Source organism: Pedobacter sp. Leaf194 (assembly GCF_001423945.1).
In the GTDB taxonomy this organism is placed as follows: domain Bacteria; phylum Bacteroidota; class Bacteroidia; order Sphingobacteriales; family Sphingobacteriaceae; genus Pedobacter.
The window spans coordinates 57,004-112,224 of the sequence record NZ_LMPU01000015.1 but is presented as its reverse complement, the minus strand read 5'-3'; the positions used below and the strand labels follow the sequence as shown (position 1 = coordinate 112,224).

48 protein-coding genes (1 of these 48 only partly in view) are annotated in these 55,221 nt (G+C 39.2%); 27 read left to right on the top strand and 21 right to left on the bottom strand.

Annotated features, from left to right (window positions below; translation table 11 throughout):
- Nucleotides 1-127: 127 nt before the first annotated feature.
- From ASG14_RS19970 to ASG14_RS19960, 3 genes are all read right to left on the bottom strand, one after another.
- On the bottom strand, nucleotides 128-871 hold the full coding sequence (locus ASG14_RS19970; protein ID WP_056872850.1) for a LytTR family DNA-binding domain-containing protein: 744 nt from the start codon (nucleotides 869-871) through the stop codon (nucleotides 128-130).
- A gap of 142 nt (nucleotides 872-1,013) precedes the next feature.
- Nucleotides 1,014-2,111, bottom strand: coding sequence for a sensor histidine kinase (locus ASG14_RS19965; RefSeq protein ID WP_056872849.1), 1,098 nt, complete (start codon nucleotides 2,109-2,111; stop codon nucleotides 1,014-1,016).
- An 18-nt stretch (nucleotides 2,112-2,129) separates the two neighbouring features.
- A complete protein-coding gene (locus ASG14_RS19960; protein ID WP_056872848.1) occupies nucleotides 2,130-2,870 on the bottom strand; it encodes a LytTR family DNA-binding domain-containing protein in 741 nt (246 codons plus the stop codon).
- A 254-nt stretch (nucleotides 2,871-3,124) separates the two neighbouring features.
- On the opposite strand from ASG14_RS19960, the gene ASG14_RS19955 reads away from it, so the two are divergent.
- The 3 genes from ASG14_RS19955 to idi are packed head-to-tail and all read left to right on the top strand — an operon-like array spanning nucleotide 3,125 to nucleotide 5,417.
- A complete protein-coding gene (locus ASG14_RS19955) occupies nucleotides 3,125-4,018 on the top strand; it encodes a MerR family transcriptional regulator (protein ID WP_056872847.1) in 894 nt (297 codons plus the stop codon).
- The gene (locus tag ASG14_RS19950; RefSeq protein ID WP_056872846.1) at nucleotides 4,015-4,851 is read left to right on the top strand and encodes a phytoene/squalene synthase family protein; all 837 of its coding nucleotides are present in this window, start codon (nucleotides 4,015-4,017) and stop codon (nucleotides 4,849-4,851) included. Before ASG14_RS19955 ends, ASG14_RS19950 begins: the two co-directional genes overlap by 4 nt.
- 47 nt (nucleotides 4,852-4,898) lie before the next feature.
- Nucleotides 4,899-5,417 carry an isopentenyl-diphosphate Delta-isomerase gene (gene idi / locus ASG14_RS19945; RefSeq protein WP_056872845.1) on the top strand — a complete coding sequence of 173 codons (519 nt, stop codon included), beginning with the start codon at nucleotides 4,899-4,901 and terminating at the stop codon, nucleotides 5,415-5,417.
- Between the two features lie 132 nt (nucleotides 5,418-5,549).
- Here idi and ASG14_RS19940 read toward each other — a convergent pair whose 3' ends face one another.
- From ASG14_RS19940 to ASG14_RS19930, 3 genes are read right to left on the bottom strand one after another with little or no spacing between them, the layout of a single operon-like run.
- Complete coding sequence (locus ASG14_RS19940; protein ID WP_056872844.1) at nucleotides 5,550-6,284, bottom strand: DNA-formamidopyrimidine glycosylase family protein; 735 nt, start codon at nucleotides 6,282-6,284, stop codon at nucleotides 5,550-5,552.
- A 1-nt stretch (nucleotide 6,285) separates the two neighbouring features.
- Nucleotides 6,286-6,489, bottom strand: coding sequence for a KTSC domain-containing protein (locus tag ASG14_RS19935; RefSeq protein WP_056872843.1), 204 nt, complete (start codon nucleotides 6,487-6,489; stop codon nucleotides 6,286-6,288).
- A 7-nt stretch (nucleotides 6,490-6,496) separates the two neighbouring features.
- Nucleotides 6,497-6,877: a hypothetical protein gene (locus ASG14_RS19930; protein WP_056872842.1), complete on the bottom strand. Its 381-nt coding sequence runs from the start codon at nucleotides 6,875-6,877 to the stop codon at nucleotides 6,497-6,499.
- A 141-nt stretch (nucleotides 6,878-7,018) separates the two neighbouring features.
- On the opposite strand from ASG14_RS19930, the gene ASG14_RS19925 reads away from it, so the two are divergent.
- From ASG14_RS19925 to ASG14_RS19905, 5 genes are all read left to right on the top strand, one after another.
- Nucleotides 7,019-7,216, top strand: a complete 198-nt coding sequence (locus ASG14_RS19925) for a hypothetical protein (RefSeq protein WP_056872841.1) — start codon at nucleotides 7,019-7,021, stop codon at nucleotides 7,214-7,216.
- 193 nt (nucleotides 7,217-7,409) lie between these two features.
- Nucleotides 7,410-8,201, top strand: a complete 792-nt coding sequence (locus tag ASG14_RS19920) for a HipA family kinase (RefSeq protein ID WP_056872840.1) — start codon at nucleotides 7,410-7,412, stop codon at nucleotides 8,199-8,201.
- Complete coding sequence (locus ASG14_RS19915) at nucleotides 8,179-8,562, top strand: DUF3037 domain-containing protein (protein ID WP_056872839.1); 384 nt, start codon at nucleotides 8,179-8,181, stop codon at nucleotides 8,560-8,562. Before ASG14_RS19920 ends, ASG14_RS19915 begins: the two co-directional genes overlap by 23 nt.
- Before the next feature lie 27 nt (nucleotides 8,563-8,589).
- On the top strand, nucleotides 8,590-10,500 hold the full coding sequence (locus ASG14_RS19910; RefSeq protein WP_056872838.1) for an AAA domain-containing protein: 1,911 nt from the start codon (nucleotides 8,590-8,592) through the stop codon (nucleotides 10,498-10,500).
- Nucleotides 10,501-10,671: 171 nt separating this feature from the next.
- Nucleotides 10,672-11,049, top strand: coding sequence for a response regulator (locus ASG14_RS19905; protein WP_056872837.1), 378 nt, complete (start codon nucleotides 10,672-10,674; stop codon nucleotides 11,047-11,049).
- Here the strand turns inward: ASG14_RS19905 and topB are convergent.
- The gene (gene topB / locus ASG14_RS19900; RefSeq protein ID WP_056872836.1) at nucleotides 11,042-12,895 is read right to left on the bottom strand and encodes a DNA topoisomerase III; all 1,854 of its coding nucleotides are present in this window, start codon (nucleotides 12,893-12,895) and stop codon (nucleotides 11,042-11,044) included. The genes ASG14_RS19905 and topB overlap by 8 nt on opposite strands.
- A 231-nt stretch (nucleotides 12,896-13,126) precedes the next feature.
- Between topB and ASG14_RS19895 the strand changes: the two genes are divergently transcribed.
- Nucleotides 13,127-13,567, top strand: a complete 441-nt coding sequence (locus tag ASG14_RS19895) for a hypothetical protein (RefSeq protein WP_056872835.1) — start codon at nucleotides 13,127-13,129, stop codon at nucleotides 13,565-13,567.
- On the opposite strand, the gene ASG14_RS19890 is transcribed toward ASG14_RS19895, so the two are convergent.
- Nucleotides 13,564-14,358, bottom strand: coding sequence for a murein L,D-transpeptidase catalytic domain family protein (locus tag ASG14_RS19890; protein ID WP_056872834.1), 795 nt, complete (start codon nucleotides 14,356-14,358; stop codon nucleotides 13,564-13,566). The two genes, ASG14_RS19895 and ASG14_RS19890, sit on opposite strands and share 4 nt — an antisense overlap.
- A gap of 211 nt (nucleotides 14,359-14,569) precedes the next feature.
- Here ASG14_RS19890 and ASG14_RS19885 point away from each other — a divergent pair, with 211 nt between their 5' ends.
- Together ASG14_RS19885 and ASG14_RS20630 are read left to right on the top strand one after the other, a co-directional pair.
- Entirely contained in the window at nucleotides 14,570-16,030 is a 1,461-nt protein-coding gene (locus tag ASG14_RS19885) for an SDR family oxidoreductase (protein ID WP_056872833.1), read from the top strand.
- A 29-nt stretch (nucleotides 16,031-16,059) separates the two neighbouring features.
- Complete coding sequence (locus tag ASG14_RS20630) at nucleotides 16,060-16,182, top strand: hypothetical protein (RefSeq protein WP_255352819.1); 123 nt, start codon at nucleotides 16,060-16,062, stop codon at nucleotides 16,180-16,182.
- Here ASG14_RS20630 and ASG14_RS19880 read toward each other — a convergent pair.
- Nucleotides 16,166-18,073 (bottom strand): DUF3857 domain-containing transglutaminase family protein, encoded by a 1,908-nt coding sequence (locus tag ASG14_RS19880; RefSeq protein WP_056872832.1) that lies wholly within the window; start codon nucleotides 18,071-18,073, stop codon nucleotides 16,166-16,168. The genes ASG14_RS20630 and ASG14_RS19880 overlap by 17 nt on opposite strands.
- Nucleotides 18,073-20,046, bottom strand: coding sequence for a DUF3857 domain-containing protein (locus tag ASG14_RS19875; RefSeq protein ID WP_056872831.1), 1,974 nt, complete (start codon nucleotides 20,044-20,046; stop codon nucleotides 18,073-18,075). The genes ASG14_RS19880 and ASG14_RS19875 overlap by 1 nt, the downstream gene beginning before the upstream one ends.
- 180 nt (nucleotides 20,047-20,226) lie before the next feature.
- Here ASG14_RS19875 and ASG14_RS19870 point away from each other — a divergent pair, with 180 nt between their 5' ends.
- Both ASG14_RS19870 and ASG14_RS19865 read left to right on the top strand, forming a co-directional pair.
- Nucleotides 20,227-21,174 (top strand): 3'-5' exonuclease, encoded by a 948-nt coding sequence (locus ASG14_RS19870; RefSeq protein WP_056872830.1) that lies wholly within the window; start codon nucleotides 20,227-20,229, stop codon nucleotides 21,172-21,174.
- Between the two features lie 48 nt (nucleotides 21,175-21,222).
- The gene (locus ASG14_RS19865; RefSeq protein WP_056872829.1) at nucleotides 21,223-23,082 is read left to right on the top strand and encodes a M1 family metallopeptidase; all 1,860 of its coding nucleotides are present in this window, start codon (nucleotides 21,223-21,225) and stop codon (nucleotides 23,080-23,082) included.
- Here the strand turns inward: ASG14_RS19865 and ASG14_RS19860 are convergent.
- Nucleotides 23,079-23,924, bottom strand: a complete 846-nt coding sequence (locus ASG14_RS19860) for a hypothetical protein (protein ID WP_056872828.1) — start codon at nucleotides 23,922-23,924, stop codon at nucleotides 23,079-23,081. The genes ASG14_RS19865 and ASG14_RS19860 overlap by 4 nt on opposite strands.
- The gene (gene queG, locus ASG14_RS19855; protein WP_056872827.1) at nucleotides 23,921-24,853 is read right to left on the bottom strand and encodes a tRNA epoxyqueuosine(34) reductase QueG; all 933 of its coding nucleotides are present in this window, start codon (nucleotides 24,851-24,853) and stop codon (nucleotides 23,921-23,923) included. Before queG ends, ASG14_RS19860 begins: the two co-directional genes overlap by 4 nt.
- A 150-nt stretch (nucleotides 24,854-25,003) precedes the next feature.
- On the opposite strand from queG, the gene ASG14_RS19850 reads away from it, so the two are divergent.
- Entirely contained in the window at nucleotides 25,004-25,210 is a 207-nt protein-coding gene (locus ASG14_RS19850; RefSeq protein ID WP_056872826.1) for a hypothetical protein, read from the top strand.
- Nucleotides 25,211-25,270: 60 nt separating this feature from the next.
- On the opposite strand, the gene ASG14_RS19845 is transcribed toward ASG14_RS19850, so the two are convergent.
- The 4 genes from ASG14_RS19845 to ASG14_RS20355 all read right to left on the bottom strand — a co-directional run bounded on the left by ASG14_RS19845 (nucleotide 25,271) and on the right by ASG14_RS20355 (nucleotide 29,619).
- Nucleotides 25,271-26,779, bottom strand: a complete 1,509-nt coding sequence (locus ASG14_RS19845) for a bifunctional GNAT family N-acetyltransferase/carbon-nitrogen hydrolase family protein (protein WP_056872825.1) — start codon at nucleotides 26,777-26,779, stop codon at nucleotides 25,271-25,273.
- Nucleotides 26,780-26,944: 165 nt separating this feature from the next.
- Nucleotides 26,945-27,967: a Holliday junction branch migration DNA helicase RuvB gene (gene ruvB / locus ASG14_RS19840; protein WP_056872824.1), complete on the bottom strand. Its 1,023-nt coding sequence runs from the start codon at nucleotides 27,965-27,967 to the stop codon at nucleotides 26,945-26,947.
- A 31-nt stretch (nucleotides 27,968-27,998) separates the two neighbouring features.
- Nucleotides 27,999-28,898 (bottom strand): 3-hydroxybutyryl-CoA dehydrogenase, encoded by a 900-nt coding sequence (locus ASG14_RS19835; protein ID WP_369817237.1) that lies wholly within the window; start codon nucleotides 28,896-28,898, stop codon nucleotides 27,999-28,001.
- Between the two features lie 568 nt (nucleotides 28,899-29,466).
- Nucleotides 29,467-29,619 carry a hypothetical protein gene (locus ASG14_RS20355; RefSeq protein WP_157275029.1) on the bottom strand — a complete coding sequence of 51 codons (153 nt, stop codon included), beginning with the start codon at nucleotides 29,617-29,619 and terminating at the stop codon, nucleotides 29,467-29,469.
- A gap of 184 nt (nucleotides 29,620-29,803) precedes the next feature.
- Here ASG14_RS20355 and ASG14_RS19830 point away from each other — a divergent pair, with 184 nt between their 5' ends.
- Genes ASG14_RS19830 through ASG14_RS19820 form a run of 3 tightly spaced genes read left to right on the top strand, consistent with a single transcriptional unit; the run spans nucleotide 29,804 to nucleotide 35,454 of the window.
- The gene (locus ASG14_RS19830) at nucleotides 29,804-32,902 is read left to right on the top strand and encodes a SusC/RagA family TonB-linked outer membrane protein (protein ID WP_235528629.1); all 3,099 of its coding nucleotides are present in this window, start codon (nucleotides 29,804-29,806) and stop codon (nucleotides 32,900-32,902) included.
- An 11-nt stretch (nucleotides 32,903-32,913) separates the two neighbouring features.
- Nucleotides 32,914-34,509, top strand: coding sequence for a SusD/RagB family nutrient-binding outer membrane lipoprotein (locus ASG14_RS19825; protein WP_056872823.1), 1,596 nt, complete (start codon nucleotides 32,914-32,916; stop codon nucleotides 34,507-34,509).
- 18 nt (nucleotides 34,510-34,527) lie between these two features.
- The gene (locus ASG14_RS19820) at nucleotides 34,528-35,454 is read left to right on the top strand and encodes a DUF1735 domain-containing protein (protein WP_056872822.1); all 927 of its coding nucleotides are present in this window, start codon (nucleotides 34,528-34,530) and stop codon (nucleotides 35,452-35,454) included.
- 220 nt (nucleotides 35,455-35,674) lie between these two features.
- Here ASG14_RS19820 and pdxH read toward each other — a convergent pair whose 3' ends face one another.
- Nucleotides 35,675-36,325 carry a pyridoxamine 5'-phosphate oxidase gene (gene pdxH, locus ASG14_RS19815; RefSeq protein WP_056872856.1) on the bottom strand — a complete coding sequence of 217 codons (651 nt, stop codon included), beginning with the start codon at nucleotides 36,323-36,325 and terminating at the stop codon, nucleotides 35,675-35,677.
- 46 nt (nucleotides 36,326-36,371) lie between these two features.
- Between pdxH and ASG14_RS19810 the strand changes: the two genes are divergently transcribed.
- Nucleotides 36,372-36,935: a YqgE/AlgH family protein gene (locus ASG14_RS19810; protein WP_056872821.1), complete on the top strand. Its 564-nt coding sequence runs from the start codon at nucleotides 36,372-36,374 to the stop codon at nucleotides 36,933-36,935.
- 55 nt (nucleotides 36,936-36,990) lie between these two features.
- Here the strand turns inward: ASG14_RS19810 and purE are convergent, their stop codons facing one another.
- Nucleotides 36,991-37,482 (bottom strand): 5-(carboxyamino)imidazole ribonucleotide mutase, encoded by a 492-nt coding sequence (purE, locus tag ASG14_RS19805; RefSeq protein ID WP_056872820.1) that lies wholly within the window; start codon nucleotides 37,480-37,482, stop codon nucleotides 36,991-36,993.
- Between the two features lie 53 nt (nucleotides 37,483-37,535).
- Nucleotides 37,536-38,675, bottom strand: coding sequence for a 5-(carboxyamino)imidazole ribonucleotide synthase (locus ASG14_RS19800; RefSeq protein ID WP_056872819.1), 1,140 nt, complete (start codon nucleotides 38,673-38,675; stop codon nucleotides 37,536-37,538).
- 54 nt (nucleotides 38,676-38,729) lie between these two features.
- Here ASG14_RS19800 and ASG14_RS19795 point away from each other — a divergent pair, with 54 nt between their 5' ends.
- Nucleotides 38,730-39,920 (top strand): aminoacetone oxidase family FAD-binding enzyme, encoded by a 1,191-nt coding sequence (locus ASG14_RS19795; protein ID WP_056872818.1) that lies wholly within the window; start codon nucleotides 38,730-38,732, stop codon nucleotides 39,918-39,920.
- A 40-nt stretch (nucleotides 39,921-39,960) separates the two neighbouring features.
- On the opposite strand, the gene ASG14_RS19790 is transcribed toward ASG14_RS19795, so the two are convergent.
- On the bottom strand, nucleotides 39,961-40,677 hold the full coding sequence (locus ASG14_RS19790) for a hypothetical protein (protein ID WP_056872817.1): 717 nt from the start codon (nucleotides 40,675-40,677) through the stop codon (nucleotides 39,961-39,963).
- 245 nt (nucleotides 40,678-40,922) lie between these two features.
- Here ASG14_RS19790 and ASG14_RS19785 point away from each other — a divergent pair, with 245 nt between their 5' ends.
- Nucleotides 40,923-43,118 carry a radical SAM protein gene (locus ASG14_RS19785; RefSeq protein WP_056872816.1) on the top strand — a complete coding sequence of 732 codons (2,196 nt, stop codon included), beginning with the start codon at nucleotides 40,923-40,925 and terminating at the stop codon, nucleotides 43,116-43,118.
- A gap of 98 nt (nucleotides 43,119-43,216) precedes the next feature.
- On the opposite strand, the gene ASG14_RS19780 is transcribed toward ASG14_RS19785, so the two are convergent.
- Nucleotides 43,217-46,444 (bottom strand): amidohydrolase family protein, encoded by a 3,228-nt coding sequence (locus ASG14_RS19780; RefSeq protein WP_056872815.1) that lies wholly within the window; start codon nucleotides 46,442-46,444, stop codon nucleotides 43,217-43,219.
- A 72-nt stretch (nucleotides 46,445-46,516) separates the two neighbouring features.
- On the opposite strand from ASG14_RS19780, the gene ASG14_RS19775 reads away from it, so the two are divergent.
- The 7 genes from ASG14_RS19775 to infC all read left to right on the top strand — a co-directional run.
- On the top strand, nucleotides 46,517-48,409 hold the full coding sequence (locus ASG14_RS19775; RefSeq protein WP_056872814.1) for an ATP-dependent DNA helicase RecQ: 1,893 nt from the start codon (nucleotides 46,517-46,519) through the stop codon (nucleotides 48,407-48,409).
- Between the two features lie 151 nt (nucleotides 48,410-48,560).
- Entirely contained in the window at nucleotides 48,561-49,868 is a 1,308-nt protein-coding gene (locus ASG14_RS19770) for an MFS transporter (RefSeq protein WP_056872813.1), read from the top strand.
- Nucleotides 49,869-49,894: 26 nt separating this feature from the next.
- Entirely contained in the window at nucleotides 49,895-50,632 is a 738-nt protein-coding gene (locus tag ASG14_RS19765) for a (Fe-S)-binding protein (protein ID WP_056872812.1), read from the top strand.
- A 186-nt stretch (nucleotides 50,633-50,818) separates the two neighbouring features.
- Complete coding sequence (locus ASG14_RS19760) at nucleotides 50,819-51,733, top strand: hypothetical protein (protein ID WP_056872811.1); 915 nt, start codon at nucleotides 50,819-50,821, stop codon at nucleotides 51,731-51,733.
- Nucleotides 51,734-51,899: 166 nt separating this feature from the next.
- Nucleotides 51,900-52,979: an acyltransferase gene (locus tag ASG14_RS19755; RefSeq protein WP_056872810.1), complete on the top strand. Its 1,080-nt coding sequence runs from the start codon at nucleotides 51,900-51,902 to the stop codon at nucleotides 52,977-52,979.
- A 176-nt stretch (nucleotides 52,980-53,155) separates the two neighbouring features.
- Nucleotides 53,156-55,081 carry a threonine--tRNA ligase gene (gene thrS / locus ASG14_RS19750; RefSeq protein WP_056872809.1) on the top strand — a complete coding sequence of 642 codons (1,926 nt, stop codon included), beginning with the start codon at nucleotides 53,156-53,158 and terminating at the stop codon, nucleotides 55,079-55,081.
- Nucleotides 55,082-55,104: 23 nt separating this feature from the next.
- Nucleotides 55,105-55,221 carry the start of a translation initiation factor IF-3 gene (gene infC / locus ASG14_RS19745; RefSeq protein WP_056872808.1) on the top strand. 453 nt of this gene lie beyond the right edge of the window, so the window shows 117 of its 570 coding nt (coding positions 1-117); its start codon is at nucleotides 55,105-55,107; its stop codon lies beyond the right edge, outside the window.

The following is a 55,221-nucleotide window of genomic DNA, read 5'->3' as shown; positions in this document are numbered from 1 at the left end:
GAATCGCCCTCTAAATGTTCTTTAACAACTTCGACTTTAAAAGCCGCATCATACTTCTTGTTCATAAAAATGCCCCCAATAAGTGTCTAACTTTTTGGGGGCAGTGTAAAATCACCGGCCTTTTGTTTTAATTATCATTCAGCAACTTTGATTCAAAGATATTTTGCTTTACGTACTCAACAAATGATTCCTTAAATTTATTGGCCAGCGGAATTGAAACACCTCCAGCCAAAACAATCTGATCGCCTAAAAAGCTTTTTATGTGTAGTTTGGAGATTATTGCATTCGAATTTACTTGAATAAAAGCAGGGTGGTTTCGCAATAAGCCAAGAAGCTTATCAAAGTTTAATTTGAAACTCATGTAGTTGCGGGTGAGCGTTCTGAAATAAATCATCTCATTAATTTGCTCCAAAGCAACTAAATCATCAAACTCAATCTTAATTAAATCTTCTGGCCCATCTTTAAGGGGAATAAGAAAGAAATCGTCTTCAACTACACCTGTAACTGATTTCTCGTTAGGGTATAGGTTATTAATCGTTTCGGCAAAGTGGAGCATCGTGTATGGTTTCAGCAGGTAAGCATCTGCCGCAACATTAAAGGCATCCAAAGCATATCTTGGATGAGCAGTAGTAAATATTAAGTGTTTGGTTTTTTGTCTTAATAAGGATGCAAGTTCTATGCCCGAAAGGGTTGGCATTTCGATATCCATAAATATAATGTCGACTTTATCCTCAACGGAAATATCAGTAAGTGCCTTTATTGGGTCAGTAAAACTTTTTACCATTTGCAAATCTGGCAAATTCTTTAAATAAGAATTCAGGTTCTCGAGAGAATTGAAATCGTCATCTATTGCAATACAATTAATCGGCATGGTTATTATCGGATTTGAGATTTTAATTTAAATTTTTTTCAAAATAAAGGATCAATTTATCAACATCGGGCGCTATCTAAACAGACTTTAGTCAATTTGTGTATGCAGACAATAAGTTAAGGCTAATTTAAGGATTTTCTTTCTAAACTTTTCCAATATTTATGGTTATTTTTACATTAAAGTGTTCATTATCATTAAAATAGTGTTCCATTGTATAATCTTCTCCGTAGGTGTAAGCCAATCTCTTTCTAATATTTTCAAGTCCGGTTCCGGGGCGCTTATCTTTAAAACCTTTATTTTTTGTAGCATTTATCGTCTCGATTACCAGATGGTTTCCGTCTTTGTAGATCGTAATATTTGCATGTCTGGTCATATCGCCCAACGCTCCATGTTTAAATATGTTTTCCACAAGCGTTATCAAAATCATGGGAATTATTTTCGCAGCATTTATTTCATTTTCATAAGACAGCTGGATTTGCAAATTATGATTGCTTCGCAGCTGGTGCAGATTAATGAGATTTTCTACCTGCTCAATTTCATCTCCAAGCGTTATAAAATCTTCGCGATGGCTACTATCGGCTGCATACCGCATCATCCCGGAAAGCGCAACAATCGTTTCAGCTGCTAATGGCGAATTTTCTTTGGCATTTTGATAAATAAAATCGAGGGTATTAAAAAGTAAATGTGGCTGTATCTGCGCTCGCAAAAAGGCATTTTCAGATTTTTCCAGCTGAATAAGATTCTTCAGTCGCTGTTGCTCCAGTATCTCTGTCTTTTTGCGTTCGCTGATGAAAGTGATTAAAAAATAATAACCTGTGCCGAATATGATGAAGTAGACGGCTCTGAAAATTCCACCTAAAAAGAACGCCTTATCAAACTTTGGTTGTAACGCCCTGATAATGTGGAAGTTTTTATTTAAAACTGCATAGGCAAGGTACAGCACGAGCAAATAGGTAGCAATTTCAAGAAGCATAAAGAGCGGCATCTTCCAGAAAACGTGTTTTGGAGAAGCAAGTCCACGTTTTAATACCAGCAATGCATGTACATAAAATATCGTAATGTTTATCAGGTAATGGAATACGTAAGTACCGATAGAGGCAAATGTTCCGGTGTAAAGACCTACAATGATAATTTCGTAAAATAGAAACACCGCCCAACCTAAAATATGGTATTTGTATAGCTTTAGCCAGTTGAGAAATTGATGGGTTGGTGGAGAGTTCAGTCGTTGTTCGGAAATCATAGATGGAATAAAAAGCAGTTAAGAGCGTCCGGTTTTAATTGTCTTTCCCTTGATGAAAGCTAAAACCACATCACGATAATTACTGCCTAAGTTTACTGTTAGCTGGTTCTGCATTTTTACAGTGTTGCCATCAACTTTTTCTATGTGATTTTTCGAAATCAGGAAAGAACGATGAGCCTGGATAAAATTTGGAAAGTCTTTGAGAATTTCCTTAATTTCTGAGAGGCCAATGTACGATACGATAACTTCGTTCATTGTGTAAATCCTAACATAGTTTTGCAAACTTTCTACCGCCAGAATTGCTTCATAACGAACCTTTATCAGGTTATTATTGTCGTTTTTGTTTCTAATGAAGAAAAAATCTTCCTCACGTTTTACGGCAGAATGAATCTGGCTGGGCAGTTGAGGAAAAAGGCGGTTAATTGTTTCGGCAAACCTTGCGAAGGTATATGGTTTTAACAAATAAGCATTTGCATGCATTTCAAATGCTTCGTAAGCGTATTTGCTGTGCGATGTGGTGAAAACAAGCTTCGCTGTTTTATGGCGAACTGCTTTGGATAATTCAATACCGGAAATCATCGGCATGTCTACATCCATAAAAATGATGTCGACATCTGGTCCGGAAACGATTTCCGTTAGTGCCTGCAACGGATCTGTAAATACGTTTACCAAATGGAGATTTTTAAGCGTACCGATATAGGATTTGATGCCATTAAGTGCATGGATTTCATCATCAATAACTATACACTTCAATATCATATTTGGTAGCGGCTAAAACGGGTGCAAATTAGGTTAACAGTTCTAATTTATAAAAAAAAATCTCCTTGTAACGTTTTAGTTGTCTTTCGTAACGGAAACAGTAGCTTTTAGATAGAATTTATTCTCTTTTGTTACCGCAAAGTTATTTTACTACAAATATTGGCCTGCATTAATCTAAGAACTGATTCCTGGCTTGTTTAAAAACTTAATCGACTTTGTTTTGTTTAAGTTTTAATTGATATATTTAAACAAAAATGCTTTATTCTATAGCAGACCTTGAGCAGCTTTCAGGAATTCAATCTCACACAATCCGGATTTGGGAACGCAGGTATAATGCATTAAAACCAATGCGGACGTTGGGAAATACCCGCCTTTACGATGATTTCCAGTTGAGGAAGTTACTTAATATTGCGAGTTTGAACCAGAGCGGACTAAAAATTTCAAAAATTTGCAGTCTTGCAAATAATGATATGGAACGCTTGCTGAATGAGCAGCTGAGCCTCGCTCCAGAACAGGCCAGGTTTGAATACTACGTTAGCCAATTGTTAAAGCTGGGTTTAGCCTACAATGAAATTGGATTCGACAAACTGCTCACAAACTGTATATCAAAGTTTGGAATTTTAGATGCCTATCGTGAAATCATTTACCCAATTTTAGTAAGGTTAGGGCTGATGTGGCGAAAAGACGATATTTGCCCGGCGCAGGAACATTTTCTAACCAACATCATTAAGAAAAAAATTTATGCTGCAATTGACAGGCTGCCTTTAAGTGAATCCGCAACAGAAACGTGGCTACTGTTTTTACCAGAAGATGAGGACCACGAAATTGGTTTGCTGTTTGCAAATTATTTGTTGAAAGCAGCGGGAAAAGGTGTTTTTTATTTAGGATCTAAAGTCCCGTTAAAGTCGGTTAAGATAGTTTTACAGGAAAATAGCATTAATAAGATTTTACTTTTCGTAACCAGGAGCAAGCCTAAGGCGCAGGCTCAAAAATATTTAGATAACCTGAGAGAAACTTGTTCACCAGCTGAAATATATTTAGCCGGCAACGATTATTTAATCAGGCAGCTCACGCTGGGAGATACCGTTTCCCAAGTTAATTCGCTTGATGCGTTTGAAAAATTAATAGAAAATCAACCTATTGTATGAAAGATATATTCGACAAATTGTCTGCAGAATGCAGCAAAATAACAACGAAAAGGTATAGTACAAGCTTCTCGTTTGGAATATACTTTCTTAGTAAAAAATTGAGGCAGCCAATCTATTCCATTTACGGTTTTGTGCGCCTGGCCGATGAAATTGTAGATAGTTTTCATGATTTTGACAAAGAATATTTGCTCAGAAAATTTAAAGAAGATACCTACGAAGCAATTCAACTTGGAATTAGTTTAAATCCGGTACTAAATTCCTTTCAACGGGTAGTTAATGAGTTTCAGATTGATCATCGGCTCATCGAACTGTTTTTGAACAGTATGGAGATGGATTTGGTTGAAAAAGCGTATACTCCCGAGTTGTATGATACCTACATCCTTGGCTCGGCAGAGGTTGTGGGCTTAATGTGTTTAAACGTGTTTACAAATGGCGATGAGGCAGAGTATGAAAGACTAAAACCATTTGCAATGAAGTTAGGTTCAGCGTTTCAAAAGGTAAATTTTTTGCGGGATTTGAAAGCCGACAGTCAATCGCTTAACAGAAGCTATTTTCCTAACGTAAATTTGGCAGCATTTTGCGACAGGCAAAAAAAGGAAATAGAAGCAGACATTGAACAGGAATTTGAGCAAGCGCTTTTGGGCATTAAAATGTTGCCGTACTCATCTCGAAATGGCGTTTACTTATCCTATATCTATTACAGAAAGCTATTTACGAAAATTAAGGGTTTAACAGCTGACAGGATTATGACGGAAAGAATAAGAATATCAAACCATAGAAAAATTGCCTTAATGTTCGATTCGATGATAAGACATAAACTTAACGCCATATAATTATTTTACCTTTGCATTTATTCATCCTTAAAGACTTTTCGTAAACAATGATTGAACAAGTTATTCTTGTGGATAGGAGCGATACGGCCATAGGGCAGATGGAGAAGATGGAAGCTCATGAGAAAGGCTTGCTACATCGGGCGTTTTCGGTTTTTATTTTTAACTCAAAAAGAGAACTGCTTTTGCAGCAACGGGCAGCCCACAAATACCATTCTGCGGGGTTGTGGACGAACACTTGCTGCAGTCACCCGCGTCCTGGAGAATTAAACGAAGCTGCAGCAATGCGACGCCTCAGCGAAGAGATGGGCATGGAATGTGCTTTAAGTTACGGATTTAACTTTACTTATAAAGCGACATTCAACGATGGTTTAATCGAACACGAATTAGATCATGTTTTCTTTGGAATTTCAGATGACAGTCCGGTGATCAATACCGAGGAAGTGGAATCTTACAAATATGTAGACCTCGATTTCCTTTTGGAAGATGTGCAGCGCAACCCTGATAAGTACACTCCATGGCTTAAGATATGTTTAGAACGCGTTATTGAGGTCGTGAAAGTGGACTAAAAAAAAACGGGCATACAACTTTCGTCGTATACCCGCATCTAAATTAACGCTCTCAAGAGCAAATATAGATCTACTTATTCAAAAACCAAATTTTTTAAAAATTTCTTTACTTTTTACTGATTAACGGCCCAATCAATATCGTTTCTGACAACCATCGCAATAATGGGTTTGCCTTTGAGATTTACCCATTAGTGATTTTTGTATCGGATGACCCAACGGGCATTCTTTTTTTGAATACACGAGCCAATGTTTCTTTAAAGTTCCCGCTTTCTTTTGTTCCAAAAACTCGTAGCCATAAACACTTACTTGTTTTACCAGTAATTTTAGCTTTGCCAGCGGGATATTTTTAATCTCACTCAGAGGATGAATTTTTGAACGATATAGCACCTCGTTCTTGATAATATTACCGACTCCGGAAAATATTGTTTGGTTTAGTAATTCATCGCAAATAAGCTCGTCAGGAAGTTCTTTGAGTTTTTTTATTGCCTTTGCGGGTTTCCATTCACTGGCCATAATATCTGCCGAGAAATCATATGTCTTTTTAATGTCGCCGGCAATTAGCCTGATGTCGCAGGTATAAAAATTAACCTGATGATTTTTAAACGTTAAACCCAGTTTTAGAGGAGTGGATTTTTCGTCGTCAAAAAGGTAGGTGCCAAACATCAGCAGATGGATTCGGATTGTAAATTTGTCGAAAATAATTAGGAAATGTTTTCCCCAGGATTTAAAGTCTTTAACCTTTTTGTGGAGAAGCAAATCTTTATCTATGGTTTTTACATTACCGGAAACTTCCAAAATTTCCTGACCTTTCAAATGAAGTGTTTCGATGTGTTCCCTTAAAATTACTATTGATGGACCTTCTGGCATGTTAGATTTCTTCTATTTTTTCGAATCGATACTGCTCTTTAATGTTATAGTTAAAATACCTTCCTTTCGAACCAGCTGCCTTCAGCATTTCAAACACCTTTTTTGGAACCTTTTTGTAGCTGTAAACCAATCCTGTAACGAAAATTATTGTTAATGATTTCGATTTTTCATCATAGCTAAAGTTTTTTATAACTGTAGATGGCATAACAAAATCAATTATTTTTTAACTCTGATTCCTCTTTTTGTGCCCTGATTTTTTCTTTCTTTAAATCAATTCTGATTAGATTATAAAGGCTCATGTAGATGTTTGCAATCCAAACTATCGAAAAGCCAGCAATGATATATCCTCGCCAATCCGGATAAACCAACGTGTATTTTGTTGCAATTAAAAGAAGAATTGTTACGTAATGACTAAAACAATATTCGCAGGTAAACACGTAGAAAAACTTTCGCTTAATAAGCTTATCGCAATTTTTCGATCGGCCAATACAAAATTCCCGTGCTTCACGAAAAATCTCCTCTTTGGTAACAGTCCAGGCAACGCATGCTACAGGTAGTGCCAAGATAAATAAATAATATATAGGTGTGTTCATTAAATTTATTGATGGATATATTTAAAACCGATAAACCGGCTAAAGGTTTTTTGAGGTTGTTGCTGAAGCATATAAATTGGGAGCCGTTAGCGTTTCGAAACTTTTTTCTTCAGTGCTTGTTTAATAAAAAATCAAAATATAATGGAACGAGCAGAAATAAAATCTTTACTTGAGGTTATTGAACAGCAAGTTAGTTCTTCGATTCTTGGTGGAATGGACGAACAATACGAAGAACTTGAAAATTTAGGTTACATTAAAATAGACCGGGAGGCCGTTCAATGGTCTTCATCAATTACGCCTGCAGGCATGAATTTTTTGCATAACTACGAATCTTTTTAAATCTCCTGTTAACCTGGCGATTTATTTTTGATGTTGTTTGAACTCGAAATATGTCGCCTTGTTATTTTCGACCAACTCGCTGATATTCCGTTTTTTATTGGGTTTATCACCACGTGTTGACACTCCAGAACATTCCTCATCTGTTCGCAGTAAATTATATGCTGTAATTCTCTTAAGTTTGCACTTATAATTTATGAACAATATTCAGCTTAGAACAGTTAACGTAACCCGCTACGTTACGCCCTTAAGAGAAGGTGGCTCAATGCCTGCCATTGCGGAAGCCGACGACGGATTTCTGTATGTATTGAAGTTTCGCGGGGCGGGGCAGGGTGCCCGTGCGTTGATCGCTGAATTAATTGGAGGCGAAGTTGCCCGGATTTTGGGCTTAAAAGTGCCTGAACTAGTTTTTGCAGATTTGGATGAAGCATTTGGAAGAACTGAGCCAGATGAAGAAATACAGGATTTGTTAAAGGCAAGTGTGGGCCTAAATTTGGCGCTGCATTATCTGTCTGGTGCCATAACTTTCGATGCGACAGTTACAAAAATCGATTCAAAATTAGCATCTCAGATTGTCTGGTTAGATTGTTTTCTAACCAATATGGATAGAACATGCCGCAATACCAATATGTTAGTGTGGCACAAAGAGTTATGGCTTATAGATCATGGTGCATCATTATATTTCCATCATTCATGGCAAAACTGGGAAGAGCAAGCCAGGCGTCCATTTGCCTTAATTAAAGATCACGTATTATTACCCTGGGCGGCCGATTTAGAAGAAGTTGATCGAGAGTTCAGGTCGCTGCTAAAGCCCGAACACATTCAATCGATAGTGTCGCTAATACCTGATGTTTGGCTGGAAGGAGAAAATGTTTTTGCAACAAAAGAAGAACATCGGCAGGCATATACAAAGTTTTTGGAAATCAGATTGGCGCATTCAGACATATTCTTAAAAGAGGCACAGCATGCAAGAGAAACACTTATTTGAGTATGCTGTAATTCGTGTTATGCCTAGGGTAGAACGCGAAGAATTTATTAATGTCGGAATTGTATTGTATTGTGCTAAACAGAAATTTCTTAAAAGTATTTTCTTTCTTGATGTAGACAGGATTTCTGCGTTTTCGCCGGGTTTGGATATCGCCGAGATTGAAGAAAATTTACTGGCTTTTGAGCGGATTAGTTTAGGGGCAAGCGGTTCAGGCACCATTGGTAGCTATGACAACGCATCCCGTTTTCGTTGGCTAACTGCAACCCGAAGTACCATTGTACAATGTTCTAAGGTTCACCCCGGACTTTGTGTTGATGCTGAAGAAACCCTTCTAAAACTCCACCAACAATTGGTGTTGTAACTATTTTTAATATCTAAATCCTCATCATTGCCTACAGATTATTTTAAATCACTTCTGGAACTCCTCGAGATAGAGAGAAAGGCTGATCATCAGTTATATCTTAAATCGACCGAGAATACAGCTGCTGCCGAAAGGCGAACTTTGGGTTTAACCTGGTATCCGGTAGCCATCCGCAATACCGAAATGGGTTTGGGCGATTACCTTACCATCGAAGTGGACCGGACAACCCATCAGGATTTATCACAGCAATTTCGATTCGGCTCTGCCGTTGAACTCTTTTCCAATCATGATGCCAAATCAGCTAGAGTAGGTGGAACAATAACCCACCTCAATCGGGATAAAATGAAAATCAATTTACGGCTTGATGAGCTTCCGGATTGGACGCGGGATGGTAAACTTGGCGTAGATTTGCTTTTTGATAACAACAGTTACGATGAGATGCAAAATGCCCTCAAACAAGCAACTTTACTGGCAGATGATAACGCTAAAACCCGGTTGATAAGCGTCTTAACAACTAATGAAAAGCCGCTATTTGATGAGGATCGGCAACGTTACAAGGCTGCTAGTTTAAACTTATCACAAGAGGAAGCTGTAAACAAAATACTATCCGCAAGAGATTTAGCCATTGTACACGGCCCTCCGGGCACCGGGAAAACAACAACCTTGGTACAGGCTATTAAAGCCTTAACCAAACAGGAAAATGAGAAAATACTGGTTGTTGCGCCAAGTAACACTGCTGTGGATTTACTTACGGAAAAGTTATCAGAACAAGGGCTAAATGTAATCCGCGTGGGCAATCCCGCAAGTGTATCTGAAAACTTAATTCATGCAACGCTTGATTATAAGATGGCCGAACATCCGGAAATGAAAGCCATTAAAGCATTAAAGAAGCAGGCGAATGAGTACAAAAATATGGCTCATAAATACAAACGAAGTTTTGGAAAAGCCGAAAGAGAACAGCGAAAGGCATTGTTTAATGAAGCGCATAAAATTGGACGCGAAATAGAAAATTCAGAGAAATACATTATAGATAACCTGTTCAACAATGCCCAAATTATCACAGCTACGCTTGTTGGTTCTAATCATTATACCGTTAAAAATTTAAAATACAAAACTGTAATTATAGATGAAGCTGGTCAAGCGCTTGAACCGGCGTGCTGGATTCCAATATTAAAGGCTGAAAAAGTAATTTTTGCCGGCGATCACTTTCAATTGTCTCCAACCATTAAATCAAACGAAGCTGCCAAAAGAGGTCTTAACAAAACCTTGCTTGAAAAGTTGGTTTCATTGCATCCGGAAAGCGTGGTTTTGTTAAATGAGCAGTATAGAATGAATAGCAAAATTATGGGTTATTCATCTGAAATATTTTATCAGAACAAACTAACCGCTAATGCGTTGGTTGCTAACAGAATTTTGTTCGATAATGATGAGCCACTAATGTTTATCGACACCTCGGGTTGTGGTTTCGATGAGAAAGCCGACGGCAGCAGCACTACAAATCCTGATGAAGCGGCCTTTCTGCTACAGCATCTAGCGGGCTTAACCGAACAAATTAAGGGGCTGCAGCCAGTTGATTTTCCTTCAGTCGCTGTCATTTCGCCATACAAACAACAGGTACATCTACTCAAAGAAATGATTTTGTCGAATCCGGTTTTGATGGCGCATTCGAATAAAATTTCCATTAATACGATCGACAGCTTCCAGGGCCAGGAGCGTGATGTGGTTTATATCAGTTTAACCAGAAGTAACACAGAAGGTATAATCGGGTTTCTGTCGGATGTAAGGAGAATGAATGTGGCGATGACCAGGGCCAGAAAAAAACTTGTGGTAATTGGTGATGGCTCAACGCTTTCTAGGTCAGTGTTTTATAATGATTTTATGAAGTACTGTGAAAACCTAAACGCCTACCATAGCGCATGGGAATTTTTAGAAATTTGACGCACCACAAGCAAAAACCTAAACCTTTAGTGAATTAAAATTGTTACATTTGGACTGTCATCTCTAAATTTCATTCATTATAAATTTTGCCAAGTCCGGGTTCGGTAGGCTATAGTGATTTTTGCAAATTGCGATGGCTGCATACATTGAACAACGCGACGCAATCACTTAATGAAAAAGAACCTTAAAATTTTAATTGCTGACGATAGCGAATTGATGCAATTAGTAATGCGGGGATTTTTCACAAAACATCTTGCCAACGCTTCTTTAAAACAGACTTCCAATTTAAATGATACTTATTTTGAGTTAAGTCAGCAGCATTTCGATTTACTGTTACTCGATATAAATATGCCAAATGGCGATAGTACTCCACAAACGGTCATCGACATCAAATCAAAATATCCGGATTTAAAAGTGGTCATGTTCAGCGGCAACGACAGAGCAACTCTGGAAGAATCTTATCTGGATGCAGGCGCAATCGGTTTTATCCAGAAAGATGAGCAAATGAGTGTTTGTGCCAAAGAGATAATCGACAAGCATTTTAGCTAACTTTTTCCGGCTTTCTTTCTTCCAGTTTTGATGATATTGAAGCACCTGCAATAAGTAGTTCATTCGTTATAGTTTTCGTATACTCCGTAATTTCAGCTTTGAAATCTTTAACAGATGCCCCGGTTCTAATCTCTTCCAAACGTTTTTCCCACTGCCCGGTAAGTTCAGCCTGAGCAATTTGTTTGTCTTTAACCACTTCATAAACGGCGAGGCCTTTATTGGTAGGAACAAGGTTTCGTTTCTCTCTGGTTATATATTCTCTCGTAATTAATGTTTCAATTATCGATGCACGGGTTGCAGGCGTTCCCAAGCCGCTATCTTTCATTGCGTAACGCAATTCCTCATCTTCAATCTCTTTACCCGACGTTTCTAGTGCTTTTAGCAAGGAAGCCTCGTTATACATCGCCTTTGGCTTAGTTTGTTTTTCGAGCAAAGCTTTTTCGATAATGGGCAGCTGCTCGCCAACTGAAACCTTTGGCAAGGCGGCATTATCCTCATCTTTCTTATCGTCTTCGGTTTCATTAAAAACAGAACGCCAGCCGGCAGAGCGGATTACCGTACCATTTGCAACAAATGAGGTAGCAGACAAAATGGTAATTTTAGTTAATTCTTTTAAACATTCCTGATGAAAAGCCTCAATCATTCTTCCAACCACCATGTCGTAAACTGCTTGTTTATCGCCGCTAAGGCCATAAGCTTGTTCACCGGTGGGCAGCAACGCATGGTGGTCGGTTACTTTTTTTGCATTTACGCTGCGCTTATTTAAGCTTACAGTTTGAAGAAATTGAGCTTGCTTTCCAAAATCCGGATGATTTGTAAACTTCTCAATCAAAGCCGGAACTCCCGCAAATACATCATCACCGATGTAGCGGCTGCCCGTACGCGGGTAAGAAACTAATTTACTTTCGTAAAGATTCTGGAGAATATTCAATGTTTGGTCGGCAGTAAAGCCTTTCTTTTTATTTGCCTCCTGTTGTAAAGAACTTAAATCATGCAATAGTGGTGGCGGTTCTTTTCGGGGTTTAGCTTCAACGGCCGTTATATTGCCTCCGTTTGCAAAACCAGATGGCACATCTTCTACAAGTCTGAAAATTGCCTCAACTTCTTCTTTATTTTTGAAATTAGCTACAGAGATGGCCTTAAATACTTGTTCATCTTTGCTAAGTAGAATACTGATTTGAAAATACGTTTGTGGTACGAAATTTTTTATTTCCAGGAAACGGGCACAAATCATTGCCAATGTTGGTGTTTGCACCCGGCCAAGCGACAGCACCGTACGGTTTCCTGCAGAAATGCTTAGCGCCTGGGTTGCATTCATGCCCACAAGCCAGTCAGACTCGGAGCGGCAATGTGCCGAATTAAATAGTGAGTCATAATCCGTTCCTGGTTTTAAATTTCTAAAACCGTCCTTTATGGCCTCATCAGTTTGTGATGAAATCCACAGTCTTTTAAAAGGTTTTTTACACTTCAGATAATAGTAAATATACCTGAAAATTAGTTCGCCCTCACGTCCGGCATCTGTTGCAACGATAATTTCCGTCGCTTCGTCAAAAAGTCTTTTTATGGTATCGAGTTGTTTCCTAACCGCCGGATCTTCTGCAAAGCCGTCTTTTGTTTTTATTTTTCTAACGGCTAGCTTAAACTTTGCTGGCAGCATTGGCAAATGTTGCTTACGCCAGCCAATAAAGCCATAATCCTGGGGCGGGGCTAATTGTAGAAGATGGCCAAATGCCCAGGTAAATGAATATCCTTTGCCTTCAATGTATCCGTCTTTTCTAGTTGTTGCGCCGAAAACCTTTGCAAGCTCCCGACCAACAGATGGCTTCTCTGCAATTACAATCTTCATCAATTGGTTAAGTTATTCCAACCTCAAAGATGCTTAAAATTATGTTGGCTCGGTACAGAATTTTATTCACAATCGTTTCCAAACGGGCAGGATTCCACATTTTAAACTAAACCCTTGATTCTCCGAAACCTGCAAACTCAACTTATTCTACAGGCAATTTTATGATGCGATTTTGTAAACAAATGCTAACAATTTGGTAATTTATCTGTCTAAGCTATAACAAGGTTAGGGATGGATAAAATTTACGATTTCGAAAAATGTAGGATTAGAGTTTGCATTAACAAAGGGCTCATTCGTATTTACAGCGATAAGGGATTGTGGCGTTACCTTGATGGCGAGCCTGCACCCAAAACGATGGAGCTGGTTAAAATAATTAAAGCTGACTATAAAAATGAGTTTGGAAACGGCATAAAAATTTCTAATAGTTCTTTAATGGTAGAAATCTGGGCACATGTTTACAGCGATTACATTGGTCTTCTCCTACAAAGGCGATTGAAATTCCCCTGGATACAAAAATTACTGCAGAAAGGGATTGAGCGGGCTGAGATAATCGATTGCGGGGAAAAAGAATTAGACACAAATCGCTGGGTATGGGATTTCCTCTCGCATTTTAATTCCATCATTTCGATATTTTTACCGGGGAATATTGGTAAATCAAACTTGAAAGGCTAATCCATATTCGCAGCTAAAACTTCGGTTTCATTGAGCGCCACGCTTGCAGCCAGGCTTTCATTCAAATAATTTGACGTGTAAGGTTGAGCAGAGTTATTTATAAATAAAACTGTTTTGTCTGCGATGGTATTAATAACTCGATTGGCAAGTTTAGCAGGCACGGCAGGGCAGCCCTGGCTTCTGCCTAATCTTCCAAGTTTGTTGATGCTTTCCTGGCAAACGTAATCGGCGCCATGAACAACGATTGACCGCTCGCGGGCGTTGTCATTGAAACCATAGTCCATGCCATCCAATTTAAGCGAACGACCATGCTTGCCAAAATAAATTTCTCCCGTTAAGTAAAAACCGAGACTGCTCGAATTCGAATTTATCGCATTTGAAAAATAATCCGGTTTATCGCCACCGCTGTTCTGGCCATGGGCAACCCAGGTATTTAATATTAATTCTTTCTTATCTAAATCGATAATATACAGTCGTTTTTTACGGCTTTCCTGGTCAAAATCGGCAATTGTCAATATCGATTTCATTTGTAGAAAACGCTGCGCTTTGATGTTGTAGAAGCCGGTGAGCGCTTTTTCGAAAACGCTGATGTTTAAACCTGCCGAATCCAGATGCACGGCATGATAGAGACTGGTAATGTAACTGTTGTAAACGCTATCCCTGGATAGACTAGTAACTTGTTTTACAGTAGTTTGTTTTTTAAATGGCTGCTCCACCGCTTTCCAACTCGTTCCGACAATGATGATACCCAGCAAACAGGTAGCAACAAGGCCCATTATTTTTTTATTCATTCAGAGATTTTTGTATAACCTGATTATCATACGCTCTGATTTCCAGATTATTGTAACGATGGGGATACACGCGTGATATTTAGAAATGTAAATGACATTGAGATGATTAAATGATTGCGGTTAGAGCTTGGTGGAATGGTTTTGTCCAAACAATCGTCATTTATCGCTAACAAACGAAGGCTTTAAATGTTACTCCATCACATCCTTCGAAATGAAAATATTACTGACAGGTGCAAACGGGTATATTGGAACCCGATTGCTGCCGCTTTTACTGGAAGAAAAACATGAAATTGTTTGTTTGGTGCGCGATAAGAGGCGCTTCGCCATGCAATCTGATTTGAGTGAGCAGGTCACAATTATAAGTGGAGACTTGTTAGAACAAGAAAGTCTTTCAGAAATTCCAAATGATATCGATGCGGCTTACTATTTGGTTCACTCGATGTCATCAAGCGGTTCTGAATTCGACGAGATGGAACGTAAATCTTCAGAAAATTTCTCATTGGCAATTGGTAAAACAAATTGCAAACAGATTATTTACCTCACCGGAATTGCTAATGATGAACATTTATCGAAGCATCTTGGCTCCAGGTTGGCCGTTGAAAAGGAGCTCAAATCATCTGGAGTGGGTTGCACTATTTTAAGGGCCGCGATAATTATAGGCTCAGGAAGTGCATCATTCGAAATCATCCGCGACTTGACAGAGAAAATTCCGGTTATGGTTACGCCGAAGTGGGTGAACACTAGGTGTCAGCCAATTGGAATTCGCGATGTTTTGGCCTATCTAATTGGTGTTCTGCATAACGAAAAGGCATATAATCAGACTTTTGACATAGGCGGACCGGATATTCTTACCTATAAAGAAATGATGTTTGGCTACGCTAAGGAACGTGGTTTAAAGCGTTGGATTTTTACCGTACCAGTTTTAACGCCCAGACTTTCGTCTTTATGGCTTAACATGATTACGCCAGTTCCATATTCTTTAGCAAGAAGCTTGGTAGATAGCATGAAAAACGAGGTGATTTGTAAAGATGATAGAATTAAGACCGTTGTACCAAGAACATGCCTAACATATGCTGAATCGCTGCACCTCGCTTTCGAGAAAATCGACCAAAATTCAATTGTTTCAAGCTGGAAAGATGCCCTTAACCGCGGTTATCTGCAATCGAACTTTATGGATCAAATCAAAGTTCCACAAAATGGTACCTTGGAATATAAAGTAAGGATGCCTTTCGAGCGGAAAGCTGAAGAGGTTTTTGAAAATATTTGGAGCATTGGCGGTAACCGGGGCTGGTATTACATGGATTGGTTGTGGCATTTTAGAGGTTTTTTGGATAAGATGTTCGGTGGTGTCGGCACAAGAAGAGGGAGAACGAGTAATATCGATATCCAACCTGGCGACGTTCTGGATTTTTGGCGGGTTCTGCTGGCCGACAAAAACAGCAAAAGATTATTGCTGTATGCCGAAATGAAGGTACCAGGCGAAGCCTGGCTGGAATTGAAACTTGTCGATTTTCATGGTAAAGCCTTCCTCTCGCAGGTGGCAACATTTAGGCCGAAAGGGCTGTGGGGAAGGATGTACTGGTATGCCATGTGGCCTTTTCACATCGTCCTTTTCAAAGGCATGGCAAAAAAAATCACGACCTTCAAACCACCAGAAAAAAAACAAATCTAAATTGCTATTTTTGGTAACAAAATTTTATAATGTCAAATCGAGATAAGGACTACTCATTCTGGACCAAATACAAGCGTTTTGCCTCGACAGAAATTCTGATGTATCTGGTGATGATAATTGGCATCACGCTTGGCATTATTTTTTTAAGTTAAGTATCAGCTTCAGGTTGTCCGCAGTATTCACTTCAGTTGTGAAGTTGAAAAACTCAGCATATTTTTCCGCAGGAAATGTGCCTTCGTTTATGACAAGTTTTCTGTAATAAGTTAGTTTTTTCCCTTCCAATACCGTCTTGCTTATATATTCACCAAAAATGCTCTTCAGATTTTTATCATTTTGTTGCAGTAAATTGGTTTCCACTTCATCAGGTAAATTATAAACAATTTTGTCTTCATCAGTGAAACCACGATTAATATATACAGATTTAATTCTGCTCCTGGCTTCAAGAATTGTTTTGTGAACATTAAAAGCATTTACTTTCAAAAATAAGCGGTTATTGTTCACCGTTCCGTATCTGGGCAGCTCCAGACTAATGTTTTCAATTACTTCCGGATTAGTGACTTTGTTTTGAATGTAATCTACGCCCTTGAAATTGATGTTGTCGATATCGTAAATGTCGGCGAGTAGTTTCTTCTGTTCAGATGGGGCCTTATCAATTACATCTTCATTATTTTCATACTGCGACCCATAAAAAGTTGTTTTCATTTTTCCGGCGATGTCGCCGTTAGCCATCACGTTCAAGTCGGCATTTCGAATTTGAAGATTGCCGGCAGTGGCTAATTTTGGGGTTCGTAAGAGCTTTCCGCCATCTTTTGTACAGGCTAGAACAAGCCTGTCATCGGTAAAGGTACTCAAAAAGCCAAATGGAATTTTCTGACTCGTACATTCCAGCCACGTGGTATCGCCTTTTAACGGCATGCATAATATAACATGGTTTCCCTGCACCATACTCGCATAATCAGGATCGAAGCTCACCTTTTTATCTCCTGCTTCAACAACGCAGTAATAAGATTCGATGCCGGCAACATCCAAAAGACTTTGAGTGTAATTAACTAGCGCCTTACAATCGCCATAACCAAGCCTGTCTACTTCGGCAGCGGTAACTGGCTGGAAGCCACCAATGCCAATTTGAACGCTAATGTAACGCGTTTTTTTCTGCATGTATTCATAAATCTTTTTGGCTTTCTCTTTATCATCAGGCAGGCCCGAAACTAAGTTTTTTATGAAATTAACCGTTTCCTGAGGCAATATTCTTCTGTTTTTCAATAGGTCGTCGTAGTTCCACTTTCCTAATTCCTGCCAGTTCGCATATTTTCCACTGTAATTGTAGTATGTAAAATTCTTTGCGGCAATTTTTACCGAAGTTTGGTAGCTGTCACGGCTCGGACTATAAGGCTCTGGCTTAACGGCCGTGATATTTGATGCTTTCCACACTAGGGTTTTTTGCTTCTCATTAACCGTTTCTTCCGGAGCACCCTGATAATTTTGTGTCTTAATCCTGAGCTCATCCGCAGGCTTGCTGATAAAGGTATAACTGCTTTTTTCTACCGAAATATCATCTTCATCCTGAGGTATCCAGTCTGGAATAATCAAATTCTGCTTAAATCTGATTTCATAATTGTATACCACCGTGTAGGGATAAATATTTTCTGAAGGCAGGTAATGTTTAAGCCTGCTGTCAACAAATAAAGAAAAGCCATCTGCTGCACTTTCATCGTTGAAGTTGCTTTGATTAAACTTTTTTGTGAGTATTCCGGCGGCATTGTAAACCTCGCCTTTAATACTCTTAATTGCCGTGTTTTTATCATAAAAGAGCACCAACCTGGCTTTATCGTCGCCATTTTTATTTAAAACCGTAATTGCTTTTTTAACCGAAAGCATCACATTATCCGGCGCCCGCATGTCGATTGTGGTTTCGTCGGTTCTTATGGTTGCGTTTGCACGGCTCTTTAAGCCGGAAGGAATTAATTCGCTGTCATAATTATCCTGAGAAAACACCAGTGTTGCACAGCACATAAAACAGAAAAATAGGAATGTTTGCTTCATTATTTAGTCTTTTTTAAAAGAACATCTGCCTTTTGATTCTGGATTATTTTGCTGTAAAGTTCCTTTAGATAAGGATATTCTTCTGGCTGATAAATTGCCTTGTTAAATTGCAAAATCTGACTAAATGAAAGTGAGTTATCTTCAATGAGTGTTTTAAGGATATATCTTCCACCACTATTTGGTAAACCAACCGCAAGGTCCTTAGGCTTCTCGGCCATCTCATAGTTAGCTGGAAGCGCTATACTTATGATAACACGCTCATCCGAAGCGGCGCCTAAATCAACCGGATAGGTTCTCAAATTTAGGTTAAATGGATTTTTAGCAACAGGGTTGATGAAAAAAGGATTAAAGAACAGGTCATCTTTAGATGCATTTGCAATTGGTGAAAACTCCACTTCGTAAATTTCTGTCAGGGTATTTTCGACGCTGTCGATATTCCTAATCTCTTGCTTTAAAATTTGAATTTTAGGCAATCTTTCATCGAGTTTCTCCACATACTCCTCCGGCGAATTAAATTTCTTTATTTCATTACGCTTATTTAGTGCAGCGTAGCCCGTTGAGTGAGTAGTAATCGTGCCTTTAATTTTTCCATCTGACTCTAATTTCCCGCTCATGATATAACTCGTAGAAGTTTTTTGGCCGGCAACCAAATCAATCCAGTAAGAAGGCTTTTTAAAATTAATAACACGACCCTGATCATTTATACAGCGCAGAGGCAGCAAACCAAATGGCGCCAGAGGTTCTGAGGCATCTAGCAAATAGCTTTTATCATCAATGTTAACCTTTGCAATGAGGTAATTAAAATCGCTTACTACCGGAAACAGTTTGTTAACGGTTCCATTTTCTCTCGTTGACAAAATTACCGCTTCTACATCCAGGTTTGCAGCAGATAATGCCGATATCAAGCTGAGATTTATATCGGCAACGTTGCCGGAGTGCATATCTAACGCTTTTTTTATGTTGTCTTCGCTGTACTTGCCATAGTAATTATTCCACTTAATTTGTTTCTTAATGTAGTTGTAAACTGCTTTGGCCTTAGTCAAATCATCTGTTGAGTTTTTTAAGATTACCGGTATTACATCCTTAAATAAATCCTTTCGCTTCATCTGCGCACCAAGACTCTTTTCTCCGGTTAAATCGTAATCTATATCCCGCCAGCTTTTGGTGTACTTTTGAGAGCCACCGCTTAACAGTTGCTGATCTGAAAGTTCGAAATGAATTGCTGATTTGAAGTTGCTTGCAGCTGTCATATAATCTTCTTCAACAAAAGCAGGAATATTTTTCATTATGTACCAAATCTTCGAGCAATCTATTGGTGTGCCATTTATGCGCAAACATTCTTTAGCCAATTCGCTTTTGGTATCACTTAGTTTGTTAAAACCACGCAAAGAAACATTGTAATTGTAAATAGCAGGGATATAGGCTAAGTATTCGCTATAAACTTTTGGTATATTGCTCTGAAATTCCCATGTTTTGAAATTGAAGAGGTTCGGCGATTCTAAACGGTAAGTATATTCAATTACAGAGCCATTTTTAATGTTTGGAAGTGTAAATTTTGTTAAAACCGTGTATTTCGATTTGTTTTCTGTAAAAACGGATTTGTTATCCATTGCCGATTCCACAAAGCGACCATTCTCATAGTTGAATGTCGATGCTTTAATCGCACTTATAAACTCTGCTCTCGAACCATCTTTATAACTTGGAATGGTAATATTGGCTTGCTGATAACCATCTTTATTAAAGATTTTGATTTTGACATGGTATTCAAAAATGAGTTCGATGTTTCCGGTTCTGTCGCTAATTTGAACTGAGGCAGTTCCAAATTCTTTTAAAACTACAGCACTCGCATTGCTATCGATTTTATTGCGGTCAAATTCAACATCATCGAGGGTAATTGCACCGAAATTAAAATTTTGCGCATGTACTTTAAAAATAGCAAAAGACAGGATTAAGAGTAAGAAAATTTTTCGCATTTGAGTTTGGTTAATTTTTTGCAATTTAAATCTAAGCCACTATATTCTGAAATTTTTTGGTAACTAAATTTTACAATTAGTACATAGATTTTGCAGAAGTAACCAATCCTTTTTAGCACTTTTGATTAAAGAAATATTATCGGTATCTGTTTAGTGGATATCTAATTCATAGCTTAAAAAATGAAATTAAATTTAAAACGCCCTTTAGCTTTCTTCGACCTGGAAGCAACAGGTATTAATGTAGGTGCAGACAGGATTGTGGAGATAGCCATTTTAAAAGCGATGCCGGATGGCTCGGAATTGGTTAAAACCTGGCGTGTTAACCCGGAAATGCCTATTCCATTGCAAACTTCGTTAATTCATGGTATTTATGATGAAGACATTGCAAACGAACCGACTTTTAAGGCATTGGCTACCGAAATAGCTGCGTTTTTAGGCGATAGTGACTTAGCTGGCTATAATTCTAACAAGTTCGATATTCCAATGCTACTCGAAGAGTTTTTGAGGGCTGAGGTAGATTTCGATATGAGCGATAGAAAATTTGTAGACGTTCAAAATATATTCCACCAGATGGAACAGCGTACCTTAAAAGCAGCTTATAAATTTTATTGTAATGATGATTTGGTAAATGCGCATGCCGCAGAAGCAGATGTTATAGCAACTTACAAGGTTTTGCTTGGTCAGTTGGAAATGTACAAGGATAAGGAGTTTGAGGATAAGCAAGGACTAAAAAGTAAACCAGTAGTTAACGATGTTGATGCATTGCACAAATTCACAAACATTAACAGACCGGTAGATTTTGCAGGCAGATTGGTTTATAATGACAAGGACGAAGTATGCATCAATTTCGGAAAACACAAAGGTAAAACTACTGAACAGGTTTTTTCTGTAGAGCCTAGTTATTACGCCTGGATGAAACAGGGCGATTTTCCGTTGTATACCAAAAAGAAATTAGACGAGGAATGGGCAAGGTTTAATGCCAAGAAAAACGAGAACAAAGCTCAGAAACCACAAAATCAGGCAACTTCAGCCAAGCCACACTTCAACAAACCAAAAGTAGACGAAAAACCTGCTCAGCCCATAAACACCGACATGCTGGAACAGTTAAAAATGAAATTTGGTAAGTAAATCTTCAACTTCTCTGACTAGTTCCATATATAAAACTCCTCAACTTTGATGAAAGCGATTAAATTAACGGTAATGCTGATGTTTTCAGCTTTCTGGTTGCAAGCTCAGGTTCAACTTCCGGTAGAGCAGGTGTTTCAAAACACATACCAGAAGGGTACAAGAAGCACCGACGGCAAGCCGGGGAAAAACTACTGGCAAAACAGTTCGAATTACAACATCAAAGTTGATTTTAACCCTGTAACACGATTGCTGAAGGGTAGTGTAGATATTACTTACACTAATAACAGTCCAGACACTTTGAAGGAGGTCTGGTTTAAGCTCTACCCAAATCTTTATAAAAAAGGCACGCCGAGAAAAGCACGTTTTGCCGAGGCAGACCTGGGCGAAGGTGTTGCCATTGAAAAAATTGCCGCAAATGGGAAATCGGTTAATGATTTTAGCATAGATGGAACGAACATGACCGTCAAAGTTCCGCCTGTTTTGCCAGGAAAAACAATCAGGTTTGCAATCGATTATAACTATGTCCTAAACAAGGGTTCTCACATGCGTACCGGACAGGTTGACGATGGTGCACATTTCGTTGCCTATTTTTTTCCAAGAATCGCAGTATATGATGATGTTGACGGCTGGAATAAGTATCCGTATACGGGTGCCGAAGAGTTTTACAACGATTTTGACAATTTTAATGCAGAAATTACTGTTCCTGGTGGTTATGGCGTTTGGGCTACCGGCGATTTAAAAAATGCATCAGATGTTTTTCAGCGGGAAATCGTTTCGAAATTAGCCTCTGCAGAAAAAAATGATGCCATAGTAGACGTGATTACGGAAGCTGATTTGGCAGCAAAAAAAGTCACTCAACCAAAGCCCTTTAACACATTTAAGTTTGAGGCAAAAAATGTTACCGATTTTGTTTTTGCGCTAAGTAATCATTATTTGTGGAAATCATCGAGCTTAATTGTAGACCCGGCAACAAAAAGACGTACCCGGGTGGATGCGGTTTTTAACCCAAAACATAAAGATTATTACGAAGTAATTGATTTTGCCCGAAAAACTGTGAATGCAATGAGTTATCAGTTTCCCAAATGGCCGTATCCTTATAATCATGAAACGGTATTTGATGGTTTAGATCAGATGGAATACCCCATGATGGTGAACGATAACCCGGTTGATAAAAGGGAAGATGCGATTACTTTAACAGACCATGAAATTTTCCACACCATGTTTCCATTTTATATGGGTATTAATGAGACCAAATATGGCTGGATGGACGAAGGATGGGCTACAATAGGCGAGTGGCTGATTTCGCCAATGATAGATTCCACAATTGTTGATGAATATGGCATTCAGCCAACTGCCGCAAGTTCCGGTAGTAAAGATGATTCGCCCATTATGACGCTTACACCCGATTTGAAGGGCTCAGGTTCTTTTACAAACTCTTATCCAAAGCCAGGTTTAGCCTACCTTTTTGTAAAAGATTACCTTGGCGATGAGCTGTTTACAAAAGCTTTGCACAACTACATCAAAAACTGGAATGGCAAACACCCAATGCCATACGATTTCTTTTATAGTATGAACCAGGGCAGCGGTAAGGATTTGAACTGGTTCTGGAAACCGTGGTTTTTTGATGGCGGTGTTTTAGACTTGGCAATAAAATCGGCGAATAAAACGGATTCTGGCTATGCTATTGTTATCGAAAATAAAGGAATGAAGGCATTGCCAATTGATTTGCTGTTAACTTTTGAAGATGGTTCTACAGAAAATAACCACAGTACAATTGGTGTTTGGGAAAAAGGAAATAAGGAAACCATAGTTTCTATAAATACAAATAAGGTATTGAAGAAAATCGTAATGGGAAATCCGCATACGCCTGATAAAGTTAAAAGTGATAATAGCTTCACCGTTAATTAATAGCTTGAATTTACTGGATAATACGGTTTCTTAATTACGCCTTCATCGCTAAAATACTTACTTAACTTGCGGTTTTTAAGCGCCCTTTTCAACCGCGTTTTTTTGTTATTTATAAGGATTTTATCCTGTATGAGCCTAATGCCGTGGCTATAATCTGCCCAGGTATTAAGATGCTTGTTGTAAACAGGTTGTATAGCTTTTCCATCTGGTTTGTGCCAGCCGTAAATTACAACCCGAGGCGTTAACGCTCCATAAATTTTGTTGGATAAAATAATGTCTTTCTTGTTGCCGGCAGTCAATAAACCTTTATTGTGTTCAACGATGAAGGGTTGGAGCTGTTTTAAAATAGAGTCAGTGGAATTAATAAACACCGGAACTGTTACCATTGAAGTTGATGGCGCAATAGGTTGTGGATACAATTTTATAGTTGCGGCCTTATAAATGGAATCAACCATCAACTTTGTCGGCAAACTACAGTGCGTTAAAAATGCAACTTTCTGTGCAAGCATGGGTGTCATAGGCACGTAGAAGAAATCTTCGTTTGAGCCAATTGCAAAATAATCCGGTAGAACGTATAGAGAAACAGCGTCATGCGTATTGTTAGGGCTCATATCCAGCTTTGATAACTTTCTTAAAAAATCAGGAACATTGCCATTTTTTATTTCTTGATAAATAAGCCGTTCTCGGTCTTTTAAACCTAATGTACTGTCGGAAATGCTCAGTGCAAAAGCTTTGCCGTCGAGCGCATGCTCTTTTCTCTTTCGCAAACGTAAAACCTGTGACTGAGCAATCTGGCACCAGCACGTTATTAAAATCAATACTTCGAGCAGCTTTTTCGTCATGATTTTAAAAAGTTGATATTTCTTTTCAATCCCGTAAGTTTTGTGCGCTTAACTGCTGAGTTTTTGAAAACCTTGTTAAACACTTCAGCGGTGATTTCGGTTAAGTCTTTCGCATTTAACGCCAAGAGGCCGTTTTCTGGTTTAAAAGCGTCTTCATTATGCGCTTTAGAAAATCGATTCCATGGGCAAACATCTTGACAAATATCACATCCAAACATCCAGTTATCCATTTTGTCTTTAAACTCAGCGGGAATTTCATTCTTGAGTTCGATGGTTAAATACGAAATACACTTTGTGCCATCTACAACCTGTGGGGCAATAATTGCATCTGTCGGGCAAGCATCTAAACACCTGGTGCAAGTGCCACAATGATCTGTCTGAAAAGGATTATCATACGCAAGCTCCAAATCTACAATCAATTCTGCCAGGAAAAAGAAAGAGCCGTTTTGTTTGCTTATCAAATTTGAGTTTTTCCCAATCCAGCCAATTCCTGACCGCTGCGCCCATGCCCGGTCCAACACCGGTGCAGAATCCACAAATGCTCTCCCGGAAACTTCTCCAATGTTTTCATTAATAAACTGTGTGAGTAGTTTAAGTTTATCTTTTATCACATGGTGATAATCTTTCCCGTAGGCATATTTCGAGATTTTTGGCGCAAGTGGATCCTGTTGCTGCTCCTCTGTGAAATAGTTTAACGAAAGCGAGATAACTGATTTTGCACCATCAACAAGCAGGCGAGGGTCGAGTCTTTTGTCGAAATAATTTTCCATATATTTCATTTCGCCGTGGTGGTTTTTGTTTAACCAGGCTTCGAGCCGTGGCGCCTCAGTTTCTAAAAACTCTGCCTTTGAGATTCCGCAAGCCATAAAACCAAGCCTAATTGCTTCATCTTTTATCAGTTTGCTATATTTCTCAGGGTTGTTATACATCGTTACAAAGATAGGGCTTAGAATTAAAACCTTTTGCCTGCTTGCTTGTTGTTATTTCGAAAGCTAAATAAATAATTATGGGCCTGGCAAGTTTAACTAATGGCTGTTCAGCTTTTATTGCCACTCATTTAACGCATTAAATTATTAATAATGGAAAATATAGATCCGAAACATACGGAAAGTGGAGAAGCTCCAAAACCGATAGAGAAAGATTACGAAACTCATAAAGAAGATCCGGGACCAGCGAAACCTGCAGTAACAGAAAAAGATGAAAACGGCGCCGGTTCTGTTCTTAAATGGATTTTGCCAATCGCAGTAATCATTGGTTTAATTGTGTGGTTTGCGATGAGAAAATAATAGCTTTAGTAAATTTGAAATGCCGGTTAGTGATGTGACCGGCATTTTTTTTGACCATTTTTATTTGAGCAGTTTTGTTTGATATAAATCTGTCCGCCTGTCCTTTAGCACCTTAACCGTTCCGTAATGATGCAATTCATCTAGTAGGTGCAAATCAACATCAACTACTAAAACCATTTCTGTGTTGGGCGTTGCTTCTGCTTTTACAGCATTTGTTGGAAAAGCAAAATCTGAAGGCGTAAATACAGCCGATTGAGCGAACTGAATGTCCATGTTGTTCACTTTTGGTAAATTCCCTACACAACCGGCAATGGCTACATAACACTCATTCTCAATTGCACGTGCCTGTGCGCAATGCCTTACACGCGTATATCCGTTTTGTGTATCTGTTAAAAAAGGTACAAATAAAATCTGCATGCCCTGGTCGGCGTAGATACGGCTTAACTCCGGAAATTCGACATCATAGCAAATCAGAATACCAACTTTACCACAATCTGTGTCAAACACCTTAACCTTATCACCGCCAATCATTCCATAGTATTTTTGCTCATTAGGTGTAATGTGAATTTTCCGGTATTCGTCAATTTTACCTGTTCTATGGCACAAATAAGTAGCATTGTAAAGTTTACCATTCTCGAGTAAAGGCATACTTCCTGTTATTATATTTACATTATAACTCAAAGCGTATTCGTGCATTTTATCAACAATCTCCTGTGTTTTCTCCGCCAGTTTGCGCATGGCCTCAATTTCTGGCAGGTGATTATAGGGCTGTAGAAGAGGCGTATTAAATAACTCGGGAAACATGATAAAATCCGCCTTATAGCCACTCAGTGCATCAACGAAAAATTCTACCTGCTCATAAAATACTGCCATATCCGGAAAAAGACGCATTTCCCACTGCACAAGACCCAATCGAATGGTCATTGCAGAGCGGGCAGAGGCATCCAAACCCTGATAATAAATATTATTCCACTCGATTAAAGTAGCATATTCTTTAGATTCATGATCGCCTGGCAAATAGTTCTTTAACACTTTTCTTACGTGGAAATCATTAGAAATCTGAAATGTTAATGTTGGGTCGTAAATCTCCTTTGCTTTTACCTTATCTATATACTGCCGCGGGTTTAAGGTGTTTGCATAGGCATGATAACCGGGAATTCTACCCCCGGCAATAATACTTTTTAGGTTTAAGCTTTCGCAGAGTTCTTTTCTGGCTTCGTACAATCTTCTTCCTAAACGGAGGCCGCGGAATTCCGGATGCACGAAAATTTCGATTCCATATAACGTATCTCCATTTGGATCGTGTGTGGTAAAGGAATAGTCGCCGGTTATGAGCTTATAGGTGTGCCTATCCCCATATTCGCTGTATTCAACTATTATTGCAAGCGAGCAGGCCACAACTTTATCATCAACTGCGATACAAAGCTGGCCCTCAGGAAAAATTTTTAAGAGTTTCTCGATGCTTGATTTTGGCCAGATTGATCCGCCCATACTATCATAGGCCTTTATCATCGACTCTCTTAAATCAGCATAATCTTCGAGCGTTAGCTTACGTAATTCAATATTCATAATTTGTTGGTTTTACATTTAATGAACGGATTTGAAGATTAAATGTTTGGAATAATGTTAAACCTGAAGGTGAGCAATCGAACAAAAAGGTTCACGGCAGTATTTGAAACGGCCATGAGCTTACCCAGCACGAAAAAAAAATTACACATGCTGGCGGAAATGCATTTAAAACAACTTGCCGGTTTGTCCGGGAAAGTTCTTCTTTAAATGCTTATAGGCTGCTTCGGTAACTTCGCGACCTCTTGAGGTACGCATTATATAACCTTCCTGAATTAAAAAAGGTTCATAAACTTCCTCAATTGTGCCTTCATCTTCGCCAACAGCGGTTGCAATGGTTTTTAAGCCAACAGGGCCACCCTTGAATTTATCGATAATGGTTACCAAAATTTTGTTGTCCATTTCATCCAGGCCATGCTCATCAACATTAAGTGCGTTTAGCGCATAGCGGGCAATCTCCGTATCAATATTTCCTGTACCCTTTATTTGTGCAAAATCGCGGGTTCGGCGAAGTAATGCATTTGCGATTCGGGGCGTTCCGCGACTTCTTCTTGCAATTTCATATGCCCCTTCATCGCTAATCGGTGTTTTTAAAATGTCAGATGAACGAAGAACTATCGTGGTTAATAACTTCGCATCATAGTAAGCTAAACGGGCATTTATACCAAACCTTGCACGAAGCGGTGCAGTTAACAAGCCTGAACGGGTTGTAGCGCCTACAAGCGTAAAGGGGTTTAATGATATCTGAACCGAGCGGGCATTAGGTCCTGTTTCAAGCATAATATCAATCTTGAAATCTTCCATTGCAGAATACAGATACTCTTCTACTAAAGGAGACAGCCGGTGAATTTCATCAATAAAGAGGATATCGCCGGTGTCTAAGCCGGTTAACAAGCCCGCTAAATCGCCGGGTTTGTCCAAAACGGGTCCGGAGGTAACTTTAATTCCTGCACCCATTTCGTTCGCAATAATATATGATAGTGTCGTTTTGCCCAATCCCGGAGGACCGTGAAGAAGCACATGATCTAAAGCCTCGCCACGAAGTTTCGCCGCCTGCACAAAAATGCGGAGGTTTTCCATTACTTTTTCCTGCCCCGTAAAATCTTCAAAAGCCTGCGGACGTAAAACCCTTTCGATATCTCTATCGGTAGGCGTTAGGTTAGTAGCTTCAGGATCAAGATTTTCGTTCATATTGCAAAGATAAAATTAAATGCTAAAAAAATTAGGATTTTTTAAACTTGTTGGAAACAACCAGTTCTTTAGAACCAGCAGTATATTGATAAAAACCTTCGCCTGTTTTTACACCCTTTTTACCGGCGGCAACCATATTTATCAATAGGGGGCAGGGCGCATATTTCGGGTTTCCAAAACCATCGTTTAACACCTTTAGTATTGCAAGGCAAACATCTAAGCCAATAAAATCTGCCAGTTGCAACGGACCCATTGGATGTGCCATGCCAAGCTTCATCACCGTATCGATTTCGTAAACGCCAGCCACGCCTTCATATAATGTGTAAATTGCCTCATTAATCATTGGCATTAAAATTCGGTTGGCCACAAAACCGGGGTAATCATTCACTTCAACCGGATTTTTCTGAAGTTGTTGAGAAAGGGCCATTATTTTTGCGGTCGTTTCATCGCTGGTTTGGTAGCCGCGAATCACTTCAACTAGCTTCATAACAGGTACAGGATTCATAAAATGCATTCCAATAACATGCTCGCCACGGCTTGTTACTGCGGCAATTTGCGTTATAGAAATGGACGAGGTATTGGAAGCCAGAATAGTGTGTTGCGGCGCTAACGAATCCAAATCCCAGAATATTTTAAGTTTCAAATCCAGATTTTCCGTTGCGGCTTCTACAACTAAATCTGCTGTTTGCACGCCGTCTTCTATCGAAGTAAAAGTTTTAATGTTGCCAATTGTTTCGGTTTTTTGCGCTTCGCTTAAAGTGCCTTTACTTACTTGTCTATCTAAATTTTTAGCGATTGTGCTCAATGCATTGTCAAGTGCGTGCTGGTTAACATCAATTAAATTTACCGCATAGCCGAACTGGGCAAAAGTGTGGGCAATTCCGTTTCCCATTGTGCCTGAGCCAATAACTGAAATATTTTTTATCATCATTTTATATTAATGCTTTGTTCTTCTAATTAATCTATGTCTGGCGATAAATTATTTGCGGCATCGACTCCAACATTTAATCTGCCGACCTCAACCGCCAGGTCGGGGTTATTGATATCTTACAATATATCCTAATAATATTTCCAAATATATTATTAACTATCCAAAGTAAAATCAAATGTTGATGAAAAGACAACAGCGTTTTCTCAGCGCTAATTAAGTTTTTAAAGCGCAGTCCGATACTTCCTGATAAACCTGGCTGAATTAACTTAGAGGTTCGGATAATGATTTCGGAAATTTATAGTTGATATTTCCAGATTCTAATCTGAGGATTCAATAACCCAAAAAAGCTTCAAATCCTGAATTTTTTATTTAGACTAATTCAAATTTGGCTTTTGCGATGAAAATATTGAGTATAAATGAAGGTTATTTTCGGTTATTTTGCTGAAATATCAAAATTGCATAAAAATTTTACTTAGTGTAACCCGATTTTCGCCGACGATTAACTATTTGTTTAGTTTTATAGATGATTTTTATCAACTATTTATATAGTAGGTTTATAATTTTCGATTTATTTATCTTTTATTATTCTTGGCAGTGCTAAAATTGAGTTTATTGCGATAAATTGTACTTTTCTGCCAGTTATTTTGTTATTATTTTTGTTTTTATTAAAATATTTAAATATCATTGCCACCGTAAGGTGTTTCTGTTTAACTTTCTTCATCCCGAAAAGATTTTTAAATCAATTCTACATCTACCGATGATAACTCAGGGGTGAAAAAAACTACTTGTGTTTACTAAACTGGTAAACCTAAATTCATCTGTACAAACAATTTTCTTTCAAGCATATTTTTAGCCATAAAGGGTTGTGGCTTTGGTATATATTAATAAATCATAACTAAACTTAAATGAAAAGAAAACTACTAAAATGTTTGTTTTTCTTGATTGTGTTCATTGCGTTTGAAGCATCCGCACAAGACAAGACAATTACCGGAATGGTAACGGCTAAGGACGATGGCCTGCCGATTCCAGGAGTAAGTATTAAATTAAAAGGTACTAACCGTGGCGTTGTTACAGATGCTAAAGGAAGGTACTCAATCTCAGTTCCTTCTACAGAAAAAGATTTTTTGGTTTACAGTTTCGTTGGCTTTAAAACCAAAGAGATTAGCACACTTTCTAGAACAATCGATGTTACATTAGAATCGAATGCAAACACGCTTGATGAGGTTGTAATTGCGGCCGGTGGTATTAAACGTGCCGCAAGAGAGCAAGGTTATGCCACTACAAGAATCGATGCCGAAGCTTTAACTGCGGGTAAATCTCCAACCATTGCAGGTGGTTTAGCCGGTAAAGTAGCTGGTTTACAAATTAATGCTGTTGGTACAGGTGTAAATCCAGCGTATCGTTTGGTGTTACGTGGTGATAGATCCATCACCGGTAATAACCAGGCATTAATTGTGTTAGACGGTGCAGTTGTGCCAAATGAGTTACTTGGAAACATAAACCCTGATGATGTAGAAGATTTAACGGTATTAAACGGCGCCAGCGGTGCTGCTCTATACGGTTCCGATGCATCAAACGGTGTGTTAATTATCACTACAAAAAGAGGTAAGAAAGGCACACCAGTTATTAAGTTATCAAACACTACAGCAATTGAAAAAATCAGTTTCTATCCTGAGTTGCAAAACAGATTTGGTTCTGGTACTGATGATTACCCGGTTGCGTATGAACCAATTGAAAACCAGCAATATGGTCCGGCTTTTGATGGCGTATCGAGACCTATCGGACGTATAAATCAGTTCGGACAAACCCAAATGGTGCCTTATTCTGCAACCAGAGATAAGTATGATTTCTGGGATACTGGTATTTCAAATCAAACCGATTTCTCACTTTCTTCTGGTGATGAAAAATCATCTACTTATATTTCTGCACAGTACTTAAACGGAAAAGGAACCACCCCGAAAGATGAGTACGACAGAATTGCGTTCCGTTTCAACGGAGACCGTAACATTACAAAGAATTTCAGCGCAAAATATAACATCAGTTTTACCCAAAATAAATACGATACGACTCCAAATACATCGAGTATTTATGATAATTTGTTAAATACCCCTGCACAAGTTCCGTTATTGAGTTATACAGATTGGCAAGACCTAACCAGCTGGGCGAATCCAAATAACTACTATAACGATTATTACAGAAACCCATATTTTGCGATTGACAATGCAAGACAGAAGCAAAAAAATGATTACATCACCGGGTTGGTTGAATTAAACTATAAAGTAAACGATTGGATAAGCTTTATCGCAAGGGCTTCATTAAGCAATCGCTATTATGAAAGCAAAACAGCTACAGATGGTTTTACTTACACCGACTTCGTTTTAGGTTCTGGCTCATCAAAAGCAAATTTTGCAAGCAGTGTATCCGACCGCTTGTTTCAAAATAGCAATTTTAACTCTGACTTTATTGCAAACATTAAAAAGGATATTAAAGATTTTTCAATTAATTTCCTTGCAGGTGCAAACTTGAAAAGTTTTACCTATAAAACAATGTCATCATCTGGTAGTGGCTTGCAAGTGCCATACCTGTACAATTTAGGTAATATCACGGGTACCCCAACAGCATCAGAAAGTAACGAAAACACCCGTAGATATGGCGTTTGGGGTGATGTAACTGTAGGGTATAAAAAATACCTTTTCTTACACGTAACAGGTAGAAATGACTGGGTGTCTATTTTAGCTCCAGCCAACCGCTCGTTCTTTTACCCTGCTGCCGATGTATCATTTATCCCAACTGATGCTTTCGATTTCTTAAAAAATAGCAAATGGTTAGACTACTGGAAAATTAGAGGTGGTATATCTAAAGTGGGTAACGTTAACGTTGATACTTATGCATTGTTATCAACATTTGGTTCTCAAACAGGTTATAACTATGGTACAGGATACACACCTAGTTCATTAATTGTATCGCCGGATTTGAAACCGGAGATAACCAATGGCTATGAGTTTGGTACAGATTTCAGAATGTTTAAAGGCAGGATTGATGGAACAGTTACTTACTACCACACAAGTTCGACTGGGCAGGCCATTAACGCTGGTATTGCTGCGAGTAGCGGTTTTACAAGTTATTTGCTAAATGCCGGTGAATTAGAAAATACTGGTCTTGAAAGCGTATTGCATTTTACACCAATAAATAAAGGTAACTGGAGATTAGTAGTAGGTGGTAACTATACACACAACGTAAATAAATTACTTTCTTTAACGCCTGGTTTAACGAGAATTGGCGTGAGCGGTAGTGGAACCATCTATGGTGATACTTTCGTACAAACGTATCCAATCATCATCGGTTCTGATTATGTTAGAGATTCTGAAGGTAGGGTTGTGGTTGATAGAAATACGGGTAACCCTGTTGGTACAACAACCGGTAACGTTTTAGGCAATACACAGCCAAAAAACAGATTAGGGTTAGATTTCAATTTGTCATGGAAAGGCTTAACGCTATCTGGTTTGTTCGAATATAGAGGAGATTTTGTTCAATACACTTCTGCTGGTTCAACTTTCGATTTCTCAGGCTCAAGTATCCGTTCAGTTTATTACAATCGTGAAAGATTCGTTTTCCCTAACTCATCTTATTTAGATGCTGCAACAGGAAACTACGTAGCAAACAACAACATCACTGTTTCAGCGGCTAATTCTGGTTTCTGGTCCAGCAGTCAGTTTAGAGGTACCACAAGTAACTATGTTTACTCAGGCGATTACTGGAAGTTGAGAGAGTTAGCTTTATCGTATAAAATTCCATCAACAGCTTTAAAATACATTAAATTTATTAAAACCGCTACGGTTAGTGCTCAAGGTAGAAACTTATTTATCTGGCTTCCAAAATCGAACACCTGGGGCGATCCTGATGTTAGTAGCAACGGCTCTGATAGTAATGCGGTGGGTATCACTTCATTATCTCAAACGCCGCCAACAAGATATTTTGGTGGTACTGTTTCATTAACATTTTAATACAACTAATTATGAAAAAATATTTAAGCATAACATCAATTTTTCTGGTTTTAATACTGGGATTCTCCGGGTGTAAAAAGGGATACCTGGATATTAACGAAAATCCTAACTCGGCAACTTCATCTACACCACAATTAGTACTGCCTGCTTTATTAAACAACATGTCTAGCAATTACATAACGTATTTTAATTATGGAGGTAGAATAGCAGGTTACATTGCAAATGGTGGCGGCTTCTCATTTGTAGGAAGCACAACAATCACTTATAATTTTGATAGTGGCGCTAATACCGGACTGTTCACTGCGGCTTTTTCCGATTTGAGAAGTATCCAATACATTATTAATACAAGTACCGGCGTTCAGCAATATGCCTTGTACAATGGTGTAGCCCGTATTCTTAAATCGTATTACTATCAATTGTTGGTCGATGAGTATGGAAATGTTCCTTATTCGGAAGGGTTAACCGGAGCAGATAATCTGACACCACGTTACGACAATCAAACTGATGTTTACCAGGCTTTGGTAAAGGAAATTGATGCAGCAATCACTATTTTAAAAGCGAACGCTGCGTCTTCAACTGTAACGAAGCTAACCGTTAACAATGCTGATATTATGTTTGGTGGTAACGTTACCAAATGGATTCAGTTTGCTAACAATATAAAACTGCGTATTTTAACAAGAGCGCAAACAGGCCCTTTAGCATCATTTGTAAATACAGCTTTTGGCACATTTTCTTCTGAAGGCTTTTTGCTTGATGATGTCGTTATTCAGCCTGGTTACGTTAGTACAAGTGCACGTCAAAACCCAATTTGGGATGCTTACCAATCATCTTATACAGGAACAACCACAGGAAATAGTTATATCCCATCTACCTGGATGTACTCTTTCTATAACGGTGCGAAGTTAAACGATGCGGGTAGAGGCGCTTTAACCTACAGACTTTTTGCTGCAGGTACAACGCCACGTGGACAACTCGGTGCTCCAAATAATCCAAATTCTGGTGCACCAAACTGGTACGTAGGTACAGGAGTTGGTTTAGCATCTACAGAAGCGAAAGGCTTAATTAAAAGCAGAGTGATGGGTCAGTTAATTTTTCCAGCGTCAGAAACCTATTTCATGTTAGCTGAAGCTGCCCTTAATGGTCGTCCTTTGGCAGGTAGTGCCCTTGAAAATTTTGAGAATGGCATAAAAGCATCTTACAATTATTTAAATAAAACCGGCGCATCTACAGCCTCGTCTGATGCTTCTGTGCTTACAACCTATTTAAATACTTATAAAACGGCCAACGCAACAAGTTTCCTGGTAAACTATAGCCTGGCAGCTACTGATGCGCAAAGATTAGAAGCTATCATAACTCAAAAATACATCGCCCTTAATTTTATTGATGGTTATGAAGCTTGGCAAGAGTATAAAAGAACAGGATACCCTCGGGTTTCTGGTACTGCTGCTACGACTACGTTTGCCTCAACCGAGTCGGTAGCACCTACTGCTGACAGACTGCCGGTTAGAAACTTATACCCAACTTCAGAATACAACTTAAATCCAAACGTTCCGGCCGCTTCGACCATCAGTATTTGGACAAGCAAAATTTTCTGGGATAATAATTAATACATAAATAGATAAGAGATGAAGACTCATTTAAAATTATATTCGGTAATAATGGCGCTCGGCATTTGCCTGTTTACCTCCTGCGTTAAGGAAGACAACATGTTCACAGATAACGGAAACGGCGGCGAAAGTGGTATTGTAGAGCTTGGAGATTTGCCGCCTACACGTACGGCCGGGGCAACTGCTGTTACTTATACTACCGTTACAAAATCATTCGACGCAGCTGCTGAAGTTGATGTGCCTATCGTAATAAATTACACTGGCGTAAACGGCGCACCTGCCGATGTAACGGTACAGGTAGCAATAAATAATGCAGCTGTAGCTGCCACTAGTACTACGTATACTGCATTGCCAACAAATCTTTATACAATACCGAGCAATACGGTTACTATTCTTAAAGGGCAAAAAAAGGCAAACTTTATCGTTAAAGTTAAAGCTTCATCGTTTAATTTTGCCCTTACTTATGCGCTTGGTATTCAGATAACATCAAGCTCAAATGGCATCGTTAGCGGTAATTATGGAACAGGCGTTTTTATCTTTTCTGCGAAAAATCAGTGGGATGGCGTATATCAAATTGTATCCGGACAAGTTACCAGGTACACGGCTGTGGGCGTTGTTGAAAATCCAAGTACCTTGAATGGTACCCAGGTGGGAAATCCTAATATTACTATGATTACCAACGGCGCAAACTCAGTAATTGTTAGTAACATGAAATGGTTTGGTGGTGGCGGTATCGCAGGTATCGACAATACAGTTGCTACAATAAACCCAACTACTAATGCAGTTACGATGTCTTGTTTAACAAATGCAACATTGGCGAATAGGGCAGGGTTGCCAAACAATTATGACCCGGCTACAAAGACCTTTACGTTGAACTTTGACTGGAATCAAACTACTGCACCAAGACAAATGAGTCTTGTGCTAAAATATGTAAGTGCCAGATAATCCCTAAATCAATTCCACAAATAACCAGATACGCTGTTGTCTGGTTATTTGTTAATATTTAATTAGGAATCGAAAATTTTCAGCACAACAAATTTCTGCTCTTTAAATTATGCGAAAAGCATAGAAGAAAGAAACACTACCTACTGAAAAAGTTAATTAATGAATAGTTTAAGATAGAGATATGGCTGGATGGCGTATCTCTATTTTGTTTTACATAGGTTTAAGGCGCCAGTCGTGTTTTAACCCAGTTGCCTTTAACCAGTTCAAAGTTAATTCTATCATGGAGTCTACTTCTTCGTCCCTGCCAAAATTCGATTCTTGTTGGTTTTACCAAATAACCACCCCAATGTGCGGGTTTCGGGATGGATTTACCTTCGCTTTTCAATTTTAAATCTTCAAACTTCTCTTCCAAAAATTTTCTGTCGGGGATTACCTGGCTTTGCGGAGATGCAACTGCACCAATCTGGCTTGCAACAGGGCGGGTAAGAAAATATTCTTCTGAAGTCTCTTTGTCTAACTTCTCCACGATACCTTCTACTCTAACCTGACGCTCCAGGTCGGGCCAGAAAAAAACTAAAGCAGCATAAGGATTCCGTTTTAACTCTTTGCCTTTTGCGCTTAAATAGTTTGTGAAGAATCGAAACCCGTTCTCATCAACACCTTTTAACAGCACAATTCTGGCATCTGGCCTTCCGGCTTTATCTGCAGTTGCCAATGTCATCACATTTGGCTCGTAAACCTGGGCTTCTATGGCGTGGTCAAACCACTTTATAAATTGGGTAATAGGATTGTTATCTACGTCAGATTCATCTAAGGTGGCGCTTTTGTAATCTTGGCGCAGGTTTTGTAGAAATTCGTTTGTAACTTGCATAAAACAAAAATAGGCATCTTTTACGGTGCTACAAACCAATATTGCCATGCTAAACAATATAAAACCGAAAACAGGGCGTTTACTTATTTCAGAGCCATTTATGGCCGACCCAAATTTTAAGCGGTCGGTAGTTTTGTTAACTGAACATAGCAATGAAGGTTCTGTTGGCTATATATTAAATCAGGTAGGAAACCTGATTTTAAAAGATGTTATTCAGGACTTATGGGATGCCCAAAACTACATATATTTTGGAGGCCCGGTAGCGGCTGATACCTTGCATTTTATTCACAGGGCTTTCGACAAACTGCAAAGTGGCGAACCGATAGGAAATGGATTATATTGGGGCGGCAACTTTGAAACGCTGAAAATTTTAATCAATACCAATGCAATAGAGGATACTGAAGTTAAGTTTTTTATGGGATATTCTGGCTGGGATGATGGCCAACTTGCTAGAGAACTCGAGCAAAATGCGTGGATGGTGAGCGATATTTCTGATCCCGACATCATATTTGGAAATGACGAAGAAAAGCTGTGGCGGGATGTAATTGTAAACCTTGGTCCCAAATATGCTCATGTAAGCAATTTTCCTATCGATCCAAGTTTAAATTAAAATTGCAATTGAGCTTGTCGCAATGGTTTTTATTACGACAAGCTTAAAAGAATCTCTATAGTTTATTCATTTCATCAGCACTTTCTTCAACTTTTCTTCGCAACTCATCTTTGTAAGCTTGCATTTTAATAGTTAAAGCATCGTCTGCGGTAGCTAAAATCTGGGCAGCCAGTAAGCCGGCATTTTTGGCGGCATTTAAAGCAACAGTTGCCACGGGTATACCGTTTGGCATTTGTAAAATCGACAGAATACTATCCCAACCATCAATTGAGTTCGACGATTTTACGGGCACCCCGATTACAGGCAGGGTAGTAATTGATGCCACCATACCGGGTAAATGGGCTGCGCCACCCGCGCCCGCAATAATTACTTTAAGGCCTTTTTTATGAGCCTCCTTTGCATAGGTGAACATGCGTTCGGGCGTTCTGTGTGCAGAAACTACAGTTATTTCATAGTCGATTCCAAAATCTTTTAGCACATCTGCAGCATCTTGCATAACAGGCAAATCAGATTTGCTGCCCATAATTATTCCAACTTTCGCACTCATTTTAAATATTTTAATTACGGTTTTTACCCGGGGGTTAATTAGTTATTAATATTTTACGCCATTACTCTTAAGGTATTCTGTACATACCTTGCTTTCTCAATGGCCTTTTCTCTGTCGATATCAACAACGGTTACGTGACCCATTTTGCGGAAAGGTTTGGTGTATTTTTTACCGTAAAGATGAACGAACACACCGTCAATTGCTAGTATTTTCTCCAGGTTTTCATATCTGGCCACACCTTCAGCACCCTTTTCGCCCAGTAAATTAATCATTATGGCATTTGTAATGCTACTGGTATCGCCCAAAGGCAGATTATATATAGCACGTAAATGCTGTTCAAACTGTGAAACGTAATTGCCCTCAATAGTTTGGTGGCCACTATTATGCGGGCGGGGGGCGACCTCATTCACCAATAATTCGCCATCGCGGCACACAAACATTTCGACAGCTAAAATGCCGGTAATGTTCATTGCTGAAGCAATATTCTTAGCAATGTTTTCTGCCTTTTGCTGCAAACTTTCCGCAAATGTTGATGGGGAAATCAAAAACTCCACAAGGTTTGCTTCCGGGTTAAATTCCATTTCTACCATAGGGAAAGTTTTCATGTCACCATTAGCGTTCCGGGCAACAATAACAGCCACTTCTTTTTCAAAATCAACGAGTTTTTCAATAATGCAAGGTGCATCAAAAGCCTTGTCTAAATCGGCTGCGCTATTAATTTTCATCACGCCCTTTCCATCATAACCATCTTTTCTAAGTTTTAGAATGTAGGGAAATGGTATATGGCTGTTCTCCATGTCTTCCCTGGTATTTACAATTTGAAAAGGGGAAGTTGGAATGTCATTTTCTTTAAAAAACTGTTTTTGAACGCCTTTATCCTGAATTAAGCGAATTACCCTCGATTGAGGAAACACCTGTTTACCTTCTTTTTCCAACTGTTCAAGGGCTTCAATGTTTACTTTCTCGATTTCAATTGTAATGATATCAGCCTTTTTACCGAAGTTATAAACTGTATCGAAATCAGTTATAGAACCATTTTCAAAAAAGTTCGCAATGTGTTTGCAAGGAGCATCAGGGTCAGGGTCTAAAACCAGCGACGTTACATTATAATTTATGGCTTGTTGAATAAGCATTCTGCCTAATTGTCCGCCACCTAAAATACCCAATTTTAATTCGCTAATCTGTTTTGCCATGCGCTTGAAAATAATGCTACTTTTGTGCAAAAGTAACCATAAAAAATTTTATTGATGAATGCTGATGCAATAATTATTGGTGCAGGTGCTTGTGGGTTGATGTGTGCGGTGCAGGCCGGCTATTTGGGAAAGAAGGTGATATTGCTCGAGAAAAACGAAAAACCGGGTGCTAAAATCCTGATTTCTGGTGGCGGTCGCTGCAATTATACCAACCAATTCGCATCTGCAGAGCAGTTTATCTCAGAAAATCCTCATTTCATCAAATCTTCTTTCACACAATGGACGGTTGATGATACCGTTAATTTTTTTGAAACCTACGGAATTCAGGGTAGGGAGAAAACATTGGGACAACTATTTCCTGATGAGAAAAACGCAAAAGACGTAGTTCAAATGTTTACTTCACTTTGTGACGATTTTGGGCAGGAAATTAGGTGTAATGCTGCGGTTAAAGATATTGAACTACTTCCTAATGGTTTTAATGTGCGTTATGAAAAGAATGGTAAGGAAATTCTTTTATCGGCTCAAAAGGTAGTGATTGCTACCGGAGGACTGCCAATTCCAAAAATGGGTGCTACAGATTTTGCGTTGCGCTTTGCCCGGAAACACAACCTGAAGATTGTTGAAACCGCACCTGCATTAGTTCCGTTAACCATCACCGGTAAAGATGAAGAGTGGTTTGCGCAATTGTCGGGCAATTCTGTTTTTTGCGAGGTAAGCAATGATGAAATTTCTTTCGAAGAAAATATTTTGTTTACGCATTGGGGTTTAAGCGGACCGGCAATTTTACAAATTTCATCCTTTTGGCGACGTGGCGAACTCATAAATCTTAATCTATTGCCCAATCAAAATATTGCCTTATTGTTATATGATGAGCGGAAACTTAATGGAAAAACCTTGTTATCGACTTTGCTGAATCGATTTTATACCAAAAAGTTTACCGATGCCTTGGGTAAATTTTTGCCTTTAACAAAGCCTGTTGCAGCTTTAACAGGTTCCGAAATTCAGCTAATAGCCCAAACCATACACGAATTTAAGGTTAAACCTGCGGGAGATAAGGGTTACGACAAAGCCGAAGTGATGCGTGGTGGCATCGATACCAGCGAAATTTCTTCGAAAACTTTAGCGTGCAAAAAAATTCCAAACCTGTTTTTTGGTGGCGAATGTTTAGATGTTACAGGTTGGCTTGGCGGTTATAATTTCCAATGGGCGTGGGCAAATGGTTTTGTTATTGCCCAAAACATCTAATATAACTTCGGATCCATTTTTTAAAAATCGCTCGCAAGCCTTATAAGTAAACATTGGGCATAATTTCCCATGCCCACGGTTTTTTAAAGGTTTTAAATGTTCTTAATTGAGAAAAGTAAAGCACTTCGCTTGTTTTGCTGTTGGCCACGTCTCTGCGATGTAGGTTACCAACAGTGGTGAATAATTCCCGCGTTTTAAAATCATAAACACGTTCGGTCATGTCGCCGGTGTTTTGGTTGAAGTATAAATTTATTGCGCTGGTAAGAAACCAGTCTTTTTGCTCAAATTTAAAGGTGTAACCCAGTTCCCAGCGCCATTCTGCGCCGCCTTGAAAGCGTAAATACAGTTGCTGGTCTTTAATTCCAATTCGATTAAGTGGGTCGCCGAGTTTTCCTCCTTCTTCCGAACGAAGAATGAAATCATTGTTTTGGGTCGACAAACGATAACTTCCGGTCGCTTTATCTTTAAAATAGATGGCCAGGATGCGGGGTTTTTGAGTTTCTTTGATGATGTCAGAATTGTTATCGCCATAGGTTCTGGTTTCATCGGTAACTTTATCCGATTCGAAGATTACCGCTAAATCGTCGATACCATCTTGATTCAAATCTCCATTAGCCATTTCAATTACCGACCAGCTGTTTGGCGTGAGTTGTTCAACCGAACTACCCGATGACTTCACCTTAGGAAATAAGAACGTTTTTTGAGCAAAACTTATTTGCACAAAAAGCATCAGCATAAAAAAATTAAAAACTCTCATTGAGGTTGCAAAAGGTGTTAATGTAAGCTAAAAACGTTTTTTGTGCTGTTTTAGTTTACAAGGTTATTGATAATGGGAACCAAATCTTTTTCTTATGCTTATTTTGAGCCATTGATGGCTCAGTTTGCTGCCGTAATTTTCGTTTAATTGATTTGGGTTTTGATAACGAAAAATGACCGCTGAAAAACTTAATAAATCAATAAGTGTTAAAATTCCCTTACTTTTGCAGTAAATAATAATTCCTTTTGACAACCGAAATTTTTGCCATTACGCCGCCATTTACGCAACTGAATACACCGTATCCGGCTACCGCGTATATAAAAGGTTTTTTGAATACTAAAGAAATTTCGTCAACACAGGCCGATTTAGGGATTGAGGTGATTCTGGAATTGTTTTCCAAAAGAGGCTTAAACGATTTATTCGCGGTAGACCATCAGCACCCAATCAGCGATAATGCTAAAAGAATTCTGGCATTAAAAGATGAATACCTGAAAACCATTGATGCGGTAATTGCATTTTTGCAAGGCAAGAATCCAACATTGGCGCTGCAGATTTGTGGAGATGATTTTCTGCCACAGGCCGCCCGGTTTTCTCAACTGGAAGAATTAGATTGGGCTTTCGGTGCAATGGGAACTCAAGATAAAGCTAAACATCTGGCAACGCTTTATCTTGAAGACATTTCTGATTATATTGTAGAATGTATTGACGAAAACTTTGGTTTTAGCCGATACGCTGAACGCCTCGGCAGAAGCGCTAACGCTTTCGATGAGTTATATGCTGCCTTGCAAAAAGAGCCGACTTATATTGACAAGATTCTGATTTCGGTTCTAGCCGAAAAAATAAAGCTACTCCAACCCACGTTATTTTTGATCTCAGTACCTTTTCCCGGCAACTTATACAGTGCCTTTCGTTGTGCGCAATGGGTAAAAGCCAATTTCCCCGAAATTAAAATCTTGATGGGTGGTGGCTTCCCGAACACCGAGTTGCGCTCACTTTCTGATAAACGGGTTTTCGAATTTTTCGATTTTATTACTTTGGATGATGGTGAACTGCCAATTGAACTCCTGATAAACAACGTTAGGGGCAATCTGCCGCCTGAGATGCAGATGTATAAACGCACGTTCTTGTTGGAAAATGATCAGGTTGTTTACAAAAACGACTCGTTCAGAAAAGATTACAGACAGGCAGATGTTGGAACACCCGATTACAGTGGTTTACTGTTGGATAAATACATTTCAGTAATTGAAATTGTGAATCCAATGCATAGAATGTGGAGCGATGGGCGGTGGAATAAACTCACTATGGCACATGGATGCTATTGGGGAAAATGTACTTTTTGCGATATATCTCTAGACTATATTAAGGTTTACGAGCCCGTTCAAGCCAGCCAAATTGTCGGTCGAATAGAGGATTTGTATAGCAAAACCGGTCAAAATGGTTTTCACTTTGTAGATGAAGCCGCACCGCCAGCGTTAATGCGTGAGGTTGCCCTGGAAATTATTCGCAGAAAATTAGCGGTAACCTGGTGGACGAATATTCGTTTCGAAAAAAGCTTTACTGCAGATTTATGTTTGCTTTTAAAAGCATCGGGCTGTATCGCAGTTTCTGGTGGATTAGAAGTTGCATCTGATAGATTACTGCAGTTAATCGATAAAGGCGTTACCGTTGAGCAGGTAGCTAAAGTAACCCGCAATTTTACAGCCGCCGGCATTATGGTGCATGCTTATTTAATGTACGGTTATCCTACCCAAACCGTGCAGGAAACCGTAGATAGCCTGGAAATGGTTCGGCAATTGTTTGAAGCCGGTGTTTTACAGTCTGGGTTTTGGCATCAGTTTGCCATGACGGCTCATAGTCCGGTGGGTATGTACCCGGAAAGGTTCGGCGTTGTTAAAGAAACTGAAGCTGTAGGCACTTTTGCCAATAACGACATCAATTATATCGATAAAACCGGCATCGACCACAATAAATTTAGTTACGGGTTGAAGAAATCTCTTTTCAATTTTATGCATGGTGTATGTTTCGATTACGAACTGCAGGATTGGTTTGATTTCAAGATTCCTAGAACCAGAATCGCTGGCGATTTTATTGAAAAGGCTTTGAACGATGTAGCTCATTTTAATACAAAGCCGACAGCAAAAGTAGTTTGGATAGGAGGAAAGCCATCGGCCGAATACTTTACAAAGGCTAAAAAAGGCAATACCTGGGAAATCGCTTCGCTAACTTTTCATGATAAGCGGGAAACGTTTACAATTCAAACCAATAAAAAAGAGGGCGAATGGTTGATTTCCATTTTGAACAAAATTCATATTTCGAACCAAGGCGTTTTTACTTTTGCTGAGGTTAAAGCAGATTTTGAAAGTGAAATGGAGAATTTCGAATTGTTTTGGTATTCAAAACCAATTAATACTTTGAGGGAATTTGGTTTATTGGTGCTGTAATCAGTGTTCTGCATAATTAACGAACATATCATTTAGGGAATTTAAGAAACACATAGTCCAAAACTAGGTTACCTTAAATTCCCTGTTTAAAATCTCACTTAATCGCAATGCGGAACTGTAAAAGTCCAGGTTTCTGATTCGCCATTTGGCACGATGAAACCATTTCCCCTGGCATTTTCGAACCACAATTTTCCACGCAGTTTTTCTCTCGTCCCAACTTCGTTCATTGTAGCACTGTCGTACAAACGCCCATTAATCATCACATATTTAATCTTTTCAGAGTTTCTGATATCATCCAAAGGATTGGCATCCATGATAACTAAATCCGCTAGTTTTCCAACTTCTATCGAACCGATTTCTTTCTCCATCCCTAAGTAATGCGCACCGTTTAAGGTCGCGTTTCTGATGGCTTGCAAAGGAGAGAAACCACCCTGAACAAACATCCAGAGTTCCCAATGCGCACCTAAACCTTGAATTTGACCATGGGCACCGAGATTTACTTTTGTACCGCCATCAGCAATCTGTTTGGTCGCTTTCGCAATATCAATATGGTTGTAATCGCTATATTCAGAGGTTGTTCTTCGCCTTGCTCTCGCATCTATTATTGAACGCGGCGTATAGGTCATTAATTTTTCATTCTCCCAAACGTTGGTTCTGTCATACCAGTAATTTTCGCCCCATTGGCCACCGTATGCAACAATTAATGTTGGCGTGTAACCAACAGCGGTATTGTTCCACAGCGTTGTAACATCTTTATATACCGGCAAAACGGGGATGCTGTGCTCTATGCCTGTGTGCCCGTCGACCAGCATGTTCATATTATGAAAAAACGTTGACCCGCCCTCTGGTACAACTTCCATTTTTAACTGGCGGGCAGCTTCTAAAATTTGCTGGCGCTGCTCTCTTCGCGGTTGGTTATAAGATTTAACTGAAAACGCACCCACCGCTTTCAGGCGTTTAAGGTTTGCCAGCGCATCATCCAAACTATTTATCACCACCTTAAAATCGCCATCGGCACCATATAAAATTGATCCGGTAGAGTAAACCCTCGGGCCAACCATTCTTCCGGCTTTTAGCATTTCACTCTGGCTAAAAACCATTTCTGTATTGCTTGATGGATCGTGTGCGGTTGTAACCCCAAAAGCTAGATTGGCCATGTAACTCCAGTCGCTTTGGGGCGAAATACCATCCGGACTGGTGCGTAAATGCGCATGAACATCAATTATTCCCGGCATAATCGTTTTGCCGTTTACATCAATAACTTTGGCATTCGCCGGAATGCTAACAGCATCTGCTTTTCCAATTGCCGTAATTTTGTTGCCATCGGTCAGAATTGTTCCATTTTCAATCACTTCATCTCCCTTCATCGAAATAATTCTCGCACCCTTAAGGGCTACAATTCCCGTTGGGGCATCACCTTTCAAAGTTAAGTTGATATCGACAGAAGTTGCCTGTGTTTTAGGGGTAGAGCCGTCAAAATTGAAAGCGTTATTTACATCAATGGTGAAGTATTTTGGGCCCAAAGTCCAGTGTAAGTTTTTGCTATCAAAACTCCATTGCATATAAGTTCCGCCATCTGTAGTTACTTTTGCAACAGGAATTGCCTTGTTTCCAGCTGATGCATCTTGCGCTGTTCCAACATTTATCATTGGCGTAATGTAAACGTTGAAGAGTTCGTTAAAAGCAAGCCACTTATTATCAGGGCTAACTACAAACTGGTTCGCATATTGAGACGTGAAATGCGTCCGCTCATTTGCGCCATTCAAATCTATACTTTTTAATGCTTTCTTTCCATCGGCATAACCCTGGAAATAAATTCGGGTATCTGTATTGTTAAACGATGGCTTAATTCCGTTTTCAGATACGAGCGTTTTAGGACCGCCACCGGCAGGCATGATAAAAATACCTGTACCACGGCCATAATTGTAGCCTAGCACGTCGTTTCCGCTTCCTTTTCTAAAAACGATTTTATCGCCTTTGGTAGAATATTGCGGAGCATAATAAAAGCCCCTTTCATCACTCAAAGTAATGGTTTTGCCCGATTTTATGTCCGTACGTTTTATCGCTCCGCGAAGTTCATCGCTCCAGGTGGTGTAAATCACAAACTTCCCGTCAGGGCTAAAGTTTGGCTCAAATTCAAAATCCAAACCATTCGTTAATCTTTGTGGCGTTCCATTCGGCAAATCTTGTTTATAAAGAAAACCAGCCGCATTAAAAACAATTGTCTTTTCATCTGGCGATGTGGTTAATTGTCTTAACATTTTGGCAGAAAATTCGTTACTGAAAACGTTCTGTTCAAAATGTAACGCCTGCTGAACGGTTTGAACTGTATTTGCCTGAAATGGTATAACCGAATTTATTAAAGTGCTAATCTCCGTTTTTTTGATTTTTCCTTTCGCATAAAAAACCAGACTTTTGCTGTCGGGTGTCCATGCGAAGTTAGGGTAAACGCCAAAAATAGCCCATGTTTCTTGTTGGTCATGCGATAAATCCTCATTAACAGGCCACTCTTCTCCCGTTTTTATATTCTGAACATAAAGTGTCGATTTTAACCTTACACGCTTAACAAAGGCTATCAGGTTTCCATCTGGAGAAACCTGCGGACGACATGCGCCACCTTGCTCGTTTATTAAAGTTGTTAACTTCCCGGTTGTTAAGTCCAACTGGCGTATGGCATAAATGGTTCCATTTGGGTCTTTGCTGTACTCAAAATTTGGCCCCGGACTCACATCTTCGCTAAAGTAAAGATATCTTCCATCAGGCGATATATTTGGCTCTCCGGCATCTTGTTGGTCATTTTTTCGCTTCGTTAACTGAACGCCATCTCCACCGTTTATGTTATACATCCACATTTCGCCAGCGCCTAGCGAACGCCCGGCCGTAAAGTGCTTCCGGGCAACAATATATTCACTATTTGGCATCCAGGTAGCATTATTTAATAACCTAAAGGTTTCTTTGGTAACCTGTTTTTTGCCAGATCCGTCGCGATTCATTATCCAAATGTTATCGCCACCGCTTTTATCGCTGGTATAAGAAATGTATTTTCCATTAGGGCTAAATCTTGGCTGAACATCGTAAGCAATGCCGCCGCTTATTATTTTTGCCTGGCCGCCCGATATGGGCATGGTATAAATATCACCCAATAAATCAAACACGATTTCTTGTCCGTCAGGACTTACATCAAGATTCATCCAGGTGCCTTCATCCGTATTTAAAGTGAAGTTTTTAGTCGTTCCCTGAAATTTTTCAACATCCCATTTCTTATCCTGGGCGTTTGAAGTTAAAAATATAGTAAAAAGCGCAACGAGAAAGTAGAGTTGTTTCATCAATTTTTTGATTAATTATAGCGCAATTTAGCAATATCAACAGCTTTTTTATAGTTTTGGTACCGCCGATTTATGACAGCAATAGAGATTTTACAAAAACATTGGGGACACCAGGCTTTCAGGCCCTTGCAACAGGATATTATTGCGTCGGTTTTAGCGGGCAAGGATAGTTTGGCATTGTTGCCAACAGGTGGTGGCAAATCAATTTGTTTTCAGGTTCCTGCTTTAGTAAAGGAGGGCATTTGCATCGTCGTTTCGCCATTAATCGCACTGATGAAGGATCAGGTCGAAAACTTAAAATCAAAAGGAATAGAAGCCATCGCGATTTATGCCGGGATGGGGAAACGGGAAATCGACATCTTATTGGATAACTGTATCTATGGAAAAATTAAATTCCTGTACCTTTCGCCAGAACGCTTACTATCTGACCTCGTTCGGGTGAGAATTTCGTATATGAACGTTAATCTGATAGCGGTAGACGAGGCCCATTGCATTTCCCAGTGGGGCTACGATTTTCGGCCGCCATATCAACAAATTTCAAAACTGCGGGAAATTCTTCCTAACGTACCTGTTCTTGCCTTAACCGCCACAGCGACGGAATTTGTGCGGAAAGACATCGTCGAAAAACTTGAAATGAAAAATCCAGAAGTTTTCGTTAAAAGTTTCGCCAGGGATAACTTAAGCTATGTTGTTTCCGGTCAGGAGGATAAATATAAAAAGCTAATTCAGATTTGCAGAAACGTAAAAGGGACTGGCCTGGTTTATGTTCGCAACCGTAGGGAAACTGCAGAGGTTTCCAATTTTATAAACCGTAATCAAATCAAAGCAGATTTTTACCATGCCGGCCTTGAACGCGAGGTTCGGTTCCAAAAGCAAGAAGATTGGAAGCTAAATAAAACACGAATTATGGTGGCTACAAATGCCTTTGGTATGGGCATTGACAAAGCCGATGTACGCTTTGTAGTGCATTTGGATTTACCAGAAAGTCTGGAAGCCTATTATCAGGAGGCCGGAAGGGCCGGGCGTGATGAAAACAGAAGCTATGCAGTGCTACTCGCCAATAAATCGGATGTTTTAAGCCTGGAAGCCAGGTATGTCAACAGCTTCCCATCAGCAGATGAAATTAGAAAGGTATATCATTATCTGGGTAATTATTTTCAACTGGCATTTGGAGCAGGCGAGGGGCTTACCTTTACTTTTGATATTGCCGACTTTTGCAAGCGGTTTAATATCAGTGTTTTGAAAACAATATCGGCACTAAAGTTTTTGGAACACGATGGCTATATAACGCTTTCTGAAAGTGTTTTCTTGCCATCGAGATTGATGTTCACTGTGAGTCATGAAGATGTTTACAGGTTCCAGATTGAAAACAAAGCTTATGATGGCGTGATTAAAACAATTCTTCGTTCGCATGGCGGCGCATTCGACGGGTTTGTCAAAATAGATGAAGCAGATTTAGCTAAAAAATTAGGCATCTCTTTTAAAGATGTGGTTGCAATTCTTAACAAACTCCAGTCTATTGAATTGCTCACATACGTTCAGCAAACCGACCAGCCGCAACTGCAATACGTTCGCTCCAGAGTTGATATGGAACATTTTGATTTAGATGTAAAATATTTAGGTTTAAGGAAAGAAATCCTGCTTAAACAGGTTAACGCTGTGGTGGCCTACACTATATCGAACAAATGCCGTAGTACACAGCTGCTCAATTATTTCGATGAAAACACTGCCGCTAAATGTGGCGTATGTGATGTTTGTCTTGCCGAAAAAAGAGCCGAAAATGAATTGCAAATGAACGATGAAATCGAATTTGAAGTTATTTCCTTATTACAACAACAGCCTTTAAACCTTGATGATTTGGTAACTACAATAAGAATCGGTTCTGAAAACGATCGTATTGATTCAATCCGCGAATTATTAGATGCCGGCAAGATTAAAACCGACGGGAAGAAATATTATATTTAGCCTTTATTTAGCTGTCCAGGATTTTTACTGCTAAAAGCTAAACAGTAGATCAATTCAATAATTATACCGTTAAAAAAAATCAATTCTTAATTTACCAGTTTGCTGCTTAACAGTTTAAAACACCAAACCATCTTAATCGCTATTGAACCAAATGATAGAAAAAAACAATAAAAAAACCATCCGTTCCTGGGCTTTCTTCGATTGGGCAAATTCTGCCTATAATTTAGTAATTACCTCAACCATTTTTCCCGTTTATTATGTAGCGATAACTACCACAAAGGCACATGGCGATGAGGTGACGTTTTTTGGCAAGACATTTATAAACACCGTTCTATCTAATTATGCACTGGCATTTGCTTACCTGATAATGGTTGTTTTATTGCCTATTCTATCTTCTTATGCCGATGCAAAAGGCAAAAAGAAGTTGTTCATGAAATTGTTTACGTACGTGGGCTCCTTTGCCTGCATGGCTTTATTCTTTTTCAAGCTTGAAACTTTAGAAGCGGGAATTATTTGTTTTGTCCTCGCTGCCATGGGCTATGTTGGAGGGGTGATGTTTAATAATGCATATCTTCCCATTATTGCATCAACAGACAATCAGGATAAAGTAAGTGCGCAAGGTTTTTCTTATGGCTACGTAGGTAGTGTCATCTTACAACTAATTTGCTTTGTGTTTGTGCTAAAACCGGCAATCTTTGGAATCACGGACCCCTCGTTGCCTGCTCAGATTTCTTTTCTGCTGGTCGGCATCTGGTGGTTCCTTTTCGCTCAAATTCCATTTAAAGCCTTGCCTAAAGATGTGCCAAATGCCGCGTCTGAAGGGCAAAGTATCATTAAAAGCAGCTTCGGAGAATTTGCCAAGGTTTGGAATCAGTTAAAACAAATGAAGTTCTTAAAAACGTACCTGATTGCCTTCTTTTTCTATTCCATGGGCGTGCAAACCATTATGCTGGCTGCTGCAGGCTTCGGTGCCAAGGTGTTGAAATTAGAGTCGGGAAGTTTGATTGCAGTTATCCTAATCATACAGCTGGTGGCAATTTTAGGCGCCTGGTTAATGTCGCTTCTGGCCAAAAAACTGGGTAATATCAACGTTTTAATAATCGTTGTACTCGTTTGGATAGCATGTTGCATTTATGGGTATTCGATAACAAATGCATACCAGTTTTATGCATTAGCAGCTGTTGTAGGCCTAATTATGGGCGGTATACAGTCCTTATCACGTTCAACTTATTCGAAACATATTCCGGAAAATACTAATGATACGGCATCATTCTTTAGTTTTTACGATGCTACAGAAAAACTGGCAATCGTAATTGGCTTATTTAGCTTTGCTTTTATCGAAGGGCTTACGCACAATATGCGACAATCAATTATTGCTTTGGCATCATTTTTTATAGTTGGTCTGGTATTTTTAGTGGTCTTGAAAAAAACAGAGCGCAAAGAAACCCGAAAATTGTAAGTTTGTAGCCTAAAGAATATTTGTTGATGAAAGTAGAATTGTTTGTTCCCTGTTTTGTAGACCAGATATACCCCGAAACCGCGTTTAATACTTTGAGGTTGCTTGAAAAATCAGGATGTAAAGTTGATTATAACTCTAAACAAACATGTTGCGGACAGCCAGCCTACAATGCCGGCTATTGGGACGAGGCGAAAGAAGTGGGTACCAAATTCCTGAACGATTTCACCGAAAATACCTATGTAGTTGCACCATCCGCCTCGTGTGTGGGCATGGTAAAAGGTGGTTTTAACGATTTGTTTACCAATACAATCGTACATAATAAATGCAGGAATCTGCAATCCAACATCTGGGAATTGTCTGATTTTTTGGTAAACGTTGCCAAGAAAGATTATTTCGGAGCCGAGCTGGAGGGCAAAGCGGTATACCACGATTCTTGTAGTGCACTCCGAGAATGCAAAATTAAAGATGAACCCCGTCTGCTTCTATCTAAGGTGCATGGTTTGGAAATGCTCGAAATGGAAGATACGGATATGTGTTGCGGCTTTGGCGGCACATTTGCGGTAAAGTTCGACGCGATTTCATCCGCAATGGCCGAGCAAAAAGTTAACCATGCGATTGGCCAGCAGGCAGATTATATAATTTCTACAGATTTATCATGCCTTTTACATCTTCAGGGCTATATCGATAAAAACAACCTTCCAATAAAAACCATGCACATTGCAGATGTTTTATGTAATGGCTGGTTGGAAAGCACTGAATACTAACAATAATTTTACCGCTGATTTAGAAGTATTTAACACTTTTTAACAGCTTTGATGTTAAATGTAAATACCTTGGTTAAACCTTTCTTAAGGTTTCGCATCTAAACAATAATACCATCTTGGTTTATCATCATAATTTAAATAAACCATGGCGGCTTCATCAACAATAAAAACCAAATTATCAACAGAATGAAAAAATTAGTTTTCGCTTTATTAGGGGTTTTATCTATCGCATCTGTAGCAAATGCGCAAAAGAAAACCACGGGAGCCATACAATTCGAAACCACAATCGATCCTGCCGCAATGATGGCTGCAAGTGGTGTAAAAATTCCAGAGCAAATGGCAGCTAGAATGCCATCGAGCAGTAAATCCAACTTTGAGTTGCTTTTTAATGCTACAAATGCCAGCTATATGCCCGTTGAGGAAACAGAAGACAGTAACGGTGCAGGTGGCGGCGGCGGTGGCATGGGCCGTATGATGAGGGGTTTCGGTGGTGCCGGTGGCAACAGAGAATATTATTACTCCTTCGTGGATAAGAAATTGGTAGAGGTTTTTGATTTAAGTGACACAACTTATGTAATGCAAAGTGGCTTAAAACTTAATCCGACTAGTGGTTTAGGCTTTGGCGGCGGTATGGGAAGAAATCAAAATCCAAATGATACCACAAAGGCGAAACCGGTAGTGCAACCTAAAATTGAAGTGGTGAAAACTGATGCTACAAAGCAAATCTGTGGCCTTACCTGCCATGAAGCGATTGTAAAATCGACCAAAAAGATGAAAATTTTGGATATGGACAGAGATGTAACAGAAGAAACCCACATTTGGTACACAACAGATTTAGGTTTCGATTTTTCGCCAAATCCAAACATGTGGACTGAAGGCGCTGTTTTGGCAATTGAAGGACGTGGAAATAACACCATAGCGAAAAGTATAGAATATAGAGGGGTAAGCGCAAAAGATGTTACCGCTCCAAAAAAAGCAACGCCAATTACTGAAGCTGAATATAGAGCAAAAATGGAAAACATGATGAAACGTTTCAGAGGTAATGGCAACGGCAGACCCGGTGGCGCAGGTGGTGTAGTCGTTAGGGGCTTCGGCGGATAGTTAGTATTAGATATTTTTAAAGCCTGTTCATTCTTTTTGAGCAGGCTTTTTTTTTAAATGGAGTTTTGGTAACACAAAATTTCTAACAAATCGACTTAAAACAGTGCCGTTCGACTAAATTTATCTATCATTGAAGCGAAAATTATAAAAAGTATCGGCTGAATTAATGAACAAAGTAGAAGTTTTAAAAACCAAAGCACATTTCGAAATTTTGGATGGTTTACGGGGTTTGGCTGCCATTGTGGTGGTATTTTATCATTTTATGGAGATAGCGATAACCGACTATAGCAAAAACTTTATTGCGCATGGGTATTTGGCCGTAGATTTTTTCTTCTGTTTATCGGGCTTCGTAATTGCATACGCTTATGATAACAGAGCCGAAAAGCTAGGTGTTTTTTCTTTCATCAAATTAAGACTTATACGGTTACATCCGCTGGTTATAATTGGTTCGATTCTGGGTTTACTAACATTCCTTTTCGATCCTTTTAGTAATTTCTACCCAGTTTATGGCTTTACAAAAACGGCGTTGCTGTTTTTTGCCTCTGCTTTTTTAATTCCTTATCCGGTTATGGCAGAGCGCTACTTCAACCTGTTCAACCTTAATGCACCCGCCTGGTCACTTTTTTGGGAATACATTGCCAATATTTTCTACATACTCATTCTGTTTAAGTTAAACAGGAAGCTGTTGCAAGCCATAACTTTAATTGCCGCTGTTGTAATTTGTTTCGTGGCATTTAAATCCACTAATTTGATGGGCGGCTGGGGAGGACCGAGCTTCTGGGATGGTGGCGCAAGGGTGCTCTATTCTTTTCTCGCAGGTATGCTCGTTTACCGGTCGAACTGGATAATCAAAAATCGTTTAGGTTTTCTGGGCATTTCTGCTTTATTGCTCGTTGCCTTCCTGGTTCCATTTAATGAGAAATACAATTGGCTTTCTGAACCACTAATTGTGCTTGTATACTTTCCTGTACTGGTTGCTCTGGGTGCTGGCGCAAAACTAGAGGCCCGTTTCGAAAAAATTTGTAAACTATCAGGGGAGCTATCTTATCCTCTTTACATGACACACTATCCATTTATCTGGATATTCCTAACTTATGTGGCCGTAGTTAAACCAGATATGTCTTTGCTAAAAGTAATTATCCCGATTTCAGTGTGCTTACTAATTGCCTTTGCCTATTTCATAATGCTTTATTTAGATAAACCAGTGCGCAAATATTTACGGCAAAAATTTTTAGATAAAGGATGAACCAAGATTCCGGAAGCTGCCTATTGCTACCAAAATGGTTATTGAAACTTGCTTTTAAGCATGAAAAAGCGCATCTTTGCAGAAAATAAAATCACTTTGTATGTGATTTAGAAATAACCTTTTTTTTAAACCGTTCTGAAACTTTAAAATAGCGACGAACAAAATCATAGTTGTAGATGATTAATATTACTTTACCTGACGGCTCCGTTCGTCAGTACGAAAAGGGCACCTCGGCCCATCAAATCGCCTTATCAATTTCCGAAGGCTTAGCAAGAAATGTTTTAGCAGCCGAAGTTAACGGCCAGGTTTGGGATTCAACACGCCCAATAGAAGCTGATTCAACAGTAAAATTGTTAACCTGGAATGATGCAGAAGGCAAATCTACTTTTTGGCATTCATCGGCGCATTTAATGGCCGAAGCCCTGGAAGCACTTTATCCGGGAACAAAATTTGGCATCGGACCAGCAATTGAAACCGGCTTTTATTATGACGTAGATTTTGGCGACAAAGAATTTTCGTCGGATGATTTCAAGGCGATTGAAACCAAAATGATCGAATTAGCTAAGCAAAAAGAAACTTTCACACGCGAAAGTGTAAGCAAAGCTGATGCGATAAAATATTTTACCGAAAAGGGAGATGAGTATAAACTCGACCTGATTGATGGCTTGGAAGATGGAAAGATCACTTTTTATACTCAGGGAGCTTTCACCGATTTATGCCGTGGTCCGCATATTCCGAATACAGGCTTTGTAAAAGCAGTAAAACTGATGAATGTTGCCGGCGCTTACTGGCGTGGAGACGAAACTAAAAAGCAGTTAACACGTATATATGGCGTAACTTTTCCGAAGGCTAGCGGACTTACTGAATACCTTGCTATGATTGAGGAAGCAAAAAAACGCGACCATAGAAAATTAGGCAAGGAACTTGAATTATTTATGTTTTCGGAAAAAGTTGGTGCCGGGTTACCAATGTGGTTACCGAAAGGGACTGCTTTGCGTGAGCGTCTGGTAAACTTTTTAACCAGGGCACAATCTAAATCCGGGTACGAACAGGTGGTTACCCCTCACATCGGAAACAAAAATTTGTACGTTACTTCAGGTCACTGGGATAAGTATGGTAAAGATTCGTTTCAGCCGATAAAAACGCCGCAAGAAGGAGAGGAGTTCTTTCTAAAACCGATGAACTGCCCGCACCACTGTGAAATGTATAAATTCAAACCCCGCTCTTATAAAGATTTGCCGGTTCGTTTTGCAGAGTTTGGTACTGTTTATCGTTACGAGCAAAGTGGCGAATTACATGGGTTAACCCGTGTGCGTGGCTTTACGCAAGATGATGCACACTTATTCTGTATGCCGGAGCAAGTGAAAGATGAATTTAAAAAAGTTATTGATTTAGTACTTTATGTGTTTAAATCTTTAGGTTTTGAAAACTATACTGCGCAAATTTCGTTAAGAGATCCGGATAATAAGTCGAAATACATTGGGTCTGATGAAAACTGGAGACTGGCAGAAAGCGCAATCGTTGAAGCGGCTGCAGAGAAAGGCTTAAATACCATCGTGGAATATGGCGAGGCCGCTTTTTATGGCCCCAAGTTAGATTTTATGGTAAAAGATGCCCTTGGCAGAAAATGGCAATTAGGTACCATCCAGGTAGATTACAATTTACCCGAGCGGTTTGAGCTGGAATACACCGGTAGCGATAACCTAAAACACAGGCCAGTAATGATTCACCGTGCGCCGTTTGGCTCGCTTGAAAGATTTGTTGCTGTTTTGATAGAACATTGTGCAGGAAACTTCCCGCTATGGTTAAGTCCGGAGCAATTTATAATTCTTCCTATTTCAGAAAAATATGAAGATTATGCAAAAAAAGTTTTAGATGAGCTAAATAATTCCGATATTCGCGGGCTGATTGACTTTCGTGATGAGAAAATCGGGCGAAAAATCCGTGATGCGGAGGTTAAAAAAATCCCATATATGCTCATCATTGGTGAGAAAGAGATGGCTGAAGGTAAAATTTCAATCAGAAAACACGGTGAGGGAGATTTGGGAGAAATGACGTTGGAAGAATTCAGCGGCTTATTACTAAAAGAAATAACAGTTTAAATAAAAATTAATTTTATACAAATTTGGCATTAGGAAGACCAGGATTTAACAGGGGACCACGTCCGCCTTTTAAGAAAAAAGAAGCAGAACATAACATTAATCAGTACATTAAATCGCCTGAAGTGCGTTTGGCTGGCGAT

Bases quoted from the DNA above. Each gene is read 5' to 3' on its own strand.
- ASG14_RS19970 (WP_056872850.1), bottom strand. From the start codon at position 871: ATGCCGATTAATTGTATTGCAATAGATGACGATTTCAATTCTCTCGAG.
- ASG14_RS19965 (WP_056872849.1), bottom strand. From the start codon at position 2,111: ATGATTTCCGAACAACGACTGAACTCTCCACCAACCCATCAATTTCTC.
- ASG14_RS19960 (WP_056872848.1), bottom strand. From the start codon at position 2,870: ATGATATTGAAGTGTATAGTTATTGATGATGAAATCCATGCACTTAAT.
- ASG14_RS19955 (WP_056872847.1), top strand. From the start codon at position 3,125: ATGCTTTATTCTATAGCAGACCTTGAGCAGCTTTCAGGAATTCAATCT.
- ASG14_RS19950 (WP_056872846.1), top strand. From the start codon at position 4,015: ATGAAAGATATATTCGACAAATTGTCTGCAGAATGCAGCAAAATAACA.
- idi (WP_056872845.1), top strand. From the start codon at position 4,899: ATGATTGAACAAGTTATTCTTGTGGATAGGAGCGATACGGCCATAGGG.
- ASG14_RS19940 (WP_056872844.1), bottom strand. From the start codon at position 6,284: ATGCCAGAAGGTCCATCAATAGTAATTTTAAGGGAACACATCGAAACA.
- ASG14_RS19935 (WP_056872843.1), bottom strand. From the start codon at position 6,489: ATGCCATCTACAGTTATAAAAAACTTTAGCTATGATGAAAAATCGAAA.
- ASG14_RS19930 (WP_056872842.1), bottom strand. From the start codon at position 6,877: ATGAACACACCTATATATTATTTATTTATCTTGGCACTACCTGTAGCA.
- ASG14_RS19925 (WP_056872841.1), top strand. From the start codon at position 7,019: ATGGAACGAGCAGAAATAAAATCTTTACTTGAGGTTATTGAACAGCAA.
- ASG14_RS19920 (WP_056872840.1), top strand. From the start codon at position 7,410: ATGAACAATATTCAGCTTAGAACAGTTAACGTAACCCGCTACGTTACG.
- ASG14_RS19915 (WP_056872839.1), top strand. From the start codon at position 8,179: ATGCAAGAGAAACACTTATTTGAGTATGCTGTAATTCGTGTTATGCCT.
- ASG14_RS19905 (WP_056872837.1), top strand. From the start codon at position 10,672: ATGAAAAAGAACCTTAAAATTTTAATTGCTGACGATAGCGAATTGATG.
- topB (WP_056872836.1), bottom strand. From the start codon at position 12,895: ATGAAGATTGTAATTGCAGAGAAGCCATCTGTTGGTCGGGAGCTTGCA.
- ASG14_RS19895 (WP_056872835.1), top strand. From the start codon at position 13,127: ATGGATAAAATTTACGATTTCGAAAAATGTAGGATTAGAGTTTGCATT.
- ASG14_RS19890 (WP_056872834.1), bottom strand. From the start codon at position 14,358: ATGAATAAAAAAATAATGGGCCTTGTTGCTACCTGTTTGCTGGGTATC.
- ASG14_RS19885 (WP_056872833.1), top strand. From the start codon at position 14,570: ATGAAAATATTACTGACAGGTGCAAACGGGTATATTGGAACCCGATTG.
- ASG14_RS20630 (WP_255352819.1), top strand. From the start codon at position 16,060: ATGTCAAATCGAGATAAGGACTACTCATTCTGGACCAAATACAAGCGT.
- ASG14_RS19880 (WP_056872832.1), bottom strand. From the start codon at position 18,073: ATGAAGCAAACATTCCTATTTTTCTGTTTTATGTGCTGTGCAACACTG.
- ASG14_RS19875 (WP_056872831.1), bottom strand. From the start codon at position 20,046: ATGCGAAAAATTTTCTTACTCTTAATCCTGTCTTTTGCTATTTTTAAA.
- ASG14_RS19870 (WP_056872830.1), top strand. From the start codon at position 20,227: ATGAAATTAAATTTAAAACGCCCTTTAGCTTTCTTCGACCTGGAAGCA.
- ASG14_RS19865 (WP_056872829.1), top strand. From the start codon at position 21,223: ATGAAAGCGATTAAATTAACGGTAATGCTGATGTTTTCAGCTTTCTGG.
- ASG14_RS19860 (WP_056872828.1), bottom strand. From the start codon at position 23,924: ATGACGAAAAAGCTGCTCGAAGTATTGATTTTAATAACGTGCTGGTGC.
- queG (WP_056872827.1), bottom strand. From the start codon at position 24,853: ATGTATAACAACCCTGAGAAATATAGCAAACTGATAAAAGATGAAGCA.
- ASG14_RS19850 (WP_056872826.1), top strand. From the start codon at position 25,004: ATGGAAAATATAGATCCGAAACATACGGAAAGTGGAGAAGCTCCAAAA.
- ASG14_RS19845 (WP_056872825.1), bottom strand. From the start codon at position 26,779: ATGAATATTGAATTACGTAAGCTAACGCTCGAAGATTATGCTGATTTA.
- ruvB (WP_056872824.1), bottom strand. From the start codon at position 27,967: ATGAACGAAAATCTTGATCCTGAAGCTACTAACCTAACGCCTACCGAT.
- ASG14_RS19835 (WP_369817237.1), bottom strand. From the start codon at position 28,898: ATGATGATAAAAAATATTTCAGTTATTGGCTCAGGCACAATGGGAAAC.
- ASG14_RS20355 (WP_157275029.1), bottom strand. From the start codon at position 29,619: ATGAAGAAAGTTAAACAGAAACACCTTACGGTGGCAATGATATTTAAA.
- ASG14_RS19830 (WP_235528629.1), top strand. From the start codon at position 29,804: ATGAAAAGAAAACTACTAAAATGTTTGTTTTTCTTGATTGTGTTCATT.
- ASG14_RS19825 (WP_056872823.1), top strand. From the start codon at position 32,914: ATGAAAAAATATTTAAGCATAACATCAATTTTTCTGGTTTTAATACTG.
- ASG14_RS19820 (WP_056872822.1), top strand. From the start codon at position 34,528: ATGAAGACTCATTTAAAATTATATTCGGTAATAATGGCGCTCGGCATT.
- pdxH (WP_056872856.1), bottom strand. From the start codon at position 36,325: ATGCAAGTTACAAACGAATTTCTACAAAACCTGCGCCAAGATTACAAA.
- ASG14_RS19810 (WP_056872821.1), top strand. From the start codon at position 36,372: ATGCTAAACAATATAAAACCGAAAACAGGGCGTTTACTTATTTCAGAG.
- purE (WP_056872820.1), bottom strand. From the start codon at position 37,482: ATGAGTGCGAAAGTTGGAATAATTATGGGCAGCAAATCTGATTTGCCT.
- ASG14_RS19800 (WP_056872819.1), bottom strand. From the start codon at position 38,675: ATGGCAAAACAGATTAGCGAATTAAAATTGGGTATTTTAGGTGGCGGA.
- ASG14_RS19795 (WP_056872818.1), top strand. From the start codon at position 38,730: ATGAATGCTGATGCAATAATTATTGGTGCAGGTGCTTGTGGGTTGATG.
- ASG14_RS19790 (WP_056872817.1), bottom strand. From the start codon at position 40,677: ATGAGAGTTTTTAATTTTTTTATGCTGATGCTTTTTGTGCAAATAAGT.
- ASG14_RS19780 (WP_056872815.1), bottom strand. From the start codon at position 46,444: ATGAAACAACTCTACTTTCTCGTTGCGCTTTTTACTATATTTTTAACT.
- ASG14_RS19775 (WP_056872814.1), top strand. From the start codon at position 46,517: ATGACAGCAATAGAGATTTTACAAAAACATTGGGGACACCAGGCTTTC.
- ASG14_RS19770 (WP_056872813.1), top strand. From the start codon at position 48,561: ATGATAGAAAAAAACAATAAAAAAACCATCCGTTCCTGGGCTTTCTTC.
- ASG14_RS19765 (WP_056872812.1), top strand. From the start codon at position 49,895: ATGAAAGTAGAATTGTTTGTTCCCTGTTTTGTAGACCAGATATACCCC.
- ASG14_RS19760 (WP_056872811.1), top strand. From the start codon at position 50,819: ATGAAAAAATTAGTTTTCGCTTTATTAGGGGTTTTATCTATCGCATCT.
- ASG14_RS19755 (WP_056872810.1), top strand. From the start codon at position 51,900: ATGAACAAAGTAGAAGTTTTAAAAACCAAAGCACATTTCGAAATTTTG.
- thrS (WP_056872809.1), top strand. From the start codon at position 53,156: ATGATTAATATTACTTTACCTGACGGCTCCGTTCGTCAGTACGAAAAG.